Source organism: Pararhizobium antarcticum (assembly GCF_001885585.1).
Lineage (GTDB): Bacteria > Pseudomonadota > Alphaproteobacteria > Rhizobiales > Rhizobiaceae > Pararhizobium > Pararhizobium antarcticum.
Genome location: NZ_LSRP01000077.1, coordinates 1 through 57,671, shown reverse-complemented (window position 1 = coordinate 57,671; position 57,671 = coordinate 1). Strand labels below are relative to the sequence as shown.

Genomic DNA, 57,671 nt, shown 5'->3' with positions numbered 1-57,671 from the left:
GGCAGACAAAATTCGAAACGCCGCTATTCTGGGTTTGCCGGTCTTTTGTCCGGCGCTAATCTTCTCGTCAATTCAAACGACTGCGTCCACATTTCTCTCATCCAGCATCGGCAGATTCATGGCAACGACAAAAACACGAAACAGCCAGAGGACCCCCTGCGAGCAGTGTCCCCTGCGCAAGCTGGAGCATTTCCGCAATTTCACGCCGGAGGAACTGGAATTCGTATCAAATTTCAAAACCGGCGAACTGGCTGTCGACGCGGGCGCGACGATCCTCGTCGAGGGCTCGCACAGTGCGCATCTGTTCACGGTCTTGTCCGGTTGGGGTTTTCGCTACAAGATGCTGGATGATGGCCGCCGGCAGATCCTGAACTACATGATGCCCGGCGACCTGATCGGCCTGCAGGGGAGCCTGATGGGCGAGATGCAGCATTCGATCGAGGCGCTCTCACCGGTTACGCTCTGCGTCTTCGAGCGGGACAAGCTTGGCGGCATATTCCGCAATCACGCGGACCTTGCCTATGACCTGACCTGGATTGCGGCACGCGAGGAAAGGATTCTCGATGAGAATCTGCTGAGCATCGGGCGGCGCTCGGCGCTCGAACGGGCGGCCTATCTTCTGGCGTTCCTGTATCAGCGGGCGAAGGCGCTGCAGCTTTTCGACGGGCAGCGCGTCTCTATTCCGATCACGCAGCAGCATGTCGCTGATACGCTCGGTCTCTCGATTGTTCACACCAACAAGACATTGAAAAAACTCGGCGAACGCAAAATGATCCGCTGGGCCGACAAGGGATGCGATATTCTCGACGACAAGGGCTTGATGCAACTCGCCGGATGGGATGGCTACAAGGAAAAGAAGCGCCCGTTCATATGAACGCCTGCGCTGAAGTCGCGACGGCGGTTGGGAAGAATGATCGCTGAAAGCTCCGGAGTACCGAAGCTTTCAACATGTCACTGCGCCAGGCAATGTTGACGGCTATTGCGAGATGATAGCCCGCAGCATCCAAAGCGCCTTCTCGTGGAAGGTCAGACGCGCTGTCAGCATATCCGCGGTCACCATGTCGTCGTTCTCGTCCGCGTTAGACGCTGCCGTTCGCATCATCCGCACCGCGGATTCGTGATCGGAGATCAGATCGGCGACCATGTCGGCTGCGGAGGTGTGATTGACGTCGGCCGCCTTTGGAGAAAACTTCGCGGCGTCTCCGAGCTTTGCCGGCGCCAGATGACCAAGCGCGCGGATACGTTCAGCGATCACGTCGGTTGCCTTGAAAAGCGTGTTATAGTGCTCTTCGGTCAGTTCATGAAGCGGCTTGAAAAGCGGGCCGACGACGTTCCAGTGATAGATGTGGCTCTTGATCAGAAGCTGGTAGGTGTCCGCCAGGATCGATGAGAGATCGGCCGACATTGTCTCGCGGTAAGCTGTCGTCAAGCCGATGTCGAACTGTTCGTCTTTGGCTTTCGGTTTCAATACGGATGCCGTCGTGGCCATGGCCGTGTCTCCTTGGGTTCAAATGGAGTTCGATCGCATTGGGGATCGGCGCTTGGCTATTCGGCGCGATATCGGTCATCGGGACCACCCATTGCGTTTATTGTGCCTTGGAAACGCGGCAAAGGCCGCTTGGTTCCATCGGTCATGGTGCGGATATGCGTCTCTTCTCTTCGATGCATGTCTTATTTAAATGCGAGGCGGTCGCCCCTGGCGTATGGTTCTGCTTTGGGTGCCTGACATTAGGCGAAAGACCGTGCCGTGCAGCAGAGACAGGAAACTTTATCCGTGCAGCCTTCCGAAATGGCGATGACGTTCCGGCGCGTTCTTGTGCTGGAAGACAATTTCATCATCGCGATGGAAGCCGAGGATATTCTGAGGTCGATCGGCGTCGCCGACGTTACAATCGCGACCAACGTCGAACAGGCCGAAACTCTGCTTTTGGAAGAATCCTTCGACTTTGTCCTGCTGGACGTCAATCTCGGCGCGCAGACCAGTTTTCTGTTCGCGGAAAAGCTGCTGGACCGGCGCATTCCGTTTGGCTTTGTCAGCGGTTACGGGGAGGATTCGGTATTTCCTCTGGCTTTTCGTGCCGTGCCCCGGATTACCAAGCCCTTCAACGAGGATTCGATCGGCAGCCTTCTGTCGATAGCCTCGTAGTCGCCTACCCCCCTCTGCCGGTTGCTCTGAGAATTTATTCATTGCTGACCGGGCAACAATAGACATCGCCGAAACAGCATGTGTTTCCCGCTTGGGACGACATGAAAGACGCCCGCTCGGGAAACCGGATGGCCGGCGTCTCTTGGCTCTACAGCATCACCATTGTCAGTTCCGTCTTGTCATAGCCGAAGTCGAGCGGGGTGGTGCCGGTGTGCTCAAGGGAAAGCCAGTCGCCTGCGGTGAGCAAAGCAAGGCCGATGGCGCAATTGGCATAGGCTGCGGTTGCGGCATCATTGTCGTTGATGCTGGCAATGGTCGTCGTGCCATTGACCTTGACGGAGACTGTGAAAGCGCCGGACGGGTTAGCCTCGACGCCGAGGCAGACGAGGTAGGCGGCACTCACCGGTACGATCAGCCGATTGCCGCCGCCGGCAAGGGAGGCACCGAGGCTGAAGCCGCCCTGATTGATGCTGAGGGTGGAAAAACCGGTCTGCGATCCGGATGCGGGCGTCACCACGCCGCCGCCGCGCGTCGCGCGGGCGAGCGGTCGCAGCGGCATCCGCACCTGTCCCTGGCCGGTAATGCTCAGTGCCGAGGCCCAGCTCGATCCGTCCGGACTGACCTTGACGGCAAATTCGTTGTCTCCGGCGAGCCCTATTTCCGCGCGTCCGGAAAAGCCGGACTGGAACAGAAGGCTCGCTGTCTCGCCGCTGGCCGCCTTGTTGACCTTGATCTGGTGACCATGACCATCGTGGTTGAAAAGGCTGGCTGTGGCCGACAGCGAGAGCCGGTTGGTCAGGTCGGCCGTGGCATTGATCCCGATCTTTTCCGGCGTGCCGATGCCGTCGAAAAACTGCCATTGATCGCCGTCATGGATCCGCAGGCGGTCGTCGGCGAGAAACCAGGCGCGCCAGCCTTCACGCGGAAGGATGTAAATCCAGCTGCCGTCCTGCCGCAGCGCCAGCCGGCCATCCTTGCCGGCCCAAAGTCCCGTCGCCGATGCCGCTATGGCAAAGCAGCTGCCTTCCTGGGGATCGGAGGGCGGGGCGACGAGTTGTGCCGTCACCGTCAATTGCGTCACGGCATCGAGGATCTGCAGGGCCTCGTTGTGGGTGACATGTTTCTGGGCCTGCGAGGGCAGGATATAGGGCATGTCCAGATTGGCCGTGATGTCGCTCATCGCTCGATTTCTCCATTTGTCGGGAGAAGCCTAAGCCGGGACGGGGCGACGGGAATGTTGGCGTATCGTCAGCGTTGAAAATGCGGGATAAAATCGAACGAGAGCGCCCGCGTTCAGCCTTTGCCGCGCGAAACGAAGGAGGGGTTGGCGAAATCGACATCGCGTGACTGGTTGCGTTTGCCATAGGTGAGCGGATGGCCGTCCATCGTCAGGGTTTCGCCGCCTGCCGCCCGAAGCACCGCATCTCCGGCGGCCGTGTCCCACTCCATTGTCCGGCTGAAGCGCGGATAAATGTCGGCGGCGCCTTCGGCCAGAAGACAGAATTTCAGCGACGAGCCAATCGCTTCATAATCTTCTATGCCCCTTTCATTCATGTAGGCGAGGGTTTCGCTGCTGTTGTGCGAGCGGCTGGCCAGCGCCGTCAGCTTGTCGCCACGGCTGCGGCAGCCGATGATGATGCGCTCGCCAATGGTGAAGGTGTCGGTTACCGCAAACTTCTCCGCCCTGCCGCGTGCGGCTGCATAGAGCACGCCCAGTGCCGGCGCGTAGACGACGCCGGCAATCGGAATGCCTTTCTCGATCAGGGCAATGTTGACGGTAAAATCATTGTGCCGGCTGATGAATTCCTTGGTGCCGTCGAGCGGATCAACCAGGAAAAAAAGCCTGTTCTCGATGTCGGGTATGTGCCCGGCTGCGGCCTGCTCCTCCGCGACAATGGGAATGTCGGGAAAGGCGGTGGCAAGATCCTTCAGGATGATTTCCTCCGCCATATTGTCGGCATCGGTCACCGGGGAACAGTCGGCCTTGTAGCTGACGTCCGGACCCGCATGATAGATATCGAGAATGGCCTTGCCGGCGGCAAGCGCCGCCCTTTCCAGGATATCCAGCATCGTTCCGTTTTCCCGCCCTCCCGGCCATAGGCCGGAAACCGAATTCAATCGCCATCGACCGTTTCGGTCCAGCAAAAAATCATATCGGGCAAACTTTACCCAGAGCTTTCGCTGATCCGTCACGATCGCATATTTCCGGCCAAAGCCGGAAGCGCAAACCACCATCGGTCAGCGACAACAATCGCCAGACCCTCATGGCGCATTTATGTCGTCTATCTGTGGTCCCGGCCTTTGCTCGGCCCGTCGCCTGTGCGAATGTAGCGCTGCAACAAACATGGATTCCTGTCCGGCATGCGCTATTCAGCATTCTCGATCGTCAAAAACGCCCTGTCCGGCAATGTGAACTGGAAACCGGCCTGGCGCCAACCCGAGCCCAAGCCGTTCTACGATGTGATCATCGTCGGGGGCGGTGGCCATGGCCTGGCGACCGCCTATTATCTTGCCAAGGAATTCGGCGTTCGCAACATCGCCGTCCTGGAAAAGGGTTATCTCGGCTCGGGCAATGTCGGCCGCAACACCACGATCGTGCGCTCCAACTACATGCTACCGGGCAATGAGCCGTTCTACGAGTTCTCGATGAAGCTCTGGGAAGGGCTGGAGCAGGACCTGAATTACAACGCCATGCTGTCGCAGCGCGGGATCATCAATCTCTTCCACAATGATGGCCAGCGCGATGCCTATATCCGCAGGGGCAATGCCATGTGGATGGAGGGCGTGCCGGCCGAGCTGCTGGATCGGGCGGCACTCAGGAAGATGCTGCCCTATCTGAATTTCGACCATGCCCGGTTCCCGATCATCGGTGGTCTGCTGCAGAAGCGCGGCGGCACAGCGCGTCACGACGCCGTGGCCTGGGGTTTTGGCCGGGCTGCCGATAAACATGGCGTCGATCTCATCCAGAATTGCGAAGTCACCGGTATCCGTCGCGAAAACGGCGTCGTCACCGGCGTCGAGACATCGCGCGGCTTCATCGGTTGCGGAAAACTCGGTCTGGCCGCAGCCGGCAACACATCGCGTGTCGGCCAGATGGCCGGGCTGAAGCTGCCGATCGAAAGCCATGTGCTGCAGGCTTTCGTGACCGAGGGGCTGAAGCCGGCGATCAACCATGTGATCACCTATGGCGCCGGGCATTTCTACATCTCGCAATCGGACAAGGGCGGGCTCGTCTTCGGCGCCGAGATCGATGGCTACAATTCCTATGCCCAGCGCGGCAATCTGGCGACCGTCGAGCATGTGATGGAGGAGGGGGTGACGATGATCCCCGGTCTTTCGCGTGCCCGGGTGCTGCGCTCGTGGGGTGGGGTGATGGACATGAGCATGGATGGCTCGCCGATCATCAGCCGCACGCCGATCGACAATCTCTACCTGAACGCCGGCTGGTGTTATGGCGGCTTCAAGGCGACGCCGGCATCCGGCTGGTGTTTCGCCCACCTGATTGCCAAGAACGAGACCCATCCCGTCGCCCGTTTCCTGCGTCTCGATCGGTTCGAGCGCGGCTATCCCATCGATGAACACGGCGCGGGTCCGCAGCCGAATCTCCATTGAGCAAAACCTTAAATGAGCCCGACCACCAGTGAGCCCAACCTGCATTGAGATTCTGACGCTATGGCAAGCCTGATCCCCTGTCCGCATTGCGGCATCCGTCCGAAGGAAGAGTTCTCGATTCGTGGCGATGCCTCGCTCGTGCGGCCCGATCCTGAGTCATCCGATGAGACCTGGAACGATTATGTGCACATCCGTGCCAATCCGCGTGGCCGCTACCGCGAACACTGGCAGCATGTCGCCGGGTGCCGGCGCTGGCTGGTGGTCGAGCGCGACACGTTCACCCATGAGGTCTTTTCCGTAAGCGACGGGGCGGTGCGTCCCTGGGAGACCAGCCGATGACCGCTTACCGCCTGTCCGCCGGTGGTCTGGTCGATCGCAGCGCGCCCCTGACATTCACCTTCGACGGCCAGTCGATGCAGGGGTTTGAGGGCGACACGCTGGCATCGGGCCTGCTTGCCAACGACCGGATGCTGGTCGGCCGCAGTTTCAAGTATCATCGCCCGCGTGGCATCGTTTCGGCCGGCGTATCGGAGCCGAATGCGCTGGTCACCCTCGGGTTGGGCGCACGTTCCGATCCCAATACGAAAGCCACCGTTGCCGAGCTTTATGCCGGTCTTGACGCCCGCAGCCAAAACCGCTGGCCATCGTTGAAATATGATGTCGGTGCCGTAAACGGGCTTCTCTCGCCGTTCCTGTCGGCGGGCTTCTACTACAAGACCTTCATGTGGCCGGCGGCCTTCTGGGAAAAGGTCTACGAGCCGATCATCCGCAAGGCGGCGGGGCTTGGTCGCGCCGTGCTCGAGCGCGATCCGGAAACCTACGAGAAATGCTGGGCCCATTGCGACCTTCTGGTCATCGGCTCGGGCCCGACGGGGCTGATGGCAGCGCTCAGCGCCGGGCGCGCTGGGCTGCGTGTTGTTCTCGCTGACGAAGGATTTCGCCACGGTGGATCGCTGTTGTCGGAGACGACCCCGATCGACGGCGCTCCGGCTGCCGCTTTCGCCGCAGCGGCGATCACGGAACTGGAAGCCTTGCCGAACGTGACGTTGATGACGCGTACCACCGTGTTCGGCTGGTACGATGACAATGTCTTCGGCGCGCTGGAGCGGGTGCAGAAGCATGTCGCGACGCCATCGGCGAAGCTGCCGGTGGAGCGGCTCTGGCGCATTGCCGCCAGGCGCGCACTTCTTGCCACGGGGGCGGAAGAGCGGCCGCTGGTCTTTGGTGGAAACGACCGGCCGGGCGTGATGATGGCGGGCGCGCTGTCGACCTATGCCAATCGCTACGGCGTCGCTGCCGGCACGTCGGTGGCGATCTTTACCAATGGCAGCGCCGGTTATCGCACCGCCGCCGATCTTTCCGCGCACGGCATCAGCGTTGCCGCGATCATCGACAGCCGCGCGGAGAGCCCCGATGTTGCTCCGTCCGGAACGCGCGTGATCCGCGGTGGATCGATCGTCGATACAAAGGGCAAGTTGCGCCTCTCGGGATTGGTGGTCGAACGTGCCGGCTTTGAGGAAATCATCGACTGCGACGCCATTGGCATGTCCGGCGGTTTCAGCCCTGTCATCCATCTGGCCTGCCAGCGGGGTGCCAAGCCCCTATGGTCGGAGGCGCTCAAAGCCTTCGTCGCCCCGGATGTGGGGCAGGGGTTTGGCGTTGCCGGTTCGGCAGCGGGGCTTTATTCGCTGCCTGCCTGCCTGAGGGACGGTGCCGACAAGGCGCAGGCTTTTGCAAACGACCTCGGCTTCTCGACGTCACCCGCCGATCTGCCGGTCGTCGGCGCGGAGCCGGATCCATCCTTCACCGCGCTCTGGTATGTTGCGGGTGCCAAATCCAAGGCTTTTGTCGATTTCCAGAACGACGTGCATGTCAGCGATCTGGGGCTTGCGCTGCGCGAGGGCTTCGGCCATGTCGAGCATGCCAAGCGCTATACGACCAACGGCATGGCAACCGACCAGGGTAAGCTTTCCGGCATCAACGCCACGGGGCTGCTGGCCGCCATGCAGGGCATCAGCCCGGCCGATGTCGGCACGACGACCTTCCGGCCGTTCTATACGCCGGTGCCGTTCGGGGCGCTGGCCGGCACATCACGGGACGAACATGCGGCCCCCAAGCGGGTCTCGCCGCTGCATGGCTGGGCCGCCCGCAATGGCGCTGTGTTCATCGATTCCGGCCTCTGGTATCGCCCGTCCTGGTTTGCGCGCGCCGGCGAAAAGACCTGGCGCGAAAGCGTTGATCGCGAAGTGCTGACCGTGCGCGCCAATGTCGGGCTTTGCGACGTCTCGACGCTTGGCAAGATCGAGGTCTTCGGTCCGGATGCGGCCGAATTCCTCAATCGTGTCTATTGCAACCCGTTTCTCAAGCTGCCGGTCGGCAAGGCGCGCTACGGCCTGATGCTGCGCGAGGACGGCATGGTCTATGATGATGGCACGACGAGCCGGCTGGGTCCGGAGCATTTTGTCGTCACCACCACCACGGCGCTGGCCGGCGGTGTCCTGTCCCATATGGAATATTGCGCGCAGGTGCTCTGGCCGGACCTCAATCTCAGGTTCTGCTCGGTTTCCGACCAATGGGCGCAGATGGCAATCGCCGGGCCAAAGGCGCGGCTGGTCGTGCAGGCGCTGGTCGAAGACGATGTGTCGAACGCGGCTTTCCCGTTTCTTGCGGCAAAGGCCGTGACCCTCAAGGGCGGCCTGAAGGGTCGTTTGTTCCGGATCTCGTTTTCGGGCGAGCTGGCCTACGAGCTGGCGGTGCCAGCCGGTTACGGCGAAGCGGTCGCCGATGCGCTTATGGAGGCGGGCAGGGCCCATGGCATCTGCGCCTACGGACTGGAGGCGCTCAATGTGTTGCGCATCGAGAAGGGCCATGTCACCCATGCCGAACTGGATGGGCGCGTGACGCCTGACGATGTTGGCTTCGGTCGGATGCTGTCGTCGCAGAAGGCCGATTTCATCGGCAAGCGGCTGTCGACACGTTTCGGCCTCACGGCGGCCGATCGCATGCAGATGGTCGGCCTGAAACCGATCGAGAAAGATAAGGATATCCGGGCTGGTGCGCATCTCCTGCGCGAAGGCGCCAAGCCCTCGACGCTGAACGACCAGGGCTATGTCTCCTCGGCCTGCCACTCGCCCGTGCTCGGCCAGTTCATCGCGCTAGGCTTCCTGAAGTCCGGCCGGGAGCGCTATGGCGAGAAAGTTGTCATCTGGGACAGGCTGCGCGGCGAGGAAACGCTTGCCGAAGTCTGCAGCCCGGTCTTCGTCGATCCCGCCAATGCCAGGCTCAACCTCTGAGGGAACGGATATGGTTCACCAATATGCAGACCGCCACACCCTGGAGGGCCTCGTTCCGGCGGATGTTTCGGCCGGTGCCGACCATCTGGCGGTGGCTGCGCGGCAGGCAATCGTTGTCGTTCTTGCCGCGCCGGGGCAGGAGGCTGCGGTTGCTCACCTGCTCGCCTCCGACGAGGATCTCTCGGCGCGGTTTTCGGCACCCGGAGAATGGCTTGTCATATCTGGCCTGCAGACGCCCGAGCTTTTGCATCAGGCGCTCGCCGCTCTCCTGGGCGACATGGCCCATTGCATCGACCAGAGCCACGGGCGCGTTTTGCTGCGCCTCACGGGCCTGAATGCGCGCGCCATTCTCGCAAAGGGCGCGGGTCTCGACCTGCACCCGTCCGCATTCTCCGTCGGCCAATCAGCCAATGTCCTGTGTGGCCATATCAGCGTCAATCTGGCGCGTGTCGGGGACGACGCCTTCGAGATCGTCGTGATGCGCAGTTTTGCCGATACCCTGCTGCACGACCTCAGGGACATGGGCCGCGCCTTCGATCTGACGACCGCGTTTCTGGCGTGAGAAACGAATGCGTCATGTGCTGACGCATTTGCGGCGTTGACGGGTCAGAAAATGGCGGGAATGGACAAGACCTCTTCGCACAGCTGTCTTTATCCGGCGTGGCTTTCCCAATAGGTTTTCAGCGATCGTTGTTACACCAGATGTCCGGTGCGCAGTCTGCTTGCGCACCCGCGAACCGGAGAGTTTTCCATGAAGAGCCATGCCAGGGTCGTCGTCATCGGTGGAGGTGTCGTCGGGTGTTCGATCCTGTACCATCTGACCAAGTTCGGCTGGACCGATGTCGTGCTGCTCGAGCGTTCGGAGCTGACATCCGGCTCCACCTGGCATGCGGCCGGTGGCATGCACACGATCAATGGCGATCCGAACGTCGCCAAGCTGCAGAAATACACGGTCGAACTCTACAAGGAGATCGAGGCGTATTCCGGACAGGACATCGGCCTGCACATGACCTCCGGCATGATGCTCGCGGCCACCAAGGAACGTTTCGACTGGATGAAGTCGATCCTGGCCAAGGGGCGCTATATGGGCCTCGACGCGCATCTCCTGAGCCCACAGGAAGCGCACGAGCTGATGCCCTTGCTTGATCCCAAGCAGTTCGTCGGTGCCGTGTTCGATCCGGTCGAAGGCCATCTCGACCCCTATGGCACGACGCATGCCTATGCCAAGTCGGCCAAGAAGAATGGTGCCGACATCTATCTGCACACCAAGGTCGAGGATCTTGTGCAGCTCGAAAGCGGTGCCTGGCGGGTGATCACCAACAAGGGCGAGATCATCGCCGAGCATGTCGTCAATGCCGCAGGCCTGTGGGCCCGCGAAGTCGGCCGCATGACCGGGCTCGAACTGCCGGTGCTTGCCATGGAGCACATGTATCTCATCACCGAGGACATGCCTGAGGTTATCGAGTTCAACAAGACGACCGGCAAGGAACTGATGCATTGCGTCGATTTCGACGGCGAGATCTATCTGCGCCAGGAACGCAACGGCATGCTGATGGGCACCTATGAAAAGGCCTGCCGGCCCTGGTCGCCGCTGACGACGCCGTGGGATTTCGGCCATGAGCTGCTGGCCGAGGACATCGAGCGCATCACGCCCGAGCTGGAAGTCGGCTTCCGCCATTTCCCGGCCTTCAACAATGCCGGCATCAAGAAGATCATCAACGGCCCGTTCACATTCTCGCCGGATGGAAACCCGCTGGTCGGTCCGGTGCGCGGCCTGACCAATTACTGGTCGGCCTGTGCCGTCATGGCCGGCTTCAGCCAGGGTGGCGGCGTTGGTCTGGCCCTCGCCAACTGGATGATTTACGGCGATCCGGGCTATGACGTGTTTGCCATGGACGTTTCGCGCTACGGCGATTTCGCGACGCTTGGTTATACCAATGCCAAGGTGCGGGAAAACTATTCCCGCCGCTTCTCGATCCGCTATCCGAACGAGGAACTGCCGGGCGGGCGCCCGTTCCTGACCACGCCGATCTATGACAAGCTCAAGGAAGCCGGTGCGATCTTCGGCGCGTCCTATGGCCTTGAGGCGCCGCTGTGGTTTGCGCCGAAGGGCGAGGAGGACAAGTTCTCGTGGTACCGGTCCAACGACTTCGATGTCGTCGGCGCGGAAGCAAGGGCGGTGCGCGACAGTGTCGGCCTGATGGAAACCTCGGGTTTTGCCAAATATGCCATCACCGGCACGGGCGCAGAAGCATGGCTCGACCGCCTGCTCACCTGCCGCATGCCATCGGTGGGACGCATGGCACTGGCGCCGATGCTGAAGGACGACGGCAAGCTGATCGGTGATTTTACGCTGGCCAAGCTGGGCGAGGGGGACTTCCTCCTGATCGGCTCCGGCATTGCCGAGGATTATCACATGCGCTGGTTCGAGAGCCACCTGCCGAAGGATGGTTCCGTGACGCTTCGGGCGCTCAATCTGGAGCTGGTCGGCCTGTCGATCGCCGGGCCGAACGCACGCGCCGTCATGGCAAAGCTCACGCATCTCGACATGTCGGATGCGGCCTTCCCGTTCATGGATATCCGTCGCATGGACCTGAAGATGGCACCGGCTATCGTCGGCCGCGTCAGCTATACCGGCGATCTCGGCTATGAAATCTGGATGAAGCCGGAATATCAGCGTTACATCTACGACCTCCTGATGGAAGCGGGTGGGGAATTCGGGATCCGTCTGTTCGGTCTGCGGGCGCTCAACGCGCTTCGTGTCGAAAAATCCTTCGGCAGCTGGTCGCGTGAATATCGACCGCTCTACGGCCCCTACGAGGCAGGCCTTGGCCGATTCGTCGCCCTGTCCAAGGCGGCCGATTTCATCGGCAAGGCGGCAGCTGCGGCGGAAAAGGTTCATGGCGGCACGCTGCGGCTGCGCACCTTCATCCTCGAAGCCCAAGATGCGGACGTGATCGGCGACGAACCGATCTACCTCAACGGCGAAGTGCGCGGCTGGGTGACCTCGGGCGGCTATGCCCATGCATCCGGCGTTTCGGTGGCCATCGGTTATGTCCCGAAGGAAATCGCCGAGGAAACGGCGGGTTGGTCGATCGAACTTCTGGGCGAGATCCTGCCCGCCCGACTGCAACCGCAGGCTCTATTCGACGCCAATGGATCGCGCATGCGCTCCTGACCGGGCGATTGCAGTTTTGTCGCATTTCATCGTGCAGTGGCCCGATCCGGCGATTGCGAAGGCGGCGCCGTAGAATTCACCGTTTGGTGCTGAAAATACAGCGCCAAACTGCTGATTTTTTGGTTAAATGGCTTTTAAAGCGTCACTTTCACCAAAAATTCAAAGATTTTCCGGGAAGCCGCACTTTGCGCTTCACTTTTGTTTCGAAAGCATTATGGAATCCCCATTGAAATAGGCTCGCAAAGAGCCTGCAAAACAAGAGGTCTGACCCTAAGGGGATCGGATCCGGGGGATAGATATGGAGTATTTTGTCCAGCAGGTCGTTAACGGCCTGACGCTTGGCTCGATCTATGGTTTGATCGCCATTGGCTACACGATGGTCTACGGGATCATCGGCATGGTGAACTTCGCGCATGGCGATATTTTCATGCTCGGCGGCTTTGCTGCCCTGATCGTCTACCTTTTGCTGGTTTCGCTGTTCGGTGGCATCCCCATCGCGCTTGCGCTGTTGATCATGATCCTCGTTGCGATGGTGATGACGGGTCTCTGGAACTGGGTGATCGAGAAGATGGCCTATCGGCCATTGCGCGGTTCGTTCCGGCTGGCGCCTCTGATCACTGCGATCGGCATGTCGATCGCGCTGTCCAACTTCATCCAGGTAACGCAGGGTCCGCGCAACAAGCCGATCCCATCCATGGTTTCCACCGTCTATGAAGTCTTCGGGATCTCGATTTCGCTGAAGCAGATCATCATTTTCGTGGTCACCGCGGTGCTGTTGACGATCTTCTGGTACATCGTCAATCACACGCCGCTCGGCCGTGCGCAGCGGGCGACCGAACAGGATCGCAAGATGGCGGCGCTGCTCGGCATCGATGTCGACAAGACCATCTCGATCACCTTCGTCATGGGCGCTGCGCTCGCGGCCGTCGCCGGCACCATGTACCTGATGTATTACGGCGTGATCGTGTTCACCGACGGCTTTACTCCGGGCGTCAAGGCGTTCACGGCAGCGGTCCTCGGCGGTATCGGTTCGCTTCCTGGGGCTGTGCTCGGCGGTCTGATGATCGGTCTGATCGAAAGCCTGTGGTCGGCCTATTTCACGATCGACTACAAGGATGTTGCGACATTCTCGATCCTCGCCATCGTGCTGATCTTCAAACCGTCCGGTATCCTTGGACGTCCGGAAGTCGAGAAGGTATAATCCCATGGCAAAAACGACTTCCAAAACTGCCGTTTCCGACGACAACCTGATGGCGCGGGCGCTGCGCGAGGGCTTTTATGCGGCCCTCGTCGCCCTTGGCCTGTTCATCCTCTTCGTCGGCCTGAAAACCGACCAGAACATTCTGAACGAACTGATCCTCGTGCAGCGCTGGGGCCTGCTTGCAGTCTTCGTCGCGATCGCGGCCGTCGGGCGCTTCCTGACCGTTGCCTATATCCGGCCTTTCCTGGCTCGCCAGAAGGTCACCGATGTCGTCACCGGCCTCTTGCCCGACAGTGTCGCAACGCGGTTCTTCCGCATGCCGGCGCTCATCGTCGCCGCTGTGATCGCCGTCATCCTGATGTTTGCCGGGGAGACGATCGGGGCGGCTGTGCCGGCCGCGCTCGCGCCCTGGGTCACGATGATCCGCGCCTTTGCGATCATCTACGTCCTGGCGTTCGGGTTCTTCTATTTCCGCGCCTATATTTCCGCGCATTTCAACATGCTGGCGCTGATCGCGCTGCTCATCTACCCGCCGCTGATGGTCTATCTGTTCGGCTTCCAGGGGTCGTTGAAATATGTCGACAATTTCGGCATCCAGATCCTGATTTATGTCATGCTGGCCTGGGGACTGAACATTGTCGTCGGTCTCGCCGGTCTGCTGGATCTGGGATATGTCGCCTTCTACGCGGTCGGGGCCTATTCCTACGCGCTGCTGTCGTCCTATTTCGGCCTGTCGTTCTGGATCCTTCTGCCGATGGCCGGCATTCTGGCCGGGTTCTGGGGCATTATACTGGGCTTCCCGGTCCTGCGCCTCAAGGGTGACTATCTGGCGATCGTGACTTTGGCTTTCGGCGAAATCATCCGTCTCGTGCTGATCAACTGGACGGCCGTGACCAAGGGAACCTTCGGTATTTCGGGCATCGCCAAGGCGTCGGTGTTCGGCATCTGGTCGTTCGATCTCGCTGCACCCAACAATTTCGCAAAGGTCTTCGAGCTGCCGATGTCCTCGGCCTACTACAAGATCTTCCTGTTCTATCTGGCACTCGCACTCTGCATGCTGACCGCACTGGTCACCGTTCGCCTGCGTCGGATGCCGATCGGCCGTGCCTGGGAAGCATTGCGCGAAGACGAAATCGCCTGCCGCTCGCTCGGTATCAACACGGTCACGACGAAGCTCACGGCCTTTGCGACGGGTGCCATGTTCGGTGGTTTCGCCGGCTCGTTCTTCGCCGTCCGTCAGGGCTTCGTTTCGCCGGAAAGCTTTGTGTTCCTCGAATCCGCGATCATCCTTGCCATCGTCGTTCTTGGCGGCATGGGCTCGCTTGTCGGGATCGCAGTGGCTGCGACGGTCATGATCGGTGGCACGGAACTGCTGCGCGAGATGACGATCCTGAAACAGGTCTTCGGGCCGGAATTCACCCCGGAACTGTACCGCATGCTGATCTTCGGTCTGGCCATGATCGTGGTGATGGTCTGGAAACCGCGCGGCTTCGTCGGATCGCGTGAACCGACGGCATTCCTGCGCGAACGCAAGAGCGTTTCCGGCAGCTTCACCAAGGAAGGTCACGGTTGATGGCGACCGGAGTGAACATGATGACAAAAGATCCAATTCTCAAAGTCGAACACCTCTCGATGCGCTTCGGCGGCCTGATGGCCATCAACGATCTCTCGTTTGAAGCCTATCGTGGCAATATCACCGCTCTGATCGGCCCGAACGGGGCCGGGAAGACCACGGTCTTCAATTGCATCACCGGCTTCTACAAGCCGACGATGGGCATGATCACCATGCGCCAGAAAGCCGGCAAGGAGTTTCTGCTCGAGCGCATGTCGGATTTCGAGGTGACGCGCGACGCGAAGGTCGCCCGCACCTTCCAGAACATCCGGCTGTTTTCCGGCCTGACGGTTCTCGAGAACCTGCTGGTTGCCCAGCACAACAAGCTGATGCTGGCTTCTGGCTATACGATCCTCGGTCTGCTCGGCTTCCCGGCCTACAAGAAGGCTGCGGCAGAGTCGATCGAGCAGGCAAAGTACTGGCTCGACAAGGCCAGCCTCACGGACCGCGCCGACGATCCGGCCGGCGATCTGCCCTATGGTGCCCAGCGTCGCCTGGAAATCGCCCGCGCGATGTGCACAGCACCGGAATTCCTGTGCCTTGATGAACCGGCTGCCGGCCTCAATCCGCGTGAATCGCTGGCGCTGAACGAGCTTCTGCGCAGCATCCGCTCCGATACCGGCACGTCGATCCTGCTCATCGAGCACGACATGTCGGTGGTCATGGAAATTTCCGACCATGTTGTTGTGCTGGAATATGGCCAGAAGATTTCCGACGGCAATCCAGAGCATGTGAAAAACGATCCGAAGGTTATTGCGGCCTATCTCGGTGTAGAGGATGACGAGGTCGATGAAGTGATCGAAGAGATCGAGCATATTGCCCCTGGAGGAACGCTGTGATGAGCGATACCCTTCTCCATGTGCAGAACGTCGAAACGTATTATGGCAATATCCGGGCGCTGGCTGGCGTCGATGTCGAGGTCAGGAAGGGCGAGATCGTCTGCATGATCGGCGCCAACGGTGCCGGCAAGTCGACCCTGATGATGACCGTCTGCGGCAGCCCGCAGGCACGCACCGGCTCTGTGATCTTCGACGGCCAGGACATCACGCGCATGCCGACGCACGAAATTGCGCGTCTGCGCATTGCGCAGTCGCCGGAAGGGCGCCGGATCTTTCCGCGCATGACCGTCTATGAAAACCTTCAGATGGGCGCGAGCCTCGATAACCTGAAGTATTTCAACGAAGACGTGGATAAGATCTTCACGCTGTTTCCGCGCCTCAAGGAACGCCAGTCGCAGCGCGGCGGAACACTTTCGGGCGGCGAGCAGCAGATGCTGTCGATCGGCCGTGCACTGATGGCCCGCCCCAAGCTCCTGCTCCTCGACGAGCCGTCGCTTGGTCTTGCCCCGCTGATCGTCAAGGGCATTTTCGCCGCGATCAAGAAGCTCAACCAGGAAGAGGGACTGACCGTCTTCCTCGTCGAGCAGAACGCATTTGCAGCACTGAAGCTGTCCGACCGTGGCTACGTCATGGTCAATGGCAAGGTGACGATGAGCGGGTCCGGCAAGGAGCTTCTCGCCAATCCGGAAGTGCGCGCGGCCTATCTCGAAGGTGGCCATCACTGATGGCCGGGCTGTCTGCTGTTGCCGTTTTGGCGGCCGTCAGACAGGAAATGGAAGCCGATATTCGCAGCGGTCCACCGGGTTCTTGAGCCGGATGGCGCTTTGAGGGAGAAACGGAATGCAAGGCATTCTCTATGAAGAACCCACGGTTCTGCAATTTGCGTTCATCACTGTCATCATGGGTGGATGGACCGCATGGCGAACAGGAAGAAGCGCTGCGGAAGGCTGGAGCGGATACGGCACGCTGGTCATCTACACGCTGCTTCTCGGCGTCGCCATCCGCTTCATCCATCACGCGCTTTTCAACGGCGGCATGCTGGCTTTCCAGTTCTATGTCGTGGACACGGTGATCCTTTTGCTATTTGCTACGGCAGGTTATCGCTATTACCGTACGAAGCAGATGACCAATAATTACTACTGGCTCTATGAGAAGGCATCGCCCTTTTCCTGGAAGTCGAAATAACCGAGGGAATCCCGGCAGCGGCACGCGTTGTGCTGCTGGCGGATAAAAACACCGGCACGATTATAGTGGGTATCGTGACCGGTTTTAAACGACACCCGCTCAATTTTTTGGGAGTAACAAGATGAAGAAGTCACTTTTGTCGGCTGTTGCGCTGACTGCAATGGTCGCTTTCAGCGGTACTGCATGGGCTGAATTGCTGGTTGGTGTTGCTGGTCCGTTGACGGGTCCGAACGCAGCTTTCGGTGCGCAGCTTCAGAAGGGTGCTGAGCAGGCTGCTGCTGACATCAATGCTGCCGGCGGCATCAATGGCGAGCAGATCAAGGTTGTGCTCGGCGACGACGTTTCCGACCCGAAGCAGGGCGTTTCCGTTGCCAACAAGTTCGTTGCTGACGGCGTGAAGTTCGTCATCGGCCACTTCAACTCCGGCGTTTCGATCCCGGCTTCTGAAGTCTACGCTGAAAACGGCATCATGCAGATCACGCCGGCTTCGACCAACCCGACCTTTACCGAGCGCGGCCTCTGGAACACGTTCCGCACCTGCGGCCGTGATGACCAGCAGGGCGCCGTTGCCGGTGCCTACATCGCTGCAAACTTCAAGGATGCCAAGGTTGCTGTCGTTCACGACAAGACACCTTACGGCCAGGGCCTTGCTGACCTGACCAAGGCTGCCATGAACGAAGCCGGTGTAACCGAAGTCGTTTACGAAGGCATCACCGCTGGTGACAAGGACTTCTCGGCCCTGATCGCCAAGATGAAGGAAGCCGGCGTTTCCGTCGTTTACTACGGCGGCCTGCACACTGAATTCGGTCTGATCGAGCGCCAGGCTGCCGACCAGGGCCTGAAGGCAACCTTCATGTCCGGCGACGGCATCGTTTCGAACGAACTGGCTTCGATCGCTGGCGACGCTGTTGAGGGCACGCTGATGACGTTTGCTCCGGATCCGCGCAAGAACCCGGCTGCTGCTGAACTCGTCGAAAAGTTCCGCGCTGCAGGTTTCGAGCCTGAAGCCTACACGCTGTACTCCTATGCTGCCCTGCAGATCATCGCAGAAGCTGCAAAGACCGCCGGCGGCAACGACCCGCAGGCAGTTGCCGAGAACGTCAAGGGCAAGGGCCCGTTCCAGACCGTCATCGGCGAACTCAGCTATGACGACAAGGGCGACATCACCCGCCCGGACTACGTCATGTACACCTGGAAGAAGGGTGACGACGGCAAGTACACCTACTTCCAGAACGAGTAGTCTTCTGGTTTCGGCTTGATCCGAACCCATGATCTCAGGATCGCGAAAGCCCGGGCACGTCCCGGGCTTTTTGCATTTCAGACCGGTCATTGTTCCTGTGTCGCGCCAACGGGAACAGGTGTTGTCGTGTCGATCAGCGCAGCATCGCGGTCCGGACCTTCGAGAGTGCGTGTTTCAAAGCCTGCAATGTTTCCTCTGTCAGTCCTGTCGCTTCCAGAATGCAATTCGGAATGGCCTGGGCTTTTTCCTCAAGCGCGCGGCCGGATTCCGTCAACTGGATCCGCACCTGCCGCTCGTCTCTGGCGTCGCGGACGCGTTTCAGATGCCCTGTCGCTTCCAGGCGTTTCAGCAGCGGCGTCAGCGTGCTGGACTCCAGAAACAGTTTTTCCCCAAGACTGCCGACGGTCTGGTCGTCTTTCTGCCAAAGCGCGACCATGGCCAGATATTGCGGGTAGGTCAGGTCAAGGGTCTCGAGCAGCGGTTTGTAGATCCGGTTGAAGGCGTGGTTGGTGGAGTAGACGGTGAAGCACAGGAAATCATCGAGTTTCATGTGGTCACCGGAACTGCTTGGCTTTTCGGTCATCGAAGGGTTCCTTTGCTATTGTCATAAAATAATCGTGCACGATTTAATCGCAAGGGCTTGACTGTCGTATATTCCAATTATATGTCTATCGCACGATCTAATCGTTAGCGATATTAAAACTGGTGACTTTCAGGTTTGAAAATGACGCATAAATAAATCGCTTACGATTTAATCGCTAACAAATTAAATGCAACGGTTTTCTGCCCAGCCGGCAAGAAAACAAGCTCTCGAAGGACACTGAAATGGCCCGCCGCGCATCGACACCCGACATCAGACTTTCCCGCCGCAATCTTCTGCTGACCGGCATCGGTGCAGCAGCCGCGGTCGGACTGCCGGCCGTAGCGATCGCTGCGTCGGCCTCCACTGTATCCACCCAGGCATCGACAAAAGGAGAAGAGACAATGAGCAGCAAGATCGTGACCAAGGACGGCGTTGAAATCTACTACAAGGATTGGGGCACCGGTCAGGCCGTCGTTCTCAGCCATGGCTGGCCACTGAACTCCGATAGCTGGGAGGCACAGGCTTTCCATTTGGCATCAAATGGCTTTCGCGTCGTCACGCATGACCGGCGCGGCCATGGGCGATCCAGCCAGCCCTGGGACGGTAACGACATGGATCACTATGCCGACGACCTCGCTGCGGTGATCGAGGCGCTGGACCTGAAGGATGTCATCCTGATGGGCTTTTCAACGGGCGGCGGCGAAGTGGCGCGTTATATCGGCCGTCATGGAACATCGCGCATCGCGAAGGCCGGCCTGATCTCCGCCGTGCCGCCATTGATGCTCAAGACATCCGCCAACCCCGGCGGCCTGCCGATCGAGGTTTTCGATGGTATCCGCGCCGGCAGCCTTGCCGATCGCTCCAAGCTCTACCGCGATATTGCCAGTGGTCCGTTCTTCGGCTTCAACCGACCGGGCGCCAAGGTCTCGCAAGGCATGATCGACAGCTTCTGGCTGCAGGGCATGACGTCCGGACACAAGAACGCCTATGATTCGATCAAGGCGTTTTCCGAGACCGACTTCACCGAAGACCTGAAGAAGTTCGATATCCCGACGCTGATCGTTCATGGCGACGACGACCAGATCGTGCCGATCGCGGCCGCCGCCCTTGCTTCGAAGACGCTGGTGCCGCATGCCGAACTCAAGGTCTATCCGGGTGCACCGCACGGCCTGGCGGATACGCACAAGGATCAGCTGAACGCCGATATGCTCGCCTTCGCAAGGTCCTGAGCAAACGCAACCGGGCTGCGTTTTACCACGCAGCCCGGTTGCGCCTATTCCTGATGCAGAACATTGGCCGCCTTGACGGCTGCGGATGCGCGGTTCTCGACGCCGAGCTTGACGTAGATCTGTTCGAGATGCTTGTTCACGGTGCGCGCACTGAGGCCCAGGATCTCGCCGATGTCGCGATTGGATTTGCCCTTGCCGATCCACAGCAGCACCTGCGCCTCGCGCACTGTCAGCGAGAAACTCTGGCGCAGGATTTCGTCATCACTGGTCTGGCTGACCCCGGTCAGGCGAAACAGGAACTCGTCGCTGCCGATTGCGCCGAGAAAGGCAAGCTGCAGCACCGGCTGACCCTGCTGGTGGATCATCAGAACCGCATTCTTCGGCGCACCGGGTTTTTCCCTGTCCGCCATCCATTGCTGGATATGGCTCGCCAGCGTATCCAGGCCGTCGTCGCGCCCGGTCGCTGCATTGACGAGCCGTGTCGCCTGCGGCGTCGACCACTGGATCGTGCCATTGCTGCGCACGGCGAGGAGATGGCGTCCGGCGGCGTCAAGCGCGACACGGGCACTCTGCGCCGAGCGCGCATTGGCCAGATGCACGCGGATGCGCGCGCGCAGTTCGTCGATGTTGATCGGTTTGGAGAGGTAATCGACGCCTCCCGATTCCAGGGCATGAACGATATGCTCGGTTTCCGTCAGGCCGGTCATGAAGATCACCGGAACCTGCGCCACGCCGGGATTGGTCTTCAGTGTCCGGCAGGTATCGAATCCGTCCATGCCCGGCATGATGGCGTCCATGAGGATGACATCCGGCGTGATCCGGTCGACGACATTGATCGCGGCCTTGCCGGAGGTGGCGATCAGCACGGAAAAGCCGGACTGCTCCAGCGCATCGGTGAGAAAGCCCAGCGTCTCCGGGCTGTCGTCGACGATCAGCACGATATCGCGGGGATGGGCAGTCTCAGTCACCGGCCGGCCTCCCTTGTTTGTTGATATTCTGCAGGAAGTCCGCATAGCCGGCCAGATCGAAGGCCTGCACGTAGGTCTTCACCGCCTCGGTAAAGGGCTGGTTTTCTTCGGAGCGCGCGAGATCGGCAAGCTTGGCCTCGATGCCACGGACATAGCCGATTTCGCCCAGCCTGATCAACTCCTCGACATGGGTGACGCCCGGATTGCGGATCTCGCCGGACGGTTTCTCGGGCGACGCGGGCAGGGTGTCGCTGTAGATCCATTCCAGACCCAGCTGCACGGCGAGTTTGTCCTGCAATTGCCGGATATCGAAGGGTTTGGCGAGCGTGTCGTTGTGTCCGGTCTGGCTGTCTGCGGCCGTACCATCGCCGATATTCGCCGAGAGCATGATAATCGGTGCGATCTGTTCCTGGTCGCGCAACCGGCTCACCAGCTGCCAGCCGTTCATTCCGGGCATGGAAATGTCGATCAGGAAAAGGTCCGGGCGCACCCCTTCGATCAGTGTCAGGCATTCCGTGCCGCCAGCGGCAGTCAAAACGACGAAGTCCAGCGGCATCAGCACTTCGCGCATCAGATCGCGGTGATCCTCATTGTCATCGACGACGACGACGGTGCGGCGCGGCCCGCTATAGCCGGCGATCTTGCGCACGGAGGGCAAAGGAAGCATCGGCCGGTCGATCGCCGACAGCATCAGGCGGACCTTGAAGGTCGAGCCCTGGTCGCGGGTGCTGACCACGGAAATCTCGCCTCCCAGCGTTTCCGTCAGAAGCCGGGTGATCGTCAGCCCCAGCCCGAGACCCGGCATCGGACGGATATGTTCGGCCTCGCCACGCTGGAAAGGCTCGAAGATGCGCGGCAAGTCTGTTTCCGAAATGCCGCGACCGGTATCGGAGACCGTGAAGGTGGCAACCTGGCTGCGATAGGCGACATCGAAGCGGATGGTGCCGGTATCGGTGAACTTGATGGCATTGGACAGGAGATTGACGAGGATCTGGCGCAGCCGCTTTTCGTCGGTGCGGACATGCTGCGGCAGACTGGAGGCCCGATCGTGAATGAAGACCAGTCCTTTGGCCTGCGCCTGCGGCCGGAACATGTCGGCGATCTGGTCGAGAAAATCCTGGATGTTGATCTCGTTGGAATAGACCTGAAGCCTGCCGGCCTCGATCTTGGATATGTCGAGCAGCCCGTCGATCAGACCAGACAGATGATCGGCGCTGCGCTTGATCACCTTGATCGCCGATTGTCGCGGTGCCGGAATGGTTTCGTCCCGCTCGAGGATCTGCGCGTAACCGAGCACGGCATTCAAGGGCGTCCGCAGTTCGTGGCTGAGGCCGACGACATAACGGCTCTTGGCGCGGTTGGCGGCTTCCGCCGTCTCCTTTGCATATTGCAGGGCGGCATCGGTCTTCTTGTGGGCGGCGATTTCCTTGAGCAGCAGCGTGTTCTGCCGGGACGATTCTTCCTCGGCGACCAGTCGGCTGTCATGGGCAAGAACATAGAACCAGCAGACGACGCCGGTGACGACCGAAAAGACGAAGAAGACAACAACCGCCGTCCGGTTGATCACCTCGGCCATTTCGGGCGATGCGGTACCCGTCTGGTGGGCGATCATCGCGAGGATGATGCCGATGCCGGTGATTGCCAGCACCACGGCGATGCCGTAGCGGCCGAGGCGGGTCGCAAGCTTTTCCGTGACGATCTGCGGCAGGAGCGCCTTGGCGACGACGGCGGTCTGCGCATTGAAGCGCGCATGCGGCTTGCACATGTCGTGGCAGCGGCTGTCGAGCGAGCAGCAGAGCGAACAGATCGGCGCGGAATAGGCCGGGCACCAGGCCATGTCCTCCGGCTCGAAGGGATGTTCGCAGATCGAGCAGGTGACGGTCGGCAGCATTTTCCAGCTCTGCCGCGGTTTGCGCGCCAGATAATATTTGCCTTTCGTGGCCCTGGCGATGGCCGGCGAGGTGATGAAGGCGGTGATCAGCGCGATATAGGGGGCGAGCGAGGCTGCCATGGCGCCGAACGCCCCGAAATGCGCAAAAAGGGCGACGGCGGCGGAAATCGTCATTGCTCCGACGCCGACCGGATTGATGTCGTAGAGATGTGCCCGCTTGAACTCGATGCCGGGGGGCGCAAGGCCAAATGGCTTGTTGATGAAGAGATCGGCCGAAATCGCGCAGAGCCAGGACATGGCGATGATCGAGAAGATGCCGAGCGTTTCCTCTAGCAGCCGGTAGATGCCGAGTTCCATCAGAAGAAGCGCGATCGCGACGTTGAACATCAGCCAGACGACGCGGCCGGGGTGGCTGTGGGTCAGCCGCGAAAAGAAATTCGACCAGGCGAGTGATCCTGCATAGGCGTTCATGACGTTGATCTTCAACTGCGAGACGACGACGAAGGCGACCATCAGAAGCAGCGTCGCATTGGGCCAGGGGATCATGTAGCCAAAGGCGGTCAGATACATATGGGCCGGATCGGCGGCATCCTCGACCGAGACGCCGGCACTCAGGCACAGAACGACAAGGAAGGATCCGGCAAGCAGCTTCGGCGCACCGACGACCACCCAGCCGGCGCCGGCCAGAAACACTGCGAAACGATGTCGCGCCTTGCTTTGCCCTTCAGGCGGCAGAAAACGCAGGAAGTCGACCTGTTCACCGATCTGCGCCATCAGCGCGAGAATAACGGCGGATGCGGCGCCGAATTCGGCAAGCGAGAAGGACGCGATCTGGCCGGGTGCCGCGGCAGCCTTGTGGGCGCCCTCGAAGGACAGCCAGAGATCGAATTTGCTCCAGTCGGCCAGCGCAATGAAAATGAAGGGCAGGATGTTGAGGATGATCCAGAACGGCTGGGTCATGATCTGGAACCGGCTGATCAGCCGCACCCCATGCGTCACCAGCGGGATGACCATAACGGCGCTGATGATATACCCGATCCACAGTGGTATGCCGAGCGCCAGTTCGAGCGCCGCCGACATGATTGAGGCCTCGATGGCAAACAGCATGAAGGTGAAGGAGGCATAGATCAGCGAGGTGATCGTCGAGCCGATGTAACCGAAGCTCGCCCCGCGTGTCAGGAGGTCGATATCGACGCCATGGCGGATGGCATAGCGGCTGATCGGCAGGCCGACACCGAGCATGACGGCGCTGGCTACCAGAATGGCGATGATCGCATTGGTCGTACCGTAGGACAGCGTGATGGCGCCGCCGATCGCTTCCAGCGCCAGGAACGAAATCGCTCCGATCGCGGTTTGCGAGATGCGCTGCGAGGAAAATTGCCGGGCGCTCTTGGCGGTGAAGCGCAGCGCATAATCTTCCAGCGTCTGGTTGGCGACCCAGCGATTGTATTCGCGCCGGACCGGAATGATGCGCTGGCGGGCTGTCATCGATGCGTGGGTGTCCCGTTTTCTGGCCGTTGCGGCCGGTTTTGGCGGCCTCGATTGGGCGTAGCATAGAAACGGATCGGTATTAAGTATACCGCATTGCACACTTGCCCACCCCGACTACGTCAATTGACGTATACAGCTTTGATGAACCCCGGCGGATAGTCTGTTTACGAACGGTTAAAGGTCTCCCAAGACGCCGTCGTCAAGAGAACGAGAGGGGTTCACAATGAAAATCAAATCTCATGTCATGGGTGCGTTTCTGGCCGCGGCACTGGCTGCGACAGCAATGTCCCCTGCAATTGCGCAGGAAGACACGATCAAGGTCGGCGTTCTGCATTCGCTGTCCGGCACGATGGCCATCTCCGAGACCACGCTCAAGGATGCCATGCTGATGCTCATCGAGGATCAGAACAAGAAGGGCGGTCTGCTCGGCAAGAAACTTGAAGCCGTCGTCGTCGATCCGGCCTCCGACTGGCCGCTGTTCGCCGAAAAGGCCCGCGAGCTGATCTCGGTCAACAAGGTTTCGGCCGTATTCGGTTGCTGGACCTCGTCGTCGCGCAAATCCGTCCTGCCTGTTTTCGAAGAGCTGAATTCCATCCTCTTCTACCCGGTCCAGTACGAGGGTGAAGAATCCTCGCGCAACATTTTCTACACAGGCGCCGCGCCGAACCAGCAGGCCATTCCGGCCGTCGATTACCTGATGGAAACCGAAGGCGTCGAGCGTTTCGTTCTGGAAGGCACCGACTATGTCTATCCGCGCACGACCAACAAGATCCTGGAAGCCTACCTGATCGCGAAGGGCATCCCGAAGGAAGACATCCTGATCAACTACACGCCGTTCGGTTTCTCCGACTGGCAGACGGAAGTTGCCAAGATCAAGGAATTCGGCTCGGCCGGCAAGAAGACCGCGGTCGTCTCGACGATCAATGGTGATGCCAACGTTCCCTTCTACAAGGAACTCGGCAACCAGGGCATCAAGGCCACCGACATCCCTGTTATCGCGTTCTCCGTCGGGGAAGAAGAACTCGCGGGCCTCGATACGAAGCCGCTGGTTGGCCATCTTGCTGCCTGGAACTACTTCCAGTCGGTTGATGCGCCGGTCAATGCCGAGTTCATCGAACAGTGGCATGCCTACACCAAGAACGACAAGCGCGTTACCAACGACCCGATGGAAGCTGCCTATATCGGCTTCAAGGCCTGGGTATCTGCCGTCGAAGCTGCCGGCACGACAGACACGGACGCCGTTCTCGACACGATCATCGGCACGACCGTTCCGAACCTTTCGGGCGGCTATGCCACCGTCATGCCGAACCACCACATCACCAAGCCGGTGCTGATCGGTGAAATCCAGGAAGACGGCCAGTTCGAAATCGTGCAGCAGACCCCGGCCGTCGTCGGTGACGAATGGTCCGACTACCTGCCCGACTCGAAGGATCTTATCTCCGATTGGCGCAAGCCGATGGAGTGCGGCAACTTCAACGTTGCCACCGGCAAGTGTGGTGGCAAGGGTTCCTGATAGTAAGATTGCTGTTTTCATCAAGGTCAATATATTCGGGTGACGGTCTCGGCCGTCACTCTCAAATGATCCCATGACGTTTTGATTTTACGCCAATACCCTCCGTCCCGGTCTCCCATCTGGACGGAGGGACTTCACTCCCATCTTGCGCTCATGAGGGCGCCCACAGGTGGCACGTTTCCTGCTTCGTGAACGGCGGCACCTGTTCCGGGCGGCCGATCGCTTCCCTGGTGTTCGATCTGGTCCTCAGCCGGCACGGATATGCGGAAATGTTAGGCAACAGCTTTGATGCCGCGCTATCTCCCGAGGCGCAGCGCCGGATCCAACGGAACAAGAAGAGCCATGTATCGCGCCATCCAAACCTTCCTTGTCGCCCTTTGTCTTCTCGTCAGTTGCCTGGCAACCGGGCTGCGTGCCCAGGAAGACATAAGGCCGCTCGTCGATGCGCTCGGTGTCGGCAATTTCCCCCAGAAGGTCCAGGCGGTCAACGCGCTGGCTGCATCCGGCGATCCCAAGGTCGCGGAGATCCTGCAGAACCTCAGCGACGGCAAACTTTTTGCAGCCAAAAATGGCGGCCCCATCTATCTCGCCGGTGACAGCGATGGCAGTTTCGTCGATGTGCTCACGGGTACGCCGGTTGCCGATGCGCCCGGAAATCTCACCAAAATCCGCCTCAACAACAGTCTGCGTGGCGCGATCACCGCGGCGATGAGCCAGCTGACACTGATGAGCCCGGACCGCTCGGCGCGTCTGGCTGCGGCACAGGACCTGCTAAGGGATGCGAACCCGGACAATCTGGATCTTCTCAACAGCGCGCTGGCGGAGGAAAAGGATACCGAGGTCAAGAACACGATGGAGGCTGTGCGCGCTGTCATCCTGCTGAAAACCGACGCCAGCGTCGCCGAAAAGGAGGCAGCCATCGAAATGGTCGCGTCGCGCGGCAATCGCGATGCGCTGACGATCCTGAAGGCCGCGCTGACCAGCGCGCCGGTAGAACTAAAGCCTGAAATTGAGCGCCACATCAGCTCGATCGAGAGCAGCCTTGCCGTGTGGGACGTCGCCCAGAACCTCTGGTACGGGCTGTCGCTGGGGTCGGTGCTGCTGCTGGCCGCCATCGGTCTGGCAATCACCTTCGGCGTCATGGGCATCATCAACATGGCGCATGGCGAAATGGTCATGCTCGGCGCCTACACGACCTATGTCGTGCAGCAGACCGTGGCTGCCGTTGCACCCGGGCTTGTCGATTACACGCTGGCTTTTGCGGTACCGATGGCTTTTCTCTTCACCGGTCTCGTCGGTATCGGCATCGAGCGCAGCATTATCCGCTGGCTCTATGGCCGGCCGCTCGAGACGCTGCTTGCCACCTGGGGTCTGTCGCTCATCCTGCAACAGTCGATCCGCACGATCTTCGGGCCGACCAACCGACAGGTGGACAATCCGAGCTGGATGTCCGGCGCGTTCGACTTTGGCGGTCTGTCGATCACCTATAACCGGATGTGGATCATCGTCTTTTCGATCGGCGTCTTCATCGCCCTGCTGCTGCTGCTGAAGCGTTCGAAATTTGGCCTGCAGATGCGCGCTGTCACCCAGAACCGACGCATGGCTTCTTCCATGGGTATCCGCACCCCCTGGGTCGATGCGCTGACCTTCGGTCTCGGCTCCGGCATTGCCGGCATTGCCGGGGTCGCACTCAGCCAGATCGACAACGTCTCGCCCAATCTCGGGCAGAACTACATCATCGACAGCTTCATGGTCGTCGTGTTCGGCGGGGTCGGCAATCTCTGGGGCACGCTGGTCGGCGCGCTGACGCTCGGCATCGCCAACAAGTTTCTCGAGCCCTATGCCGGCGCCGTGCTTGGCAAGATCCTGATCCTGGTTCTCATCATTCTGTTCATTCAGCGGCGGCCGCGCGGGCTGTTCGCGCTCAAGGGAAGGGCGGTCGAACAATGATTTCGCAAATGCTCCTGCGCACCCACGAAAAGAAGACGCTCATCGTCGCTTTTCTGATCCTTCTGGCCGCTGCCTTCGTTCCGCTGTCAAACCTGCTTCTGGCAGAAAGCAATCCGCTGCATATCCCGGGCTATCTTGTGCCGCTGCTGGGAAAATATCTCTGCTATGCGCTGCTGGCGCTCGCGCTCGATCTTGTCTGGGGCTATTGCGGCATCCTGTCGCTCGGCCATGGCGCCTTCTTTGCGCTGGGCGGTTATGCCATGGGCATGTACCTGATGCGCCAGATCGGCAATCGCGGCGTCTATGCCAATCCGGACCTGCCGGACTTCATGGTCTTCCTCAACTGGCCGGAATTGCCCTGGTACTGGTATGGTTTCAGCCATTTCGGTTTTGCCGCCCTGATGGTGATTGTCGTGACTGGCCTGCTCGCCTTCGTCTTCGGTTGGCTGGCCTTCCGCTCGCGCGTCACAGGCGTCTACCTGTCGATCATCACGCAGGCCATGACCTATGCTTTGCTCCTCGCCTTCTTCCGCAACGAAATGGGCTTTGGCGGCAATAACGGCCTGACGGACTTCAAGGATATTCTCGGACAGAATATCCAGGCCGCGGGAACACGCGCCTCGCTGTTTGCCGCAACCGCCATTGCCCTGGCACTGGCGCTGCTGCTCAGTTCGGCCATCGTCCGGTCGAAATACGGCAAGGTTCTGGTCGGCGTGCGGGATGCGGAAAGCCGGACGCGCTTCCTCGGCTATCGCGTTGAGAACATGAAGCTCTTCATCTTCACGATCTCGGCAATGATGGCGGGTGTCGCCGGCGCGCTTTACGTGCCGCAGGTCGGCATTATCAATCCGGGCGAGTTTGCCCCGGCAAACTCCATCGAGGTGGTCATCTGGACGGCTGTCGGCGGACGCGGAACGCTGATCGGCCCGATCATCGGCGCCATCCTCGTCAACTTCGGCAAGAGCATCTTCACGGCCGCCTTCCCGGAGTTCTGGCTGTTTGCGCTCGGTGCCCTGTTCGTGGCCACCACGCTGTTCCTGCCCAAGGGCATTGTCGGTACGGTCGAGCAGTATTTTGCGCGCCGCCGGGAATACAAGGCTGCCGGCGAAACCGAGAAGACCTACCAGGAAGACAAGGCGGCGGCCCTGACCGCAACCACAGCAAGCCCACAGGCAGCGGAGTAGAGCCATGGCCGGAAAAATGTCGACAAGCATGCTCTATCTCGATGGTGTCTCCGTCTCCTTTGATGGTTTCAAGGCGCTGAATTCTCTGTCTTTCGTGGTCGAGCCAGGAGAGCTCAGGGCGATCATCGGGCCGAACGGCGCCGGCAAGACGACGATGATGGACATTATCACCGGCAAGACCCGGCCGGATTCGGGGCAGGTTTTTTTCAATGGCGAAGTCGACCTGACCAAGAAGGATGAAGCCGACATTGCCCAGCTCGGCATCGGCCGCAAGTTCCAGAAGCCAACGGTGTTTGAAAGCCATACGGTGTGGGACAATATCGAGCTGGCGCTGAACCGCAAACGCGGCGTGTTCTCGACCCTGTTCTACCGCATGACACCCGGCGACAAGGCCCGCATCGAGGAAATCCTCGAAACCGTGCGCATGACGGCGCGCAAGGACGATCTGGCCGCCAATCTTTCCCATGGCCAAAAGCAGTGGCTGGAAATCGGCATGCTGCTGGCGCAGGAACCGAAGCTTCTTTTGGTCGACGAGCCGGTTGCCGGCATGACTGACGCCGAAACCTCCGAGACAGCGGTGCTTTTGAAGGAAATCGCCAAGACCCGCTCCGTCGTCGTCGTCGAGCACGATATGGGCTTCATTCGCGATCTCGGCGTCAAGGTGACGTGCCTTGCCGAGGGATCGGTGCTTGCCGAAGGCTCGATCGATTTTGTCAGCAGCGATCCGAAGGTGATCGAGAATTATCTGGGGCGGTGATCATGCACTATAACGTCTCGCTGTTTGCTACGGAGCTTGATGCGGTCTCCCCCTTCTCCCCAACGGGGAGAAGTGCCGAGCGTATGCGAGGCGATGAGGGGGGCTTCGCCGGGAGTTCCGAGTCAGCAATCCCCCTCATCCGGCGCTTTGCGCCACCTTCTCCCCGCTGGGGAGAAGAGGCCGCAAGCGGCCTCACGAACGAGGTCAATCCCTCCGTACACTCCCAAGGATCCGCCCCATGCTGACGGTCGATAACATCAATCTGCACTATGGTGCGGCGCAGGCGCTTCGCGGTGTCTCCATCACGGCTCCGATGGGCAAGATCACCTGCGTGCTTGGCCGCAACGGCGTCGGCAAGACCAGCCTGATGCGCGCGGTTACCGGCCAGCATGCGGTCAGTGGCGGAACCGTTACTTTCAACGGCAAGCTTTTGAACGGCATGGCACCCTACAATCGCGCCAAGCAGGGCATCGGTTTCGTGCCGCAGGGCCGCGAGGTTTTCCCGCTGCTGACAGTCAAGGAAAACCTGGAGTCCGGCTACGCGCCGGTTGCGCGCAAGGACCGCTTCATTCCGGACGATATTTTCAGCCTGTTTCCGGTTCTCAACACCATGCTGAAACGACGCGGCGGCGATCTGTCCGGGGGGCAGCAGCAGCAGCTGGCGATCGGCCGGGCGTTGGTCACACGTCCGAAAATCCTGGTGCTCGACGAGCCGACCGAGGGTATCCAGCCCTCGATCATCAAGGATATCGGCCGCGCCATCCAGTATCTGCGGGATTCGACCGGCATGGCGATTCTGCTTGTGGAACAATACCTTGACTTCTGCCGCGAGCTTGCAGACCATGTCTACATCATGGATCGTGGCGAGATCGTGCATGAAGGCCCGGCCGAAACGCTGGATACGCCGGAAGCGCGCCGCCACCTCACAGTCTGACGGCGGATTTTATGGAACAGGCGGCAGTGATTGCCCCGCAACGGGCCTGGGGCAAGGGACGGCTGGTGGCAAAGCCGTTTGCCGGCCGCACCCGCCTTGCCGAACTCTACCAGGAAGGCTGCGCCAAGATCCGCCTGCCCGAGAGCTTCGACGGAACGATGGAGGCGGTGCTGATCAACAGTTCCGGCGGCCTGACCGGCGGCGACCGGATGGACTGGAGCTTTGCGTCGGGCGAAGGCACGCAACTGACTTTGACGACGCAGGCCTGCGAAAAAATCTACAAGGCGAGCGCCGACACAGCCGGGGTTGCAACGAGGATCGAGGTCGGGCCGGGGGCAAGTGTCAACTGGCTCCCGCAGGAGACGATCCTGTTCGAGCGGGCCTCGCTCAGCCGCCGCCTGGAGGTCGATATTGCCGACGGCGGGCAGTTTCTCGCGGTCGAAGCGGTGCTGCTCGGTCGTACGGCCATGGGCGAGGCAATGGAGACGGGCCTGTTCCAGGATTGCTGGCGCATCCGTAAATCCGGCGCGCTCATCCATGCGGAAAACATGCGGCTTTCGGGCGATGTCGGCGCCTTGACGCAAGGCGCTGCGGTGCTGGGCGGCAAGGTCGCTTTCGCAACGATCTTCTATACGGGGCCGGATTGCGAGGCGCTGGTCGCGGGCTTGCGCCGTCTACTCGGAAATGCTTCGGGCGGTGTCAGCCAGTACCAGGTCGCAGGCGAGGACAAACTCGTCGCGCGGCTTGCGGCAAAGGATGGCTTTGCCTTGAGAAAAATCCTCATCCCACTCATTTCGCACTTGCGTAAAGGCGCGCCAGTGCCGAAAGTCTGGACACTGTAATCTGGCACGCAATATCGGTGGCGACGCATGAATCTCACTCCCCGCGAAAAAGACAAACTGCTGATTTCGATGGCCGCCATGGTAGCCCGCCGGCGGCTCGAGCGCGGCGTCAAGCTCAATCACCCGGAAGCCATCGCGCTGATCAGCGATTTTGTCGTCGAAGGCGCGCGGGACGGCCGTTCCGTCGCCGATCTGATGGAGGCGGGCGCCCATGTCATCACGCGGTCTCAGGTGATGGAGGGCATTCCGGAAATGATCCACGACATCCAGATCGAGGCGACGTTCCCAGACGGCACCAAGCTTGTCACCGTGCACGAACCCATTCGCTGAGGATCGGCGATGCTGGCGCTCACACCCAATTGCGAATGCTGCGACCGGGATCTTCCACCCGATAGCCGGGACGCGCTGATCTGCAGTTTCGAATGCACGTTCTGCAGCGATTGCGCGTCGGAGACACTTTCGGGCATCTGCCCGAACTGCGGCGGCGAGCTTGTCCGCCGTCCGATCCGGCCCGCCGCAAAACTTGAAAACAACCCGCCTTCGTTGCTGCGCGTGTTGAAAGCCGAAGGCTGTGCGCCGGGTGATGACCAGGCAACCAGAGCCACATGAACAGGAGAGACGCATGATCCCGGGCGAAATCATTGCAGCAGAGGGCGAGATCGAGCTGAATGCCGGTCTGGAAAGCATCAGCCTCGACGTTTCCAACACCGGCGACCGTCCCGTGCAGGTGGGCAGCCACTATCATTTTGCCGAAACCAATCCGGGTCTTGCGTTCGACCGCAGCGCAGCCCACGGCCGGCGGCTCGATATTCCGGCAGGCACGGCGGTGCGTTTCGAGCCGGGCCAGACCCGGACTGTTCATCTCATTCCCTTCGCCGGCAAGCGTGAAGTCTACGGTTTCCGGCAGGAAGTCATGGGGGCTCTATGAGATCTCGCAGTCTGCTCTTCGGTCTCGCAATCACGACGCTTCTGGTCGGTGCCGGCGTATCCGTGGCGCAGGAGGATCCGGATATTGATTGCGGGAATGCCACGACGCAGTTCGAGCTGAATTACTGCGCCAACCGTGAATACGAGGCTGCCGACAAGGTGCTGAATGCGACCTACAAGATGGTGATGGCGCATATGGTCGGGGTCGACAAGGCGATGGCCGGATCGGATCCAAGCCTTGTCGGCGCTGCCGATGCTTTGAAGAAGGCCCAGCGTGCGTGGATTGGCTATCGCGACGGGCAATGCGTTTTGTCCGGCTTTTCGGCGCGTGGCGGTTCGATGGAACCGATGCTGGTCTCGGGTTGCCTGGCCGACCTGACGACAAGGCGGACGGCGGAACTGAAAGACGTGCTGGAAGCCTATTGATGAGCGGAATTTGGGATTGAGCGTGGGGCAGAGCATCATGATCGTCGGCAATGGCGAGATCGGTCCGGAGCATGCAGCGGCGATCGATGCCGCCGATCTGGTCGTGCGCTTCAACGATTGCCGCTCCTACGGGGCCGGCGGCACCAGGACGGATATCGTAGCCGTCTGCAATACCGGGCGTCCGGCCCTGTCGATGCTTGGCGGGGGGACGTGGAAGACCAACGCCGCGGTGCGCCGGGCATCGGAAATCTGGTGCACGCGGGCGCCCGAAAAATTCAAGGCCCTGCGCGGCGATCTGGCCGTCCGGCATCCCTCTCTCGAGGATTTCTGCGACGACTACAGCGCTGGCTTTTCTGCCTTTGCGGCGGCCACGGGGCGTCGCCTGTTTCAGATGCCGGCGGAAGCCCATGCGGCTGTGGACGATCGCCTGAGTGCCACCGGTGCCGAGCCCTATGTCGTGCCGAGCAGTGGCATGCTGGTTATCGACGAGATCCTGGATCGGCGGGCGATGCCGGGCGACCGGGTCACCATTGCCGGCTTTGGCCATCAGGGCTGGGCCGGGCATCCGTTTGCCGCCGAAAAGCGTCTGGTGGACAGTTACATCGCAGCCGGTCGCCTGCAGCGACTGGAGACCTTGCCTCTTTAAGCGTTTTCGAAGGAACCCGAACCCATGTCCTACAAGATGTCACGCGCCGCCTATGCCTCGATGTTCGGGCCGACCACCGGCGACAAGGTGCGGCTGGCGGATACCGAACTGTTCATCGAGGTGGAGAAGGATTTCACCACCTATGGCGATGAAGTGAAGTTTGGTGGCGGCAAGGTCATCCGCGACGGCATGGGCCAGAGCCAGGCGACCCGTGCCGAGGGCGCGGTCGATACGGTGATCACCAACGCGCTGGTCGTCGATCACTGGGGGATCGTCAAGGCCGATGTCGGCCTGAAGAACGGCCGGATCGCCGGGATCGGCAAGGCCGGCAATCCGGACACGCAGCCGGGTGTGACGATCATCGTCGGACCATCGACAGAGGTTATCGCCGGCGAAGGCAAAATTCTCACGGCCGGCGGCATGGATGCCCATATCCACTTCATCTGCCCGCAGCAGATCGAGGAAGCGCTGATGTCGGGGATCACGACGATGCTCGGCGGTGGCAGCGGTCCCGCCCACGGCACGCTCGCGACCACCTGCACCGGCGCCTGGCACATCGAACGGATGATCGAGAGTTTCGATGGCTTCCCGATGAACCTTGCCCTTGCCGGCAAGGGCAATGCCTCGCTGCCTGCGCCGCTGGTCGAGATGGTGCTTGCCGGTGCGTCCAGCCTGAAACTGCACGAGGACTGGGGCACGACGCCGGCCGCCATCGACTGCTGCCTTTCGGTTGCCGACGAATACGACGTGCAGGTGATGATCCACACAGACACGCTGAACGAAAGCGGCTTCGTCGAGGATACGATCGGTGCCATCAAGGGCCGCACCATCCATGCCTTCCACACGGAAGGGGCGGGCGGCGGGCATGCGCCCGACATCATCAAGATCTGCGGCCAGTCGAACGTCATCCCGTCCTCGACCAATCCGACGCGGCCCTACACGATCAATACGCTGGCCGAACATCTCGACATGCTGATGGTCTGCCATCATCTGTCGCCGTCTATCCCGGAAGACATCGCCTTTGCCGAAAGCCGGATCCGCAAGGAAACCATCGCGGCAGAAGACATCCTCCACGATATCGGCGCCTTCTCGATCATCTCTTCCGACAGCCAGGCCATGGGCCGCGTCGGGGAAGTCGCCATCCGCACCTGGCAGACCGCCGACAAGATGAAGCGCCAGCGCGGGCGTCTCGCCTCGGAAACCGGCGAGAACGACAATTTCCGGGTCCGGCGCTATATCGCCAAATACACGATCAACCCGGCCATCGCGCAGGGTCTTTCCCATGAGATCGGCTCGATCGAGGTGGGCAAGCGTGCCGATCTGGTGATCTGGAACCCCGCCTTCTTCGGCGTGAAGCCAGACATGGTGCTGCTCGGCGGCATGATCGCGGCAGCGCCCATGGGCGATCCGAACGCCTCGATCCCGACACCGCAGCCGGTGCACTACCGGCCGATGTTCGGGGCCTTCGGCAAGGCCCGCACCAATTCCTCGGCCACCTTCGTATCGCAGGCTTCGCTGGATGCGGGCCTGAAAGCACGGCTGGGGGTCGGTAAGGAACTGCTGGCGGTGAAAAACACCCGGGGCGGCATCGGCAAACATTCGATGATCCACAACAGCCTGACGCCGCATATCGAGGTCGATCCGGAAACCTACGAGGTGCGCGCCGATGGCGAATTGCTAACCTGCCAGCCGGCGACGGTGCTGCCCATGGCGCAGCGGTATTTTCTGTTCTAGTCTGTGTTTCCAGGAAAGGCGTTCCATGGTTTATGTCGTCGCCTATGTCAAAGTCCAGCAGGGTCGGGCCGCCGACGTCGTTGCCGTGGCGCAGCCACTGATCGCGGCCGCCCGCTTGGAAAAGGACTGTCTTTCCTATGATCTCTACCAAAAACCGGGGGTCGCAGACACGCTGGTTTTCGTCGAAAACTGGAGGAGCCGGGCCTCGTTCGATGCGCATCTGACGCACAGGCCCGCAAAGGCGTTTCAACGCGCGACGGCGAGCCTGGTGATAGACGGGCGCGTTGAACTGTTTCATCCGGAAAAAGTCGAGGTACTCTGAAATGCCCTATCGTTCCACGGAAATCCTGTCGCCGGGTCCGGCTGACGTGGTGCCGTTGCACACCATTGCGCTTGCCCATGACCAGCGACACCTGCGTCGCAAGCTCCTGCATCTGCCTGACGATGATGTCGTCATGCTTGACCTCAAGGAAGCGGTGATGCTTGCCGATGGTGATCTACTGGTTCTCGATAGCGGGGACTATGTGCGGATCGCCGCCACGGAGGAAGCCCTCTATGATATCCGTCCACGCGATCGCCAGCACCTGATCGAACTTGCCTGGCATCTCGGCAACCGGCACCTGCCTGCAGAACTGCGCGAAGACAGGATCCTGATTGCGCGCGATCCGGTCATCAGGGCCATGCTCGAAAGGCTCGGCGCTGACGTCAGCGACGTGACGGAGCCGTTTCAGCCGATGCGCGGAGCCTATCACGGGTCGGGCGGTCACAGCCATGGACATGGTCACAGTCACGCGCATGGATGAACCTGACAAGACGCAGGCGCTTGTCCGGTTGCTGACATGGCTGTCGCCAGCCTTTCCGATCGGCGCCTTCTCCTATTCCGGTGGTCTGGAGCAGGCGATCCACGAGGGACTGATTGCCGATGCGCCGGGTTTGAGCGCATGGTTGAAGACGGTGGTTGTCAGCGGCACGGGCTGGAACGATGCCGTGCTTCTGGCGGAGAGCTATCGATCGGTCGACGATCCCGCACGGTTGCTGTCGGTTCGCGAACTGGCAATCGCGCTTGCCGGCTCGCGCGAGCGGCACATGGAAACGACGCTGCAGGGCGAGGCGTTCCTGTCGGCTGCGGCGCACTGGCCGCACCCGGGGCTCGACACCTTGTTGGGAACGGCACCCTATCCGGTTGCGGTCGGTGCGGTCGCCGGCATGCACCGGACGGGTCTTGCGGCAGCACTTGCCGCCTATCTGCATGCGCAGGCTTCGAATTCGGTTTCCGTCGCCATTCGCTGCGGCGTCATGGGTCAGCGCGATGGTGTCGGCATCCTGGCGGCTCTCGAACCTGCGATCGGCGATGTCGCCAAACGCGCGGCCGAGAGCACGCTCGACGATCTCGGCTCGGCGACGGTCATGGCCGACATTGCGTCGCTGAAACATGAGACATTGCATTCGCGCCTGTTCCGCTCCTGAGTCGGATCATGCGGATTTGAGAAGGAAGACGACGATGAAATCTGCAAACGGTCCTCTGCGCGTCGGAATCGGCGGCCCTGTCGGGTCCGGCAAGACAGCGCTGACTGACAAGCTCTGCAAGGCAATGCGCGACCGTTACTCGGTGGCCGTGGTGACCAATGACATCTACACCAAGGAGGATGCCGAGGCTCTCGTGCGCATGCAGGCCTTGCCATCGGAGCGCATTGTCGGCGTCGAAACGGGCGGGTGCCCGCACACGGCCATCCGCGAGGACGCCTCGATCAACCTGCAGGCGATTGCCGATCTCAACCGGCGCATTCCCGATCTCGACGTCGTCTTCATCGAATCCGGCGGCGACAATCTGGCGGCGACGTTTTCCCCGGATCTTGCCGATATCACCATCTATGTCATTTCCGTCTGCCAGGGCGAGGAAATCCCGCGCAAAGGCGGTCCGGGAATCACCCGATCGGATATTCTGGTCATCAACAAGAAGGATCTGGCCCCCTATGTCGGCGCCGATCTCGACGTGATGGAGCGCGACGCAACCCGCATGCGCGCCGGCGGCGCCTTTGTGTTTTCGGACATGAAGCGCGGCGAGGGGGTTGATACGATCGTCGATTTCCTCACGGTTCAGGGCGGTCTCTGAGAATAGCCAGGACTGGAATCAAAGACGCCGCGTGCTGGGCTGCACGCGGCGTCTTCGGTTTTGAGGGTGCCTGCTATTCCGCAGCGAGCGCCGGATGGTTGATGACGTTGGAGCCGCCGCCTTTGCTGTTGCGGCCTTCGAGGCGGTCCAGGCGGGCCTGCAGTTCGGCGATCGTCGTTGCCTGATCGGTCACCGCTTCCGTCAAAGCCTCGTTTTCCAGCACCTGCATTTCCACGTCCTTCTTGCCGACAAATCGGCCAAACAGCCGGCCGAGCAGATGCGACAGGTCGTCCATGATCAGGAAGAAGGCCGGTACGACAACCAGCGAGATCACCGTCGAAACGATGATGCCGCCGATCACGGCAATGGCCATCGGTGCGCGGAACGAGCCGCCTTCACCGACGCCGAGCGCGGAGGGCAGCATGCCGGCCGACATAGCGATCGAGGTCATGATGATCGGTCTCGCCCGCTTGCGGCCGGCCTCGACCATGGCATGGGTACGCTCCATGCCCTGATGGATCATTTCGATGGCAAAATCGACCAAGAGGATGGCGTTCTTCGTGACGATGCCCATGAGCATGAGAATACCGATGAGAACCGGCATCGACATGGCGTTCTGGGTCACAATCAGGCCTATCGCCACGCCGCCAATGGCCAGCGGCAACGAGAACAGAATGGTGAACGGCTGGATCACGTCCTTGAACAAAAGGATCAGGACGACGAGAACCAGCATCAGGCCGAGCAGCATGGCGTTGACGAAGCCCTGCTCCATTTCCGCCTGCACTTCAGCGTCGCCGCTTTCGAGGAATTGCACGCTCGGCGGAAGGGTTGTTTCCTTGGCGATTTCCTTGAAACGGTCGGAGGCTGAATTCAGCGCGACGCCGATCGGAAGGTCGGCCCCGATCGTCACCACACGATTGCGGTCGTAGCGCTTGATCGAACTTGGACCTTCCGAATAGTTGATATCGGCAACGGTCGCGAGCGGCACCAGCGCGCCGGCGGCCGTCTGGACCTTCAGGTTGCGGATAGCGGCCAGATCGGTGCGGAAGTCCGTATCGATCTGGACGCGGATCGGGATCTGGCGGCTGTCGAGCGACATCTTCGTCAGGGCTGCATCGATATCGCCGGTGGTGGCAACGCGCACGACCTCGGCAATCTGCGATGTGGTGATGCCAAGCCGGGACATCTGGTCGGTGCGCGGCCGGATCTGCAGTTCGGGCCGGGGCAGGGCGCCGTCCGGGCTGACATTGGCAAGAAGCGGTTCACCGCGCAGCTTGCCTTCGAGAAGCGAAACGGCGCTGTTCAGGTCCTCGTCATTGTTGGACAGAAGGTTGAACGCAAGGTCGCGCTCGCCGCGGTCGTTAAGCTTGAGGATGCGCACGTCCGGAATGGACCGGACCGCAGCATAGACCTGTTTTTCGATCTGCGCCTGCGGGATGATACGGCCGGCCGGCGGCAGTTTCGGCATGTATTGACCGATCAGCGGCGTGCTTCCGAGCACATCGTTCACCAGCTTGTTGACCAGCGAATGGTCGAGCTTGTCGAGCATGACAGTGATCGTCGCGCGGCGCAGTTCGAGATCGCCCTTCGGCGATGCGCCACCCAGCACGAAGATGCCCTCGACGCCGTCCAGACCCTTGATCCTGTCATAGATCTCGGTGCTGGTGCGGTCTGTGTCCTCGAGCATGGCATTCGGCGGCAATTCGACGGAAAGCACGATGCGCGACGCGTCTTCCGGTGGCAGGAAGCTGCCGGGAACGGTCATCAGCAGCATGACCGAACCAACGACGAAGCCGATGGCGGCAAGCAGCGTCAAATAGCGCATGTACCAGCGTCTGGTCGTCGTGGTGACGATCCAGGTGTAACCGCGCATGATCGCGCCGTCCTTGTCCTCGTGATGGCCATCGCCATCATTGGAGCGCATCAGATAGGCCGCCATCACAGGTGTTATCAGGCGGGCGACCGCCAGCGAGAAGAACACGGATACGGCGACCGTCAGACCAAACTGGATGAAATACTGGCCGGGAATGCCGGGCATGAACGAGACCGGCACGAAGACGGCGATAATGGTAAAAGTCGTGGCGATGACCGCAAGACCGATCTCGTCGGCGGCTTCGATGGCGGCACGATACGGCGTCTTGCCCATCTTGATGTGCCGCGCGATGTTCTCGATCTCGACGATGGCGTCATCCACCAGGATCCCGGTGGCCAGCGTCAGCGCCAGGAAGCTGACGAGATTCAGCGAGAAGCCAAGCATGTCCATGACCCAGAAGGTGGGGATGGCCGAGAGCGGCAGCGCCATCGCTGAAATCAGCGTGGCGCGCCAGTTGCGCAGGAACAGAAGCACGACGGCAACCGCCAGAAGCGCACCTTCAAGCAATGTATGGATGGCGGCTTCGTAATTGCCATAGGTGAAATAGACGCTGTCATTGATCAGATCGATCGCAACGTCAGGATTCTTCGCCCGCACGTCATCCAGCGCGCCGGAGACTGTTTCGGCGACGGAAACCTCGCTGGCACCCTTGGCCCGGAAGACCGCGAAAGTGACGACCGGATCGCCGTCGAAGCGCGAGAAGGACTTTGGCTCCTCATAGGTATCGGTGACTGTGCCGAGTTCGGCAAGGCGCACGAAGCGGCCGTTCGGCGTGGCGATCATGGTGCTCGTCAGTGCTTCGACGGATCGGGCGTCGCCAAGCGTGCGGATGGCCTGCTCGCTGCCGCCCACCTGGCCACGGCCGGAGCCGAGGTCGGTGTTCATCTTGCGCAACTGGTTGTTCACGTCCGATGCGGTGATCCCGTAGGAGTTCAGCCGGTCCTGGTTGAGCTCGATGCGCACTTCGCGGTCGGCGCCGCCGTAGCGGTCGATGCGGCCGATGCCGCTTCTGCCCTGCAGCGAGCGCTTGATCGTATCGTCGACAAACCAGGAGATTTCTTCCAGCGTCATGCCCGGTGCCGAAACGGCAAAGGTCTGGATGGCCTGGCCCTCGACATCCACCTTGGCGACAATCGGCTCCTCGATCGAAGCCGGCAGGTCGCCGCGGATGCGATCGATCGCGTCCTTGGTATCCTGCACCGCCTGGTTGGTCGGAATGTCCATCTCGAACTGAACGGCCGTCGTGGACATGCCGTCGCTGATTGTCGAGGTGATGTGATCGACGCCGGTGATGCCGGCGACGGCATCCTCGATCTCCTTGGTCACCTGCGTCTCGAGTTCGGCAGGCGCCGCGCCGCTTTGCGCGACGGAAATCGAAACGATGGGAACGTCGATGTTTGGAAAGCGGGTGATCGGCAGCGTGTTGAACGCCTGATAGCCGAGGAACATCAGGACGACGAAGGCGAGAATCGGCGCGATCGGATTGCGAATTGCCCAGGCTGAAAAGTTCATCGAGCGCGTTCCCGTCAGTTCGTTGCGTCAGTGGTCGGCTTGACCGGATTGATCCTGTCACCGTCGCGCACATAGGCGCCGGCCTTTGCGACGACCTCGTCTCCGGCCGTAAGCCCGGCGGTGATCTCGATGAACCTGCCGTCCTGGATCCCCGTCTCGACCTTGACGATCCTGACCACGCCATCCTCAACCTTGCGCACGGTCGTCTCGTTGCGCGCGGTTGTCACGGCGGTCAGCGGCAAAACGATCGCCTGCTTTTCGGTAACGATCAGCTCTGCATTGGCATACATGCCGATGCGGGCCTTTTCCGGCTGTGCCAGGCTGACATAGACCGTGCCGAGGCGTGTCTGGTCATCGACTTTCGGGGAAATCAGCCGGATCGTGCCATCGAGCGGGTTGTTGCCATCGGCAAGCGTGATCCTGGCCTTCTGGCCGACGGCAAGTTTCAGAAGGTCGGATTCGGAAACATCCGCCTTCATCTCGATGGCGCCGTCCTTGATGATGGTGAACAGCGGTTCGCCTGCACCGCTGGCAATGGACCCGACCTTGGCCGTCTTTGCGGCAATGACGCCGCTCACTGGCGCTTTCACTTCTGTCCGGGTCAGGCGCAGAGCGACGTCGGAGATCTGCGCTTCGACGACCTTGATGTCGGCATTGGCGACGGCGATCATCTGTTCTGCCGAATTGACGCGGGCGCGTGCCGCCGTTGCGGATGCTTCATCCTGATCAGCCTGCGCCGTCGAGACGGTGCCGGATGTGGCCAGCTGGCGCGAGCGCGTGGCGACACGCACCGCTTCGTCGGCCGTCGCCGTGGCTTCAGCAAGCTGCGCTTTATATTGCGCAAGGGAGGCATTGGCCTTGGCGAGATTAGCCATACCCTCGCTCTTCGTCAGAAGCAGCATGTCGTTGTTGAGCACGACCAGCGTGCTGCCCTCCTTGACCGTGTCTCCGACATCGGCATTCAGGGAGCGGATAGAAAGTCCATCGACCAGCGGCGCAACGTAGGTTTCCTCGACGGCCTGAAGCGCACCTGTTGCCAGCACCCGTTCGACGATTGGATTGTTACGGACCTCGCTGACAACGATGGATGGCAGATTCTGTTCGGATGCCGGCTCTGCCGGTTCCTGGGCCCGTCCCGGCGACGACATCAGCAGCAGCATCAGCGAAGCAGATACACCGGCGGCGAACTTTGCATTAAAGGCCATCAGAACAGTTTCCTTGAAAATCGACTATGCCATCCAGAAACGCCGCTGCGCCAGCAATTGTGCTGCAACAGGAAACCGGCGCATTCCTCGCTTTGGTCTCCGCACATGCCAGCTGCAATTTGGGTCACTCTTCCCGGGGCGTCCTCACGCTTTACGCCGAGGCTCATGTAACTGTGCTGTCTTCCTGTTACAAGAGACCGGCTGCAAACAATGGTGCCTCACTATTTCTATCATCTGCTTTTTGCAATGCAACGCGGTTTTTGTTTCTGAACCTTGCGACCATTCGTCTCCGACGTGCAATTTCGCCGGAAAAAAAAGACGCGCGGGGCAAGCCGCGCGTCTTCCGTTTGCAGATTTAGTGGCGAAAGGTTTATTTCAGCGCTTCGGCCGTGATGTCGAGCGTGAAGGCGCCTTCCGGCTGCTTGGTGATCACAGGGTCGGAACCGCCCTTCATCAGGGACTCCACGGTGCGCTTGTAGTCGGCTTCGTCGAGTGCGCCGTTGGAGCCGGCGGTCAGCTTGGCGACTTCACCCATCATGCGCTTCTGGTGTTCTTCCGTCTGGGCGCCGGTGGAATCGTTTTCCAGCACAATGCCGGCCGCTTCATCCGGATTGGTCTCGGCGTATTTCCAGCCCTTCATCGAGGCCCGTACGAACTTGACCATCTTTTCCTTGAAGGCCGGGTCCTTGAGCTTGTCTTCGAGCACGTAGAGGCCGTCCTCGAGCGTCGCAACGCCCTGGTCCTCATACTTGAAGGTCACCAGGTCTTCGGCCTTGATACCGGCATCGATGACCTGCCAGTATTCATTGTAGGTCATGGTCGAGATGCAGGCAGCCTGCTTCTGGATCAGCGGATCGACGTTGAAGCCCTGCTTGAGGACGGTGACGCCATCCGGGCCGCCGTCGGTCTTCAGACCAAGCTGGCTCATCCAGGACAAGAAGGGATATTCATTGCCGAAGAACCAGACGCCGAGCGTCTTGCCCTTGAAGTCGGCCGGTGTCGCAACGCCTGACTCCTTCAGGCAGGTCAGCATCATGCCCGAAGACTTGAACGGCTGGGCGATGTTGACGAGCGGAACGCCCTTTTCACGGGTTGCAAGCGCCGACGGCATCCAGTCGACGACGACATCGGCGCCACCGCCGGCGATGACCTGCGGCGGGGCAATATCCGGGCCGCCCGGCTTGATCTCGACGTCGAGGCCTTCTTCTTCATAGAAGCCCTTGTCCTTGGCGACGTAATAGCCGGCGAACTGGGCCTGTGTGACCCATTTCAACTGCAGGACCACCTTGTCGGCGGCTTCTGCCTGAAAGGCGGACAGCGAAAATGCGCTGGCCAGAAGCATGGAGGCAAGTTTCGTTTTCATCTCAGTTCCCTCTTTTGTTATGCCCTCCCTTTACGGTCGGGCGGCCTTCTTGTTTTGGCCTGTCCGTGAGCGGACGGGCCTTTCTCCTCAGACCGTCCGCGCATTGCGAACGGACGGATGCCAGAAGGTGACGGCCCGCTCGATGAGCGCGATCACCCCGTAAAAGATGGAGCCCGCCACCGCGGCAACGGCGATCTCGGCCCAGACCATGTCGACATTCATGCGCCCCACTTCGGTGGAAATGCGAAAGCCCATGCCGACGATCGGCGTCCCGAAGAATTCAGCGACAATCGCGCCGATCAGCGCCAATGTCGAATTGATTTTCAGGGCGTTGAAGATGAACGGCCAGGCCGCCGGCAGCCGCAGCTTGACGAGCGTCTGGAACCAGGTGGCCGCATAGGTGTGCATCAGGTCACGTTCCATGTGGCTGGCGGCGGCGAGACCCGAGACCGTGTTCACCAGCATCGGGAAGAAGGTCATGATGACGACAACGGCCACCTTGGACTGCCAGTCGAAGCCGAACCACATGACCATGATCGGCGCGACGCCGATGACGGGCAGGGCGGAGACGAAATTGCCGAGCGGCAACAGCCCCTTCTGCAGGAAGGGCGAGCGGTCGATGGCGAGCGCCACCAGGAAGCCGAGGCCGCAGCCGAGCGCATAACCTGTAATCACCGCCTTGAGGAACGTCTGCTGGAAATCCGCCCAGAGGATCGGCACGGAACCGATCAGCCGCACCCAGATCATCGATGGCGGCGGCAGAAGCACCGAAGGGATGGCAAAGCCACGGACGATGCCTTCCCAGAGCACGAGGATCGAGACGCCGAACAGCACAGGCACGACGATCCGTGCGGTCCGGTTCAACACTCCGCTCCGGAATGTCCGGCGCACCAGCCATTCGTTCAGCGCCCAGGCGGAAAGCCAGAAGAGGATGGCGGCGATCAGGGCGCCCATGTCGGTTGCCTGGTTCATGGCTTGATCCCCATGCGTTTGAGGACAGCGGTATGGGCAAGCCCGACGACCATAACCAGCGTTGCAGCCAACGCCGCCGCCATGAACAGGGCCGACCAGATCTGCACTGTCTGGCCGTAATAGGAGCCCGCCAGAAGCCGGGCACCGAGGCCGGCGACCGCGCCGGTTGGAAGCTCTCCGACAATGGCCCCGACCAGCGAAATCGCCACCGCCACTTTCAGCGACGCGAAGAGATAGGGCATCGAGGCTGGCCAGCGCAGCTTCCAGAAGGTCTGGGCCTTGCTGGCATGATAGGTGTGCATCAGATCGAGCTGGATCTGTTCGGGGCTGCGCAGGCCCTTCACCATGCCGACGACGACGGGGAAGAACGACAAGTAGGTCGAGATCAGCGCCTTTGGCAGCAGGCCGGAAATGCCGATTGCGTTCAAGACCACGATGATCATCGGGGCGATGGCAAGGATCGGGATCGTCTGGCTGGCGATCACCCAGGGCATGAAAGATCGATCCATTGCCCTGTTGTGGACGATGCCCACGGCCAGCAGGATGCCGAGAACGCCACCCATGATGAAGCCGAGCAGCGTCGCCGACAGCGTGATCCAGGCGTGGTAGACAAGGCTGCGCTTCGAGGTCACGGCCTTGTTGACGGTCGTATCCCAGATCTCGGCGATCACCTGGTGCGGTGCCGGCAGTACCGGCCGCTGCTGAAACATGGTTTTCGGCAGGATTTCGGAAAACGTGATCGTCGTCCCGGCCCGGCCGGCCGTGTCTCGTTCGAAGGGCGCATTGAGAAAGACGACGGCGACATACCAGATGACGAGCAAAGCGAAGAGAATGGTGAGGACGGGGAGCACACGCTCCTGAAACACACTCGGCTTTTCCATCATGCCTTGCCTCCTGCTGGCAGCATCATCAGCCCCATCGCTACGATGCCCAGACCGACGCCTGCCATCTGGGCAAGGCTCAGTCTTTCGCCGAAGACGCCGAAGGCGATCAGGTTGATCAGCACCAGTTGCACGACGGCCGACAGCGAGATGGCAAGACCCAGGCCACCGATGCGCATCAGCTTCAGCATGATCAGGTTTCCGACCATGTAGAGCCCAAGCGACAGCAGCAGCAACAGAATTTTGTCATTGCCGACATAGGCCCGCGACGCCGTGGCGCCACCGAGGAAAATGCCGGTCGCGAGGAACAGCCAGAAGGCGTAAGGCGCGGTCATGATCCCAACTCCTCTTCTCCCCAGCGGGGAGAAGGTGGCGCAGCGCGCCGGATGAGGGGGCGGTGCGGCCTTTTCCGAGTGTGTCGCGATCCCCCCTCATCGCCTCGCATGTGCTCGGCACGTCTCCCCGCAGGGAAGAAGAGGAAGCAAGCGCGGCATTCCGCAAACACCGAAACCCTATTCGTCATAGCTGTGCCCCGCTCTCAAGCCTTCGCGCACACGATGGGCGATTTCCAGGAATTCGGGGGTTTCGCGGATGCCGAGCGGGCGGTCGCGCGGCAGGGGGGATTCGATCACGTCGGTGACGCGGCCGGGGCGGGGGCTCATGACGACGATGCGGGTCGAGAGGTAGACCGCTTCGGGGATTGAATGGGTGACGAAACAGATCGTCTTGTTGGTGCGGTCCCAGAGCTTCAGCAATTGCTCGTTGAGGTGATCGCGGACAATCTCGTCCAGTGCGCCGAAGGGTTCGTCCATCAAAAGCAGGTCGGCATCGAAGGCAAGCGCGCGGGCAATCGAGGCCCGCTGCTGCATGCCGCCGGACAGCTGCCAGGGAAATTTCTTGCCGAAGCCGGAGAGGTTGACGAGGTCGAGCGTGCGGTCGACGCGCTCTTTCTGCTCCTGTTTCGAATAGCCCATGATCTCCAAGGGAAGCGCGATGTTGTTTTCGATCGTCCGCCACGGATAGAGCGCTGCGGCCTGGAAGACATAGCCATAGGCGCGCTTGCGGCGGGCTTCCTCCGGCGACAGGCCATTGACGGTGATCGTGCCCGAGGTCGGTTTTTCGAGATCAGCAATCACGCGCAGGAAGGTCGTCTTGCCGCAGCCGGAGGGGCCGATGAAGGAGACGAAATCGCCCTTGTTGACCGAGAGATCGACACCCGTCAGCGCATGGACGGGGCCGTCATTGGTCTCGAAGGTCAGGCCCAGCTGCCTTGCGGAGACAACGGATTCGGAAGTCTGGTTCATGTCGTCCTGCCTGCTTCTGTCGGAGCGCCTGACGGGCGCATCATGGGGGCTGCGATCTTGTTTTGGCCTGCGCAATTCATCGAGATTGCAGTACCCTTGCTGGGGTTTCGATTCCTGAGGGAGGAAGCATATGTCGCAATCATCACAGCCGACCTGCCGCATAGTTCGTCCCGGCGACACCTATGACGGCAAGCAGGGGTTCAGCTATTTCGCGGGCATCGCTGCGGAGAGTGTCGGGTCGAGCGGCATCTGCATGCATCTGCTGACCATTCCGCCCGGCGGCCGCGCCAAGGCGCACAAGCATGCAAGCCACGAAACCGCCATCTACATGCTGTCCGGCGAGGCGCACACCTGGTACGGTGAGCGGCTGGAAAACCACGTTGTCGTTCGCGCCGGCGAGATGTTCTACATCCCGGCGGGCGTACCGCATCTGCCGGCCAACCTCTCCGACCAGCCAGCCTCGGCAGTGATCGCCCGGACAGATCCGAACGAACAGGAAAGCGTCATCCTGCTGCCGGAACTGGATGGGCTGGTGCCAGCTTGAGCCGGCGGTGGGACAGTGTCGGACGCCGGTCATTTGCATTTGTCGAGGGGTCCCCATGTGTTTCCGTCCTCGAAGATGATGCTGTAGGCTGGGCCTGTCCGGCGAATGTCTACGGTCTCCTCAACCGAGCCTTCCATGCCTTCCTCCTCGCAGTCAATCCTTACCGAAAAGGATGCGCCAGACTTGCGGACCGGCCCCTTGAATGCGCAGTAGGACGCAGCGGTAGTGATGGCCTCATCCGTCAAAAGGAAGAAGGAGTCCGCGCCGGAACTCTCACCCGTGTTGGCGTAGGTGCAGCCTTCCTTGTTCCCGTACGCGCCGTCCAGGAATTTTTCCTGCGCAGATGCGGCTACGGGTATCGCAAGGGCAGCGATGACAGCGATGGAGCCATGTTTCCGCGGCACGCGCATCAAACTCCGCTTGCCGGAATGCCGGTGCGCTGGACTTTGCGGGGGGCGGTGATGTCCTTCCAGGTCGAAAGTGCCCTGTTGACGGCCGTGAAGGCGTCGCGCTTGACGAATTCGCCGTGGCCCTCGCGGGTCTTGATGGTGCCTTCCTCTATCGCGACGACGCCGCGCGTCAGCGTGTAGCGCGGAAGGCCGGTGACGGTCTTGCCTTCGAAGACATTGTAGTCGATCGCCGATTGCTGCGCGGAGGCCGAGATGGTTTTCGAGCGCTTCGGATCCCAGACGACAAGATCGGCATCGGCGCCGACGAGGATCGCGCCCTTTCTCGGATACATGTTGAGGATCTTGGCGATGTTGGTCGAGGTCACCGCGACGAACTCGTTCATGGTGATGCGGCCAGTGGCGACGCCGTGGGTCCAGAGCATCGGCATGCGGTCTTCGAGGCCGCCGGTGCCATTCGGGATCTTGGTGAAATCGCCGACGCCGAAGCGTTTCTGGGCGGTCGTGAAGGCACAGTGATCGGTGGCGACGACCTGCAGCGAACCGGCGGAAAGGCCGGCCCAGAGTGAATCCTGATGCTGCTTGTTGCGGAACGGCGGGCTCATGACGCGGCGGGCGGCGTGGTCCCAGTCGGGATTGGCATATTCGCTCTCGTCCAGCGTCAGGTGCTGGATCAGCGGTTCGCCATAGACGCGCATGCCGTTTTGCCGGGCGCGGCGGATGGCTTCGTGCGCTTGTTCGCAGGAGGTGTGCACGACATAGAGCGGCGCGCCGGCCATGTCGGCGATGATGATGGCGCGGTTGGTTGCCTCCCCCTCGACGGCGGCGGGCCTCGAATAGGCATGCGCCTCCGGGCCATTGTTGCCGTCGGCCAAAAGCTTGGCCTGCATCTGCGCAACGATGTCGCCATTTTCGGCGTGCACCATCGGCAGCGCGCCGAGTTCGGCGCAGCGCTGGAACGAGTGGAACATTTCGTCGTCATCCACCATCAGCGCGCCCTTGTAGGCCATGAAGTGCTTGAACGAGTTGATACCCTTGTCCTGAACGATCGTCTGCATCTCGTTGAAGACCTGCTCGCCCCACCAGGTGATCGCCATGTGGAAGGAGAAGTCGCAATTGGCCCGCGAGGTCTTGTTGTCCCACATATCCAGCGCTTCGAGCAGCGACTGGCCTGGTGCGGGCAAGGCAAAATCGACGACCATGGTCGTGCCGCCGGACAGCGCCGCCCGCGTCCCGCTTTCGAAATCGTCGGACGAATAGGTGCCCATGAACGGCATTTCGAGATGGGTGTGCGGATCGATGCCACCCGGCATGACATAACAGCCCGTGGCGTCCAGCACCTCGTCGCCGGTCAGGTTTGGGCCGATCTCTATGATCTTGCCGGCATCGATCTTGAGGTCGGCCTTGTAGGTGAGGTCTGCGGTGACGATTGTGCCGTTTTTGATGATGGTGGTCATTCTTCCGTTCCTTCGTCGTCTTCAAAGTTGCTCGGAAACACGCAGATTTCGAGCGAGAAATTCAGGTCCGCCAGTCGCCGGATGATCGTGTTGTCAAATTTGGGGCAAATCGCTGCGATCCGGTTCGCGTCGAAATAGATTGCGAGGCTGATTTCACGGGATGTGCCGATCTGCGCTGCGGCATTCAAAACCGTTTCGTGACGGGAAAAGACACCGTGCAAGTAATCCCCGGCGTTTCCGTCGAACTCCGGTTCGTTTTCCGGGAACAGGTAAACAACATTGGCACCGGGTTTTATTCGCCAACCGTCAGCCTCAGCAACGAAGCGTTCAATTTCCGCGGGAGAAAGGCCTTGCAAGCGCATGGTGAACGAATATTCAACCGCTGCCTTCTCGCCGCGGCTGGTCTCAGTCGGATCCGTGGAGGTGTCTGGGGTCACTCCACAATCCCCGCCGTCTCCACCACCGCATGCAGCAGCACGTCGCAGCCTGCGGCGGCCCATTCCTTTGAAATGTCCTCGGCCTCGTTGTGGCTCAAGCCGCCGACGCAAGGGCACATGACCATGGTCGAGGGCGCGACTTTCGCGGTCCAGCAGGCGTCATGGCCAGCGCCAGAAATCAGGTTCATGTGGCTGTAGCCGAGCCGTTCGGCGGCGTTGCGCACGGCGGTGACGAGCGTCGGGTCGAATGTGACAGGCTCGAAATGGCCGATCGCCTCGATCGAGCAGCCGACGCCGAGCGCGTCGGTGATCTCAGGCGCTTCCGCCTCGATTTTCGCCCGCATCCGGTCGAGCTTTTCCTTGTCTGGTGAGCGGATATCGACGGTGAAGACGACCTTTCCCGGCAGCACGTTGCGGGAGTTGGGGGAAAAGAACACCTGGCCGACGCCGCCGACGGCACCCGGCTGTTCGGCTATCGCCACCCCTTGGACCATTTCGATGATGCGGGCCATGGCAAGGCCGGCATTGACGCGCAGGTTCATTGGCGTCGAGCCGGTATGCGCCTCGCGGCCGGTGAGCGTGAATTCCAGCCACCAGAGACCCTGGCAGTGGGTGACGACGCCGATCTGCTTGTTCTCTGCCTCGAGGATCGGGCCCTGCTCGATGTGATATTCGAAATAGGCGTGCATCTTGCGCGCGCCGACCACCTCGTCGCCAATCCAGCCGATGCGCTTCAACTCGTCGCCGAAACGCTTTCCCTCGGGATCCTTGCGGTCATAGGCGAAATCCTGGGCGTGCACGCCGGCAAAGACGCCCGACGCGAGCATGGCGGGTGCAAAACGGGCGCCTTCCTCGTTGGTCCAGTTGGTGACGACGATGGGGTGCTTCGTCCGGATGTCGAGATCGTTCATCGAGCGCACCAGTTCGAGACCGGCGAGCACGCCGAGAACGCCGTCATATTTTCCGCCGGTCGGCTGCGTGTCGAGATGCGAGCCGACATAGACGGGAAGGGCGTCCGGATCGGTGCCGGGGCGGGTGAAGAACATGTTGCCCATGGTATCGACGCCCATGCTCATGCCGGCCTGTTCGCACCAGGACTGGAACAGCTTGCGGCCTTCGCCGTCTTCGTCGGTCAAAGTCTGGCGGTTGTTGCCGCCGGCAATGCCGGGGCCGATCTTCGCCATGTCCATCAGCGTATCCCAGAGACGATCCGCATTGATGCGCATGTTCTCGCCCGGTGCTGCCATGGCTTTCTCCCTCATCCAGTGTCTTGGCGGTTTCGCATGCTGCGGCGCCTATGGTTCCCGTCGGTCAGATCGGGGCATCTGGTTTTTTCGATTGCCCTGCGATCAGTCGTTGCGTTTGTTTCGGAACTGACTGATAATTTGACCGGTTGGTAAAACATTACAACTTCCGTTGCCGCACTCAAGACGAAAAAACAAAAAAGCGGGGACGGTGTCCAAAATTTTAGCGCAGGCTGATGGTGGGCATATAATTGGCTGTGGTGGCGTGACGGAAACGGAGTTCAGGGGGAGACATGGTCCTACCGAGAGCGGCGAAGACCCAGCGGCGAACCCGCATCCAGGAGGAGAAGGAAGAGCAGATCCTGGAGGCCGCGCTGGAGGTTTTTGCGACGCATGGCTTCCGCGGCAGCACCATCGACCAGATTGCCGATGTGGCTGGCATGTCGAAGCCCAATCTCCTCTATTATTTCCGCACCAAGGAGGCGATGCACCGGGCACTGATCGACCGCGTGCTCGACAGCTGGCTTGACCCGCTGCGCGAGTTCGATGCCGAGGGAAATCCGGTCGCCGAGATCCGCAGCTATATCCGCCGAAAGCTTGAAATGGCCCGGGATTTTCCGCGCGAAAGCCGGCTTTTCGCCAACGAGGTTCTGCAGAATGCACCGCATATTCTCGATGAGTTGAAAGGGCCGCTGAAAACCCTGGTGGATGAAAAGGCCGAGGTGATCCGAACCTGGGTCAAGGCTGGCAAGATCGCCAAATGCGATCCATACCATCTGATTTTTGCGATCTGGTCGACGACCCAGCACTATGCCGATTTCGATGTGCAGGTGCGTGCCGTTCTCGGCGAGACGCATTCCGGCGAGGGGCGCTTCGAGGATGCCGCGCGCTTCCTGGAACAGCTTTTCATCAACGGTCTTGCCGTCCACGGCCCTGCAACGGTCTGATACGGCTTGCGTTTGATCAGACCGCCTGCGCTTCGGTTGCTGGCAGGGATGCCGCGATATCTGTGGCTTTCGGGATGATCAGCGTTTCCAGCGTGCCGGTCCGGCCGCGAATGGTGATGTGGTGCCGTTCGTGGCCTTCCAGCGTCAGTCCGGCATAGCGGACAACATCGGCAGAGACGGCGATTTCCGCATCATATTCCTTGGCAAATCCCTCCAGACGGCTGGCGGCATTGATCGTATCACCAACGGCGGTCAGTGCCGTGGCCTTGCCATAACCGATATGGCCGATGATCGCCGGGCCGGCATGCATGCCCATGGCGATGCGCAGCGGCTTTTCGAGCTCGCTGGAAAAGCTGCGGTTCAAAAGCGCGATGCCCTTGCTGATGCGCACCGTGGCGGCCAGTGCCTGCGCGCTTGCCTCTTCCACCGTGGTGTTGAGCCCGAAAAGTGCCAGCACGCCGTCACCGATGAATTTGTCGATGACGCCGCCCGAGCTTTCGACAGCCTCGCCGATGGTTTCGAAATAGCGATTGAGCAGGAAAACCGTGTCGAAGGGCAATTGTTTCTGGGCGAGTTGTGTGAAGTCCCTGAGGTCGCAGAACAACACGGTAATCCGGCGCTCGCGGCCCGCAGCCTCTTCACTGGATGGACCGGATTTCAGCCCCATGCTGTCGGCACCCAGGACCGGCGCGATCGTCAGGTCTTTTGCCGGGCGCAACTGGCAGGCAAGGCGGACATTGGCCGGCGCCCGGATACGCCTGAGCGTTGCGCTTTCGGCGTCGGTTGCATCGGGCTGGCCATGCAGACCGCTGGTGATCCGGACCCTGCAGGTGGAACAACGGCCACGACCGCCGCAGATGGAGAGATGCGGGATGCCGGCGGAACGGCTGGCTTCCAGTACGCTGAAGCCGGCGGTCACGGGAACGACGCGGCCGTCCGGATAGGTGATGCGGATGCGGCCGCGCGATGGCCAGGCGCGGAGGGTCAGGACTGTGCCGATGGCCAGCAGCAGCCCGATATAGATCGCCTGTCTCAGGGCGGCGAGCGTGGCGGGATCGCTGCGGCCTTCCTCGAACCAGCGCAGGCTTTGCACCGCAGGATCGAGCGAGCGGGCGGAGACGGCAAAACCGATCAGGGCGATCACGGGAACGAGAATGGCTGCGGAATAGAGCGCCAGCGCGTAACGGTCGAACCAGGCCTTGCCGCGCAGCCAGAACCAGATGCCGAGGCAACCATGGGACCAGGCCGCGAGAAGCGCAAAGGACTGTTTGTAGGTGTCGAAATTATTGGACCAGAGGATCCGCAATATGCGGGGATAGTCCATGCTGAAGCCAGACAGTGTGTATTCGAGCCGCGTGCCCACGACATGGGCAACCAGCAGGAAGGGCAGGCTCAATCCGAACAGGATTTTCAACGCTTCCCGTGGCGGCATGCGCAGGGTCTGTCGTCGGTACAGACTGTCGAGCGCCATGGCAAAATGCCCGAAAAGTGCGCCATAGAGCAGGATCGTACCCGGCCAGCTGCGCCAGATCAGATGCAGCGGTTGGCGCACAGCCTCCATGGCTTCCACCGAAACGAGGCCGGCGAAAAGATTGCCGAAATGGCCAAGGATGAAGGTCGCCAGCACCAAGCCCGAGAACAGGTGCAGCTTCTTGCGCAGCGTTGCGAGATCGCGTTTCAAATGCGGGTATCCGGTCGCTGCGCGGTTGCTGTCTGCGCCCGCCGTTTTTGATTTCCCTTATATTGACGGGTTCCGCGACCGGGAGCAACGGCGGATTTGCGGAGACGGCGTTTCGCCCCTGTGCAATTGGCTGTCGCTGAGCTTTAGAGGAAGTTTGGCCGGCTCCACGGGGAAGCCGGCCAATATAGTGCTGTCTGCTGTTGGTCTGAAAGGCTTATTCCGCGGCCTGACGGGCCATCGGGTTGTTCGGATGGGTCGTCCAGTTGGCATAGTTGGGATCAACAGGTTTGCCGGTGCGTTCGTCCAGCGTGCCTGCCGCCAGCGGCACCATGGTGATGCAGTCCTGCACGGGACAGACGTTGACGCAGAGATTGCAGCCGACACATTCATCATCCATCACTTCGAAGTGCCTGATGCCATCGACGAACTGGGTGATCGCCTGGTGGGACGTATCCTCGCAGGCGATGTGACAGCGGCCGCATTTGATGCAGGCATCCTGATCGATATGCGCCTTGGCGATGTAGTTGAGGTTGAGATACTGCCAGTCGGAAATGTTCGGCACGGCGCGGCCGGTGATGTCGTCGAGGGTCCGGTGGCCCTTGGCGTCCATCCAGTCGGAGAGACCGGTGATCATTTCCTCGACGATCTTGAAGCCATAGGTCATGGCGGCCGTGCAGACCTGCACATTGCCGGCGCCAAGAACGAGGAATTCTGCCGCATCGCGCCAGGTGGTGACGCCGCCGATGCCGGAGATCGGCAACCCACTCGTTTCCGGATCGCGGGCGATTTCGGCCACCATGTTCAGCGCGATCGGCTTGACTGCCGGGCCGCAATAACCGCCATGGCTGCCCTTGCCATCGATCGACGGTTCCGGGGAGAAGGTGTCGAGATTGACCGAGGTGATCGAGTTGATCGTGTTGATCAGCGAGACCGCATCCGTCCCGCCGCGTTTGGCGGCGCGCGCGGGATTGCGGATATCGGTGATATTGGGCGTAAGCTTGGTGATGACAGGCATGCGAGTGTATTGCTTGCACCAGCGCACCACCATCTCGATATATTCCGGAACCTGGCCGACCGCAGCCCCCATGCCGCGCTCCGACATGCCGTGCGGACAGCCGAAATTGAGCTCGATGCCGTCGGCACCGGTTTCTTCGACCAATGGCAGGATGGATTTCCAAGCCTGCTCTTCGCACGGCACCATGATCGAGGCGATCAGCGCCCGGTCCGGCCAGTTCATCTTCACCTGCTTCATCTCGCGCAGGTTGGTGTAGAGGTCGCGGTCGGTAATCAGTTCGATGTTGTTGAGACCAAGAAGGCGGCGGTCGGCTCCCCAAATGGCGCCGTAGCGCGGGCCATTGACGTTGACGACCGGCGGGCCTTCCTCGCCGAGCGTCTTCCAGACCACGCCGCCCCAGCCGGCCTTGAAGGCGCGCTCGACATTGTAGGCCTTGTCCGTCGGTGGCGCAGAGGCCAGCCAGAACGGATTGGGAGACTTGATACCAACGAAATTGTTGCGGAGATCAGCCATTGTTCATTCTCCTCTTCAAGCGACCGCTGTGGCGGGCTGAACGTCGGCGGCAAGCGCCCGGTGGATCGACATGGCCGCGTCGCGACCCATGGCAACGGCGGAAACCGTCAGGTCCTCGCCGCCCTTGACGCAGTCACCACCGGCCCAGACGCCGTCGAGCGTCGTGCGACCTTCGGCATCCGTCGAAATGCGGCCACCGTCGAGCAGCAGCGCACCGAGGCCGTCGGCTTCGAATGTCTGGCCGATCGCCTTCAGGATCTGGTCCGCGGCGATGATGCCGGTCTCTCCGGTGCCGACGAGGCGGTTTTCGCTGAGCGTGGTATATTCCAGCTCGATGCCGGCGACCTTGCCATCGCGGCTGACAATGCGTTTCGGCTGCAGCCAGTGCTTGATCGAGACGCCCTTCGAGGCCGCCAGATCCTGCTCGAACTCAGAAGCGTTCATGTGCTCCTTGCCGCGGCGGTAGCAGATGGTCACTTCCTCTGCACCCAGCAGCTTGGCCTGGACAGCGGCATCGATTGCCGTCATGCCGCCGCCGAGAACGACGACGCGGCGGCCGATGGCTACCTCAGCCTTGTCGCCGGCCTGGCGCAGGCGGGCGATGAAATCAATGGCGTCTTCGACACCATCGGCAGCCTCTCCCTCGGTGCGCAGCGCATTGACGCCGCTCAGGCCCATGCCGAGGAAAACCGCATCATGGCGGGATTTCAGGTCAGCCAGAGAGACGTCACGGCCGAGCATCTGGCTGTTGCGGATCTCGATCCCGCCAATGGCGAGCACGTAATCGACTTCCTTCTGGGCGAAATCGTCGACCGCCTTGTAGGTGGCAATGCCGTATTCATTGAGGCCACCGGCCTTTTCGCGGGCATCATAGATGACGACGTCATGGCCGTTGACGGCAAGGCGATGGGCGCAGGCGAGGCCCGCCGGTCCGGCACCGACGACAGCAATGGTCTTGCCGGTCGGCTCGGAGCGGGCGTAGAACTGCTTGTCCTGTTCCATCGCGATGTCGGTCGCGTATCGCTGCAACCGGCCGATTTCCACCGGCCTGTGCTCGGCCTCGTTGCGCACGCAAGCCTGCTCGCACAGCGTCTCGGTGGGACAGACGCGGGCGCACATGCCGCCCAGAATGTTCTGGTCGAAAATCGTGTTGGCCGAGCCGATCGGGTTGCCGGTCGATATCTGCCGAATGAACAGCGGGATATCGATCGAGGTGGGACAGGCCGTCATGCATGGCGCGTCGTGGCAGAAGTAGCAGCGGTCGGCTGCAACAAGGGCTTCGTGATCGTCGAGCGGTGCGTGGAGGTCGGAAAAATTCGCCTCATATTGCGCCGGGGACAGACGGCCCCTGTGAATTCCGGATTCCATAGTTCCCATTTTTATCTCCCCAAATGTCGAGCTTTGGCTGACGAAACGGTAACTCAGCTTGATTTTTTTATCAAATGGTAAAATTTCGAAATTCAATTTCTCTTAAACGACTGTCTTTTCAGCTTGTTAGGTGTGTATTTCAGGGCTTCTCGCTTGTCGCCCGTTTGACAGGCAGCCTGTAAAAATGCCAGCAATTCAATCGGAGTTTGCGCAAGGGAAGAATGGTCGATGGCGAGACGGGCGGAGGCAAACAACAGGTTGGACGATGCGGCGCGGGCCGGTTGGCTCTATTATGTCGCCGGCCGGACGCAGGACGAGATCGCCTCGGCAATGGGCATTTCGCGCCAGTCCGCGCAACGGCTGGTTTCGCTCGCCGTGGCCGAAAAGCTCATCAAGGTCCGGCTCGACCACCCGATTGCCGCCTGCCTGGAACTGGCGGAGCGCCTGAAGGACAAGTTCGCGCTTCGCTATGTCGAGGTGGTTCCGACCGATCCTGCCTCGACATCCACCACGGTCGGTATTGCCGAGGCCGCTGCGGTCGAGATCGAGCGCTGGCTGAAATCAACCGATCCGATGGTGCTTGCTGTTGGCACCGGGCGAACGCTGAAGGCGGCGATCGACCAGTTGCCGCCGATGGAATGTCCGCAGCACCGGATCGTGTCGCTGACCGGCAATATCGGTCCTGATGGATCGGCTGCCTACTACAACGTCATCTTTTCGATGGCGGATGCCGTGAAAGCGCGACATTTCCCCATGCCGCTGCCGGTCCTCGTCTCCTCGCCCGAAGAGCGCGACCTTTTGCATCGCCAGGACCTCGTGCAGTTTGCGTTGCAGCTGGGACGGCAGGCGAATGTCGCTTTTGTCGGCGTCGGCGAACTGGGCACAGACGCGCCGCTTTGCGTCGACGGGTTCCTCGCCCGGGAGGAAATGGACCGGCTTACGTCAACCGGCGCCTGCGGCGAGATCTGCGGCTGGATGTTCGACAAGGAAGGCCAGCTTCTCGCTGATGTGATCAATGATCGCGTGGCCAGCGTGCCCTTGCCGTCACGGGACACCGCCACGGTCATCGGCCTTGCCAAAGGGCTGAAAAAATATACGGCGATCCGGGCAGCCCTTACAGGCCGCATCATCAACGGAATCATCACCGATGAAGTCACCGCAGCCTATCTGCTGAGCGCCTGAGCGTTTGAAAGCATCGTTCTATCGTTCATAGGACGGGTTTATGCAGGGACGTCGTTTGCGGCGCTGAAAATATTATCCTTTATAATCATTAGGTTGGATGTTTCACTCTGCAGTGCAGCATGGAATATCGATTGACTCTGCTGGTTGTTTGATGAGTAATTGCCCACGAGCGAAGCAAATGCTCATCACTCTTCTGGGAGGAAGATTATGAAATTGAAGACTTTTCTGCTGGGCTCGGGCTCGGCACTGCTTTTCTGCGGCTTTGCCAATGC

General features: G+C 60.8%; 52 protein-coding genes and 1 pseudogene. 33 read left to right on the top strand and 20 right to left on the bottom strand.

Features of this window, described 5'->3' with window-relative positions:
- Positions 1-118: 118 nt before the first annotated feature.
- Entirely contained in the window at positions 119-874 is a 756-nt protein-coding gene (locus AX760_RS09565) for a Crp/Fnr family transcriptional regulator (RefSeq protein WP_071832658.1), read from the top strand.
- A 102-nt stretch (positions 875-976) separates the two neighbouring features.
- Here AX760_RS09565 and AX760_RS09560 read toward each other — a convergent pair whose 3' ends face one another.
- A complete protein-coding gene (locus AX760_RS09560; RefSeq protein ID WP_071832657.1) occupies positions 977-1,489 on the bottom strand; it encodes a Dps family protein in 513 nt (170 codons plus the stop codon).
- A 285-nt stretch (positions 1,490-1,774) separates the two neighbouring features.
- Here AX760_RS09560 and AX760_RS09555 point away from each other — a divergent pair, with 285 nt between their 5' ends.
- Positions 1,775-2,146, top strand: a complete 372-nt coding sequence (locus tag AX760_RS09555; RefSeq protein ID WP_342587488.1) for a response regulator — start codon at positions 1,775-1,777, stop codon at positions 2,144-2,146.
- A 148-nt stretch (positions 2,147-2,294) separates the two neighbouring features.
- On the opposite strand, the gene AX760_RS09550 is transcribed toward AX760_RS09555, so the two are convergent.
- The gene (locus AX760_RS09550) at positions 2,295-3,326 is read right to left on the bottom strand and encodes a DUF2793 domain-containing protein (protein WP_071832656.1); all 1,032 of its coding nucleotides are present in this window, start codon (positions 3,324-3,326) and stop codon (positions 2,295-2,297) included.
- A gap of 113 nt (positions 3,327-3,439) precedes the next feature.
- Positions 3,440-4,216 (bottom strand): 3'(2'),5'-bisphosphate nucleotidase CysQ, encoded by a 777-nt coding sequence (cysQ, locus tag AX760_RS09545; protein WP_071832655.1) that lies wholly within the window; start codon positions 4,214-4,216, stop codon positions 3,440-3,442.
- Positions 4,217-4,507: 291 nt separating this feature from the next.
- On the opposite strand from cysQ, the gene AX760_RS09540 reads away from it, so the two are divergent.
- The 11 genes and pseudogenes from AX760_RS09540 (at position 4,508) to AX760_RS09490 (ending at position 18,306) form a co-directional block, all read left to right on the top strand.
- Positions 4,508-5,758: a sarcosine oxidase subunit beta family protein gene (locus tag AX760_RS09540; protein ID WP_071832654.1), complete on the top strand. Its 1,251-nt coding sequence runs from the start codon at positions 4,508-4,510 to the stop codon at positions 5,756-5,758.
- A gap of 60 nt (positions 5,759-5,818) precedes the next feature.
- Positions 5,819-6,097 (top strand): sarcosine oxidase subunit delta, encoded by a 279-nt coding sequence (locus AX760_RS09535; protein WP_071832653.1) that lies wholly within the window; start codon positions 5,819-5,821, stop codon positions 6,095-6,097.
- Positions 6,094-9,051, top strand: a complete 2,958-nt coding sequence (locus AX760_RS09530) for a sarcosine oxidase subunit alpha family protein (RefSeq protein ID WP_071832652.1) — start codon at positions 6,094-6,096, stop codon at positions 9,049-9,051. Before AX760_RS09535 ends, AX760_RS09530 begins: the two co-directional genes overlap by 4 nt.
- A gap of 10 nt (positions 9,052-9,061) precedes the next feature.
- A complete protein-coding gene (locus tag AX760_RS09525) occupies positions 9,062-9,613 on the top strand; it encodes a sarcosine oxidase subunit gamma (protein ID WP_071832651.1) in 552 nt (183 codons plus the stop codon).
- A gap of 189 nt (positions 9,614-9,802) precedes the next feature.
- Complete coding sequence (locus AX760_RS09520; RefSeq protein ID WP_071832650.1) at positions 9,803-12,229, top strand: GcvT family protein; 2,427 nt, start codon at positions 9,803-9,805, stop codon at positions 12,227-12,229.
- A 298-nt stretch (positions 12,230-12,527) separates the two neighbouring features.
- On the top strand, positions 12,528-13,430 hold the full coding sequence (locus AX760_RS09515) for a branched-chain amino acid ABC transporter permease (protein ID WP_071832649.1): 903 nt from the start codon (positions 12,528-12,530) through the stop codon (positions 13,428-13,430).
- A gap of 79 nt (positions 13,431-13,509) precedes the next feature.
- A pseudogene (gene livM / locus AX760_RS09510) lies at positions 13,510-15,003 on the top strand (high-affinity branched-chain amino acid ABC transporter permease LivM); the annotation flags it as partial.
- Complete coding sequence (locus AX760_RS09505) at positions 15,003-15,881, top strand: ABC transporter ATP-binding protein (RefSeq protein WP_071832647.1); 879 nt, start codon at positions 15,003-15,005, stop codon at positions 15,879-15,881. The pseudogene livM and the gene AX760_RS09505, both read left to right, overlap by 1 nt.
- Positions 15,881-16,606 (top strand): ABC transporter ATP-binding protein, encoded by a 726-nt coding sequence (locus tag AX760_RS09500; protein WP_071832646.1) that lies wholly within the window; start codon positions 15,881-15,883, stop codon positions 16,604-16,606. The genes AX760_RS09505 and AX760_RS09500 overlap by 1 nt, the downstream gene beginning before the upstream one ends.
- 115 nt (positions 16,607-16,721) lie before the next feature.
- Positions 16,722-17,066: a DUF6867 family protein gene (locus AX760_RS09495; RefSeq protein ID WP_071832645.1), complete on the top strand. Its 345-nt coding sequence runs from the start codon at positions 16,722-16,724 to the stop codon at positions 17,064-17,066.
- Between the two features lie 121 nt (positions 17,067-17,187).
- Entirely contained in the window at positions 17,188-18,306 is a 1,119-nt protein-coding gene (locus AX760_RS09490) for a branched-chain amino acid ABC transporter substrate-binding protein (RefSeq protein ID WP_071832644.1), read from the top strand.
- 133 nt (positions 18,307-18,439) lie between these two features.
- On the opposite strand, the gene AX760_RS09485 is transcribed toward AX760_RS09490, so the two are convergent.
- The gene (locus AX760_RS09485; RefSeq protein WP_071832677.1) at positions 18,440-18,856 is read right to left on the bottom strand and encodes a MarR family winged helix-turn-helix transcriptional regulator; all 417 of its coding nucleotides are present in this window, start codon (positions 18,854-18,856) and stop codon (positions 18,440-18,442) included.
- Between the two features lie 434 nt (positions 18,857-19,290).
- Between AX760_RS09485 and AX760_RS09480 the strand changes: the two genes are divergently transcribed.
- Entirely contained in the window at positions 19,291-20,118 is an 828-nt protein-coding gene (locus AX760_RS09480; protein WP_425348832.1) for an alpha/beta fold hydrolase, read from the top strand.
- A gap of 44 nt (positions 20,119-20,162) precedes the next feature.
- Here the strand turns inward: AX760_RS09480 and AX760_RS09475 are convergent, their stop codons facing one another.
- Positions 20,163-21,086, bottom strand: a complete 924-nt coding sequence (locus AX760_RS09475) for a response regulator transcription factor (protein WP_071832642.1) — start codon at positions 21,084-21,086, stop codon at positions 20,163-20,165.
- Complete coding sequence (locus AX760_RS09470; RefSeq protein WP_071832641.1) at positions 21,079-24,465, bottom strand: hybrid sensor histidine kinase/response regulator; 3,387 nt, start codon at positions 24,463-24,465, stop codon at positions 21,079-21,081. The genes AX760_RS09475 and AX760_RS09470 overlap by 8 nt, the downstream gene beginning before the upstream one ends.
- Before the next feature lie 226 nt (positions 24,466-24,691).
- Here AX760_RS09470 and urtA point away from each other — a divergent pair, with 226 nt between their 5' ends.
- From urtA to ureG, 16 genes are all read left to right on the top strand, one after another.
- A complete protein-coding gene (urtA, locus tag AX760_RS09465) occupies positions 24,692-25,981 on the top strand; it encodes an urea ABC transporter substrate-binding protein (RefSeq protein ID WP_071832640.1) in 1,290 nt (429 codons plus the stop codon).
- Between the two features lie 342 nt (positions 25,982-26,323).
- On the top strand, positions 26,324-27,931 hold the full coding sequence (urtB, locus tag AX760_RS09460) for an urea ABC transporter permease subunit UrtB (protein ID WP_071832639.1): 1,608 nt from the start codon (positions 26,324-26,326) through the stop codon (positions 27,929-27,931).
- A complete protein-coding gene (urtC, locus tag AX760_RS09455) occupies positions 27,928-29,115 on the top strand; it encodes an urea ABC transporter permease subunit UrtC (RefSeq protein ID WP_071832638.1) in 1,188 nt (395 codons plus the stop codon). The genes urtB and urtC overlap by 4 nt, the downstream gene beginning before the upstream one ends.
- A 4-nt stretch (positions 29,116-29,119) precedes the next feature.
- A complete protein-coding gene (urtD, locus tag AX760_RS09450; RefSeq protein WP_071832637.1) occupies positions 29,120-29,872 on the top strand; it encodes an urea ABC transporter ATP-binding protein UrtD in 753 nt (250 codons plus the stop codon).
- A 238-nt stretch (positions 29,873-30,110) separates the two neighbouring features.
- The gene (gene urtE / locus AX760_RS09445) at positions 30,111-30,806 is read left to right on the top strand and encodes an urea ABC transporter ATP-binding subunit UrtE (RefSeq protein WP_071832636.1); all 696 of its coding nucleotides are present in this window, start codon (positions 30,111-30,113) and stop codon (positions 30,804-30,806) included.
- 11 nt (positions 30,807-30,817) lie between these two features.
- The gene (locus tag AX760_RS09440; RefSeq protein WP_071832635.1) at positions 30,818-31,648 is read left to right on the top strand and encodes an urease accessory protein UreD; all 831 of its coding nucleotides are present in this window, start codon (positions 30,818-30,820) and stop codon (positions 31,646-31,648) included.
- A 27-nt stretch (positions 31,649-31,675) separates the two neighbouring features.
- On the top strand, positions 31,676-31,978 hold the full coding sequence (locus AX760_RS09435) for an urease subunit gamma (protein ID WP_071832634.1): 303 nt from the start codon (positions 31,676-31,678) through the stop codon (positions 31,976-31,978).
- Between the two features lie 9 nt (positions 31,979-31,987).
- Positions 31,988-32,257 (top strand): DUF1272 domain-containing protein, encoded by a 270-nt coding sequence (locus AX760_RS09430; RefSeq protein WP_071832633.1) that lies wholly within the window; start codon positions 31,988-31,990, stop codon positions 32,255-32,257.
- A 13-nt stretch (positions 32,258-32,270) separates the two neighbouring features.
- A complete protein-coding gene (locus tag AX760_RS09425; RefSeq protein WP_071832632.1) occupies positions 32,271-32,576 on the top strand; it encodes an urease subunit beta in 306 nt (101 codons plus the stop codon).
- The gene (locus AX760_RS09420; RefSeq protein WP_071832631.1) at positions 32,573-33,001 is read left to right on the top strand and encodes a lysozyme inhibitor LprI family protein; all 429 of its coding nucleotides are present in this window, start codon (positions 32,573-32,575) and stop codon (positions 32,999-33,001) included. The genes AX760_RS09425 and AX760_RS09420 overlap by 4 nt, the downstream gene beginning before the upstream one ends.
- Positions 33,002-33,038: 37 nt before the next feature.
- Positions 33,039-33,647 (top strand): glycosyltransferase family 29 protein, encoded by a 609-nt coding sequence (locus AX760_RS09415; protein ID WP_071832630.1) that lies wholly within the window; start codon positions 33,039-33,041, stop codon positions 33,645-33,647.
- 24 nt (positions 33,648-33,671) lie between these two features.
- Positions 33,672-35,381, top strand: coding sequence for an urease subunit alpha (ureC, locus tag AX760_RS09410; protein ID WP_071832629.1), 1,710 nt, complete (start codon positions 33,672-33,674; stop codon positions 35,379-35,381).
- 25 nt (positions 35,382-35,406) lie between these two features.
- Positions 35,407-35,703, top strand: coding sequence for a putative quinol monooxygenase (locus AX760_RS09405; RefSeq protein WP_071832628.1), 297 nt, complete (start codon positions 35,407-35,409; stop codon positions 35,701-35,703).
- 1 nt (position 35,704) lies between these two features.
- Positions 35,705-36,184: an urease accessory protein UreE gene (gene ureE / locus AX760_RS09400; RefSeq protein ID WP_071832627.1), complete on the top strand. Its 480-nt coding sequence runs from the start codon at positions 35,705-35,707 to the stop codon at positions 36,182-36,184.
- A complete protein-coding gene (locus tag AX760_RS09395; RefSeq protein ID WP_071832626.1) occupies positions 36,177-36,848 on the top strand; it encodes an urease accessory protein UreF in 672 nt (223 codons plus the stop codon). The genes ureE and AX760_RS09395 overlap by 8 nt, the downstream gene beginning before the upstream one ends.
- A gap of 34 nt (positions 36,849-36,882) precedes the next feature.
- Positions 36,883-37,494 carry an urease accessory protein UreG gene (gene ureG, locus AX760_RS09390; protein ID WP_071832625.1) on the top strand — a complete coding sequence of 204 codons (612 nt, stop codon included), beginning with the start codon at positions 36,883-36,885 and terminating at the stop codon, positions 37,492-37,494.
- A gap of 73 nt (positions 37,495-37,567) precedes the next feature.
- Here the strand turns inward: ureG and AX760_RS09385 are convergent, their stop codons facing one another.
- The 7 genes from AX760_RS09385 to AX760_RS09355 all read right to left on the bottom strand — a co-directional run bounded on the left by AX760_RS09385 (position 37,568) and on the right by AX760_RS09355 (position 46,604).
- Positions 37,568-40,879, bottom strand: coding sequence for an efflux RND transporter permease subunit (locus AX760_RS09385; protein ID WP_071832624.1), 3,312 nt, complete (start codon positions 40,877-40,879; stop codon positions 37,568-37,570).
- A 14-nt stretch (positions 40,880-40,893) separates the two neighbouring features.
- Positions 40,894-42,084, bottom strand: a complete 1,191-nt coding sequence (locus AX760_RS09380) for an efflux RND transporter periplasmic adaptor subunit (protein ID WP_071832623.1) — start codon at positions 42,082-42,084, stop codon at positions 40,894-40,896.
- A 370-nt stretch (positions 42,085-42,454) separates the two neighbouring features.
- Positions 42,455-43,447 carry an ABC transporter substrate-binding protein gene (locus AX760_RS09375; RefSeq protein WP_071832622.1) on the bottom strand — a complete coding sequence of 331 codons (993 nt, stop codon included), beginning with the start codon at positions 43,445-43,447 and terminating at the stop codon, positions 42,455-42,457.
- An 87-nt stretch (positions 43,448-43,534) separates the two neighbouring features.
- Positions 43,535-44,419, bottom strand: a complete 885-nt coding sequence (locus tag AX760_RS09370) for an ABC transporter permease (RefSeq protein WP_071832621.1) — start codon at positions 44,417-44,419, stop codon at positions 43,535-43,537.
- Positions 44,416-45,300: an ABC transporter permease gene (locus tag AX760_RS09365; RefSeq protein ID WP_071832676.1), complete on the bottom strand. Its 885-nt coding sequence runs from the start codon at positions 45,298-45,300 to the stop codon at positions 44,416-44,418. Before AX760_RS09365 ends, AX760_RS09370 begins: the two co-directional genes overlap by 4 nt.
- The gene (locus tag AX760_RS09360) at positions 45,300-45,635 is read right to left on the bottom strand and encodes a hypothetical protein (RefSeq protein ID WP_071832620.1); all 336 of its coding nucleotides are present in this window, start codon (positions 45,633-45,635) and stop codon (positions 45,300-45,302) included. Before AX760_RS09360 ends, AX760_RS09365 begins: the two co-directional genes overlap by 1 nt.
- A 177-nt stretch (positions 45,636-45,812) precedes the next feature.
- Positions 45,813-46,604, bottom strand: coding sequence for an ABC transporter ATP-binding protein (locus AX760_RS09355; protein ID WP_071832619.1), 792 nt, complete (start codon positions 46,602-46,604; stop codon positions 45,813-45,815).
- 130 nt (positions 46,605-46,734) lie between these two features.
- Between AX760_RS09355 and AX760_RS09350 the strand changes: the two genes are divergently transcribed.
- Positions 46,735-47,148, top strand: coding sequence for a cupin domain-containing protein (locus AX760_RS09350; protein WP_071832618.1), 414 nt, complete (start codon positions 46,735-46,737; stop codon positions 47,146-47,148).
- A gap of 29 nt (positions 47,149-47,177) precedes the next feature.
- Here AX760_RS09350 and AX760_RS09345 read toward each other — a convergent pair whose 3' ends face one another.
- From AX760_RS09345 to AX760_RS09330, 4 genes are read right to left on the bottom strand one after another with little or no spacing between them, the layout of a single operon-like run.
- Entirely contained in the window at positions 47,178-47,552 is a 375-nt protein-coding gene (locus AX760_RS09345; protein ID WP_139276058.1) for a hypothetical protein, read from the bottom strand.
- A 5-nt stretch (positions 47,553-47,557) separates the two neighbouring features.
- Positions 47,558-49,012 carry a dihydropyrimidinase gene (hydA, locus tag AX760_RS09340; protein ID WP_071832616.1) on the bottom strand — a complete coding sequence of 485 codons (1,455 nt, stop codon included), beginning with the start codon at positions 49,010-49,012 and terminating at the stop codon, positions 47,558-47,560.
- A complete protein-coding gene (locus AX760_RS09335) occupies positions 49,009-49,449 on the bottom strand; it encodes a hypothetical protein (RefSeq protein WP_071832615.1) in 441 nt (146 codons plus the stop codon). The genes hydA and AX760_RS09335 overlap by 4 nt, the downstream gene beginning before the upstream one ends.
- Positions 49,446-50,696 (bottom strand): Zn-dependent hydrolase, encoded by a 1,251-nt coding sequence (locus AX760_RS09330; protein ID WP_071832614.1) that lies wholly within the window; start codon positions 50,694-50,696, stop codon positions 49,446-49,448. The genes AX760_RS09335 and AX760_RS09330 overlap by 4 nt, the downstream gene beginning before the upstream one ends.
- Before the next feature lie 290 nt (positions 50,697-50,986).
- Between AX760_RS09330 and AX760_RS09325 the strand changes: the two genes are divergently transcribed.
- Positions 50,987-51,640 (top strand): TetR family transcriptional regulator C-terminal domain-containing protein, encoded by a 654-nt coding sequence (locus AX760_RS09325; protein ID WP_071832613.1) that lies wholly within the window; start codon positions 50,987-50,989, stop codon positions 51,638-51,640.
- A 16-nt stretch (positions 51,641-51,656) separates the two neighbouring features.
- Here the strand turns inward: AX760_RS09325 and AX760_RS09320 are convergent, their stop codons facing one another.
- From AX760_RS09320 to AX760_RS09310, 3 genes are all read right to left on the bottom strand, one after another.
- Positions 51,657-53,321, bottom strand: a complete 1,665-nt coding sequence (locus tag AX760_RS09320; protein WP_071832612.1) for an adenylate/guanylate cyclase domain-containing protein — start codon at positions 53,319-53,321, stop codon at positions 51,657-51,659.
- Positions 53,322-53,535: 214 nt separating this feature from the next.
- The gene (gene preA / locus AX760_RS09315; RefSeq protein ID WP_071832611.1) at positions 53,536-54,849 is read right to left on the bottom strand and encodes an NAD-dependent dihydropyrimidine dehydrogenase subunit PreA; all 1,314 of its coding nucleotides are present in this window, start codon (positions 54,847-54,849) and stop codon (positions 53,536-53,538) included.
- 15 nt (positions 54,850-54,864) lie between these two features.
- Positions 54,865-56,226, bottom strand: a complete 1,362-nt coding sequence (locus AX760_RS09310) for an NAD(P)-dependent oxidoreductase (protein WP_071832610.1) — start codon at positions 56,224-56,226, stop codon at positions 54,865-54,867.
- 219 nt (positions 56,227-56,445) lie between these two features.
- On the opposite strand from AX760_RS09310, the gene AX760_RS09305 reads away from it, so the two are divergent.
- The gene (locus AX760_RS09305; RefSeq protein ID WP_071832609.1) at positions 56,446-57,399 is read left to right on the top strand and encodes a sugar-binding transcriptional regulator; all 954 of its coding nucleotides are present in this window, start codon (positions 56,446-56,448) and stop codon (positions 57,397-57,399) included.
- Positions 57,400-57,671: the final 272 nt, after the last annotated feature.

Coding starts and splice junctions, on each gene's coding strand:
- AX760_RS09325 (WP_071832613.1), top strand. CDS start 50,987: ATGGTCCTACCGAGAGCGGCGAAGACCCAGCGGCGAACCCGCATCCAG.
- AX760_RS09370 (WP_071832621.1), bottom strand. CDS start 44,419: ATGAACCAGGCAACCGACATGGGCGCCCTGATCGCCGCCATCCTCTTC.
- hydA (WP_071832616.1), bottom strand. CDS start 49,012: ATGACCACCATCATCAAAAACGGCACAATCGTCACCGCAGACCTCACC.
- AX760_RS09485 (WP_071832677.1), bottom strand. CDS start 18,856: ATGAAACTCGATGATTTCCTGTGCTTCACCGTCTACTCCACCAACCAC.
- preA (WP_071832611.1), bottom strand. CDS start 54,849: ATGGCTGATCTCCGCAACAATTTCGTTGGTATCAAGTCTCCCAATCCG.
- AX760_RS09525 (WP_071832651.1), top strand. CDS start 9,062: ATGGTTCACCAATATGCAGACCGCCACACCCTGGAGGGCCTCGTTCCG.
- AX760_RS09405 (WP_071832628.1), top strand. CDS start 35,407: ATGGTTTATGTCGTCGCCTATGTCAAAGTCCAGCAGGGTCGGGCCGCC.
- AX760_RS09360 (WP_071832620.1), bottom strand. CDS start 45,635: ATGACCGCGCCTTACGCCTTCTGGCTGTTCCTCGCGACCGGCATTTTC.
- AX760_RS09415 (WP_071832630.1), top strand. CDS start 33,039: ATGATCGTCGGCAATGGCGAGATCGGTCCGGAGCATGCAGCGGCGATC.
- AX760_RS09560 (WP_071832657.1), bottom strand. CDS start 1,489: ATGGCCACGACGGCATCCGTATTGAAACCGAAAGCCAAAGACGAACAG.
- ureC (WP_071832629.1), top strand. CDS start 33,672: ATGTCCTACAAGATGTCACGCGCCGCCTATGCCTCGATGTTCGGGCCG.
- AX760_RS09565 (WP_071832658.1), top strand. CDS start 119: ATGGCAACGACAAAAACACGAAACAGCCAGAGGACCCCCTGCGAGCAG.
- AX760_RS09435 (WP_071832634.1), top strand. CDS start 31,676: ATGAATCTCACTCCCCGCGAAAAAGACAAACTGCTGATTTCGATGGCC.
- urtB (WP_071832639.1), top strand. CDS start 26,324: ATGTATCGCGCCATCCAAACCTTCCTTGTCGCCCTTTGTCTTCTCGTC.
- AX760_RS09515 (WP_071832649.1), top strand. CDS start 12,528: ATGGAGTATTTTGTCCAGCAGGTCGTTAACGGCCTGACGCTTGGCTCG.
- AX760_RS09440 (WP_071832635.1), top strand. CDS start 30,818: ATGGAACAGGCGGCAGTGATTGCCCCGCAACGGGCCTGGGGCAAGGGA.
- AX760_RS09310 (WP_071832610.1), bottom strand. CDS start 56,226: ATGGGAACTATGGAATCCGGAATTCACAGGGGCCGTCTGTCCCCGGCG.
- ureG (WP_071832625.1), top strand. CDS start 36,883: ATGAAATCTGCAAACGGTCCTCTGCGCGTCGGAATCGGCGGCCCTGTC.
- AX760_RS09385 (WP_071832624.1), bottom strand. CDS start 40,879: ATGAACTTTTCAGCCTGGGCAATTCGCAATCCGATCGCGCCGATTCTC.
- AX760_RS09480 (WP_425348832.1), top strand. CDS start 19,291: ATGAGCAGCAAGATCGTGACCAAGGACGGCGTTGAAATCTACTACAAG.
- AX760_RS09305 (WP_071832609.1), top strand. CDS start 56,446: ATGGCGAGACGGGCGGAGGCAAACAACAGGTTGGACGATGCGGCGCGG.
- ureE (WP_071832627.1), top strand. CDS start 35,705: ATGCCCTATCGTTCCACGGAAATCCTGTCGCCGGGTCCGGCTGACGTG.
- AX760_RS09495 (WP_071832645.1), top strand. CDS start 16,722: ATGCAAGGCATTCTCTATGAAGAACCCACGGTTCTGCAATTTGCGTTC.
- AX760_RS09330 (WP_071832614.1), bottom strand. CDS start 50,696: ATGGCAGCACCGGGCGAGAACATGCGCATCAATGCGGATCGTCTCTGG.
- AX760_RS09550 (WP_071832656.1), bottom strand. CDS start 3,326: ATGAGCGACATCACGGCCAATCTGGACATGCCCTATATCCTGCCCTCG.
- AX760_RS09355 (WP_071832619.1), bottom strand. CDS start 46,604: ATGAACCAGACTTCCGAATCCGTTGTCTCCGCAAGGCAGCTGGGCCTG.
- AX760_RS09530 (WP_071832652.1), top strand. CDS start 6,094: ATGACCGCTTACCGCCTGTCCGCCGGTGGTCTGGTCGATCGCAGCGCG.
- urtE (WP_071832636.1), top strand. CDS start 30,111: ATGCTGACGGTCGATAACATCAATCTGCACTATGGTGCGGCGCAGGCG.
- AX760_RS09520 (WP_071832650.1), top strand. CDS start 9,803: ATGAAGAGCCATGCCAGGGTCGTCGTCATCGGTGGAGGTGTCGTCGGG.
- AX760_RS09420 (WP_071832631.1), top strand. CDS start 32,573: ATGAGATCTCGCAGTCTGCTCTTCGGTCTCGCAATCACGACGCTTCTG.
- AX760_RS09540 (WP_071832654.1), top strand. CDS start 4,508: ATGCGCTATTCAGCATTCTCGATCGTCAAAAACGCCCTGTCCGGCAAT.
- AX760_RS09395 (WP_071832626.1), top strand. CDS start 36,177: ATGGATGAACCTGACAAGACGCAGGCGCTTGTCCGGTTGCTGACATGG.
- AX760_RS09365 (WP_071832676.1), bottom strand. CDS start 45,300: ATGGAAAAGCCGAGTGTGTTTCAGGAGCGTGTGCTCCCCGTCCTCACC.
- AX760_RS09470 (WP_071832641.1), bottom strand. CDS start 24,465: ATGACAGCCCGCCAGCGCATCATTCCGGTCCGGCGCGAATACAATCGC.
- AX760_RS09375 (WP_071832622.1), bottom strand. CDS start 43,447: ATGAAAACGAAACTTGCCTCCATGCTTCTGGCCAGCGCATTTTCGCTG.
- urtC (WP_071832638.1), top strand. CDS start 27,928: ATGATTTCGCAAATGCTCCTGCGCACCCACGAAAAGAAGACGCTCATC.
- AX760_RS09425 (WP_071832632.1), top strand. CDS start 32,271: ATGATCCCGGGCGAAATCATTGCAGCAGAGGGCGAGATCGAGCTGAAT.
- urtA (WP_071832640.1), top strand. CDS start 24,692: ATGAAAATCAAATCTCATGTCATGGGTGCGTTTCTGGCCGCGGCACTG.
- urtD (WP_071832637.1), top strand. CDS start 29,120: ATGGCCGGAAAAATGTCGACAAGCATGCTCTATCTCGATGGTGTCTCC.
- AX760_RS09535 (WP_071832653.1), top strand. CDS start 5,819: ATGGCAAGCCTGATCCCCTGTCCGCATTGCGGCATCCGTCCGAAGGAA.
- cysQ (WP_071832655.1), bottom strand. CDS start 4,216: ATGCTGGATATCCTGGAAAGGGCGGCGCTTGCCGCCGGCAAGGCCATT.
- AX760_RS09490 (WP_071832644.1), top strand. CDS start 17,188: ATGAAGAAGTCACTTTTGTCGGCTGTTGCGCTGACTGCAATGGTCGCT.
- AX760_RS09380 (WP_071832623.1), bottom strand. CDS start 42,084: ATGGCCTTTAATGCAAAGTTCGCCGCCGGTGTATCTGCTTCGCTGATG.
- AX760_RS09350 (WP_071832618.1), top strand. CDS start 46,735: ATGTCGCAATCATCACAGCCGACCTGCCGCATAGTTCGTCCCGGCGAC.
- AX760_RS09500 (WP_071832646.1), top strand. CDS start 15,881: ATGAGCGATACCCTTCTCCATGTGCAGAACGTCGAAACGTATTATGGC.
- AX760_RS09430 (WP_071832633.1), top strand. CDS start 31,988: ATGCTGGCGCTCACACCCAATTGCGAATGCTGCGACCGGGATCTTCCA.
- AX760_RS09505 (WP_071832647.1), top strand. CDS start 15,003: ATGGCGACCGGAGTGAACATGATGACAAAAGATCCAATTCTCAAAGTC.